This window comes from Streptomyces sp. NPDC051051 (assembly GCF_040682975.1).
Classification (GTDB): domain Bacteria; phylum Actinomycetota; class Actinomycetes; order Streptomycetales; family Streptomycetaceae; genus Streptomyces.
In genome coordinates this window covers 1-47,714 of the sequence record NZ_JBFBCB010000055.1, presented here as the reverse complement: position 1 = coordinate 47,714, position 47,714 = coordinate 1, and the positions used below count along the sequence as shown (strand labels likewise).

The 47,714-nt window shown below is 71.9% G+C and carries 34 protein-coding genes; 13 read left to right on the top strand and 21 right to left on the bottom strand.

What is annotated here, in order from left to right:
- Window positions 1-146: 146 nt before the first annotated feature.
- From AB0N31_RS30790 to AB0N31_RS30770, 5 genes are all read right to left on the bottom strand, one after another.
- Window positions 147-1,457, bottom strand: coding sequence for a DUF58 domain-containing protein (locus tag AB0N31_RS30790; protein ID WP_366061740.1), 1,311 nt, complete (start codon window positions 1,455-1,457; stop codon window positions 147-149).
- Window positions 1,457-2,446 (bottom strand): MoxR family ATPase, encoded by a 990-nt coding sequence (locus AB0N31_RS30785; protein ID WP_366061739.1) that lies wholly within the window; start codon window positions 2,444-2,446, stop codon window positions 1,457-1,459. The genes AB0N31_RS30790 and AB0N31_RS30785 overlap by 1 nt, the downstream gene beginning before the upstream one ends.
- A complete protein-coding gene (locus tag AB0N31_RS30780; RefSeq protein WP_366061738.1) occupies window positions 2,446-3,642 on the bottom strand; it encodes a DUF4350 domain-containing protein in 1,197 nt (398 codons plus the stop codon). Before AB0N31_RS30780 ends, AB0N31_RS30785 begins: the two co-directional genes overlap by 1 nt.
- Window positions 3,639-4,355, bottom strand: coding sequence for a DUF4129 domain-containing protein (locus AB0N31_RS30775; RefSeq protein WP_366061743.1), 717 nt, complete (start codon window positions 4,353-4,355; stop codon window positions 3,639-3,641). Before AB0N31_RS30775 ends, AB0N31_RS30780 begins: the two co-directional genes overlap by 4 nt.
- 61 nt (window positions 4,356-4,416) lie before the next feature.
- Window positions 4,417-5,733, bottom strand: a complete 1,317-nt coding sequence (locus tag AB0N31_RS30770) for a hypothetical protein (RefSeq protein WP_366061737.1) — start codon at window positions 5,731-5,733, stop codon at window positions 4,417-4,419.
- Between the two features lie 140 nt (window positions 5,734-5,873).
- On the opposite strand from AB0N31_RS30770, the gene mtnA reads away from it, so the two are divergent.
- The 7 genes from mtnA to AB0N31_RS30735 all read left to right on the top strand — a co-directional run bounded on the left by mtnA (window position 5,874) and on the right by AB0N31_RS30735 (window position 14,871).
- Window positions 5,874-7,016 (top strand): S-methyl-5-thioribose-1-phosphate isomerase, encoded by a 1,143-nt coding sequence (mtnA, locus tag AB0N31_RS30765; protein WP_366061736.1) that lies wholly within the window; start codon window positions 5,874-5,876, stop codon window positions 7,014-7,016.
- A gap of 180 nt (window positions 7,017-7,196) precedes the next feature.
- On the top strand, window positions 7,197-7,886 hold the full coding sequence (gene mtrA / locus AB0N31_RS30760) for a two-component system response regulator MtrA (RefSeq protein WP_005316841.1): 690 nt from the start codon (window positions 7,197-7,199) through the stop codon (window positions 7,884-7,886).
- A 1-nt stretch (window position 7,887) separates the two neighbouring features.
- Window positions 7,888-9,969, top strand: coding sequence for an MtrAB system histidine kinase MtrB (gene mtrB / locus AB0N31_RS30755; RefSeq protein WP_366061735.1), 2,082 nt, complete (start codon window positions 7,888-7,890; stop codon window positions 9,967-9,969).
- Window positions 9,959-11,788 (top strand): LpqB family beta-propeller domain-containing protein, encoded by a 1,830-nt coding sequence (locus tag AB0N31_RS30750; RefSeq protein ID WP_366061734.1) that lies wholly within the window; start codon window positions 9,959-9,961, stop codon window positions 11,786-11,788. Before mtrB ends, AB0N31_RS30750 begins: the two co-directional genes overlap by 11 nt.
- Before the next feature lie 174 nt (window positions 11,789-11,962).
- On the top strand, window positions 11,963-12,913 hold the full coding sequence (locus AB0N31_RS30745) for a ComF family protein (protein ID WP_366061733.1): 951 nt from the start codon (window positions 11,963-11,965) through the stop codon (window positions 12,911-12,913).
- Between the two features lie 281 nt (window positions 12,914-13,194).
- Window positions 13,195-13,920, top strand: coding sequence for a ribosome-associated translation inhibitor RaiA (gene raiA, locus AB0N31_RS30740; protein ID WP_366061742.1), 726 nt, complete (start codon window positions 13,195-13,197; stop codon window positions 13,918-13,920).
- A 204-nt stretch (window positions 13,921-14,124) separates the two neighbouring features.
- Entirely contained in the window at window positions 14,125-14,871 is a 747-nt protein-coding gene (locus tag AB0N31_RS30735; protein WP_366061732.1) for a response regulator transcription factor, read from the top strand.
- A 111-nt stretch (window positions 14,872-14,982) separates the two neighbouring features.
- On the opposite strand, the gene AB0N31_RS30730 is transcribed toward AB0N31_RS30735, so the two are convergent.
- Window positions 14,983-16,179, bottom strand: coding sequence for a crosslink repair DNA glycosylase YcaQ family protein (locus AB0N31_RS30730; RefSeq protein WP_366061731.1), 1,197 nt, complete (start codon window positions 16,177-16,179; stop codon window positions 14,983-14,985).
- Window positions 16,180-16,237: 58 nt separating this feature from the next.
- Window positions 16,238-16,834 (bottom strand): GNAT family N-acetyltransferase, encoded by a 597-nt coding sequence (locus AB0N31_RS30725; protein WP_366061730.1) that lies wholly within the window; start codon window positions 16,832-16,834, stop codon window positions 16,238-16,240.
- Window positions 16,835-17,114: 280 nt separating this feature from the next.
- On the opposite strand from AB0N31_RS30725, the gene secA reads away from it, so the two are divergent.
- Window positions 17,115-19,952: a preprotein translocase subunit SecA gene (secA, locus tag AB0N31_RS30720; protein ID WP_366061729.1), complete on the top strand. Its 2,838-nt coding sequence runs from the start codon at window positions 17,115-17,117 to the stop codon at window positions 19,950-19,952.
- A gap of 122 nt (window positions 19,953-20,074) precedes the next feature.
- On the opposite strand, the gene AB0N31_RS30715 is transcribed toward secA, so the two are convergent.
- A complete protein-coding gene (locus AB0N31_RS30715) occupies window positions 20,075-20,719 on the bottom strand; it encodes an Rv3235 family protein (protein WP_366061728.1) in 645 nt (214 codons plus the stop codon).
- A 324-nt stretch (window positions 20,720-21,043) separates the two neighbouring features.
- Between AB0N31_RS30715 and AB0N31_RS30710 the strand changes: the two genes are divergently transcribed.
- On the top strand, window positions 21,044-21,562 hold the full coding sequence (locus tag AB0N31_RS30710; protein ID WP_366061727.1) for a hypothetical protein: 519 nt from the start codon (window positions 21,044-21,046) through the stop codon (window positions 21,560-21,562).
- Between the two features lie 153 nt (window positions 21,563-21,715).
- Window positions 21,716-22,381 (top strand): HAD hydrolase-like protein, encoded by a 666-nt coding sequence (locus AB0N31_RS30705; RefSeq protein ID WP_366061726.1) that lies wholly within the window; start codon window positions 21,716-21,718, stop codon window positions 22,379-22,381.
- 148 nt (window positions 22,382-22,529) lie between these two features.
- On the opposite strand, the gene AB0N31_RS30700 is transcribed toward AB0N31_RS30705, so the two are convergent.
- Complete coding sequence (locus AB0N31_RS30700; RefSeq protein WP_366061724.1) at window positions 22,530-23,096, bottom strand: DJ-1/PfpI family protein; 567 nt, start codon at window positions 23,094-23,096, stop codon at window positions 22,530-22,532.
- 700 nt (window positions 23,097-23,796) lie between these two features.
- Between AB0N31_RS30700 and AB0N31_RS30695 the strand changes: the two genes are divergently transcribed.
- Window positions 23,797-28,752, top strand: coding sequence for an NAD-glutamate dehydrogenase (locus AB0N31_RS30695; RefSeq protein ID WP_366061723.1), 4,956 nt, complete (start codon window positions 23,797-23,799; stop codon window positions 28,750-28,752).
- Window positions 28,753-28,838: 86 nt separating this feature from the next.
- On the opposite strand, the gene AB0N31_RS30690 is transcribed toward AB0N31_RS30695, so the two are convergent.
- A complete protein-coding gene (locus tag AB0N31_RS30690; protein ID WP_366061722.1) occupies window positions 28,839-29,696 on the bottom strand; it encodes an ABC transporter ATP-binding protein in 858 nt (285 codons plus the stop codon).
- Window positions 29,689-30,606, bottom strand: a complete 918-nt coding sequence (locus AB0N31_RS30685; RefSeq protein ID WP_366061721.1) for an ABC transporter permease — start codon at window positions 30,604-30,606, stop codon at window positions 29,689-29,691. The genes AB0N31_RS30690 and AB0N31_RS30685 overlap by 8 nt, the downstream gene beginning before the upstream one ends.
- Window positions 30,607-31,012: 406 nt before the next feature.
- Here AB0N31_RS30685 and AB0N31_RS30680 point away from each other — a divergent pair, with 406 nt between their 5' ends.
- Window positions 31,013-31,639, top strand: a complete 627-nt coding sequence (locus AB0N31_RS30680; RefSeq protein ID WP_366061720.1) for a TetR/AcrR family transcriptional regulator — start codon at window positions 31,013-31,015, stop codon at window positions 31,637-31,639.
- Between the two features lie 55 nt (window positions 31,640-31,694).
- On the opposite strand, the gene galE is transcribed toward AB0N31_RS30680, so the two are convergent.
- Window positions 31,695-32,675, bottom strand: coding sequence for a UDP-glucose 4-epimerase GalE (gene galE / locus AB0N31_RS30675; RefSeq protein WP_366061719.1), 981 nt, complete (start codon window positions 32,673-32,675; stop codon window positions 31,695-31,697).
- A 183-nt stretch (window positions 32,676-32,858) separates the two neighbouring features.
- Complete coding sequence (locus AB0N31_RS30670; protein ID WP_366061718.1) at window positions 32,859-33,407, bottom strand: MarR family transcriptional regulator; 549 nt, start codon at window positions 33,405-33,407, stop codon at window positions 32,859-32,861.
- A 143-nt stretch (window positions 33,408-33,550) separates the two neighbouring features.
- Here AB0N31_RS30670 and AB0N31_RS30665 point away from each other — a divergent pair, with 143 nt between their 5' ends.
- Window positions 33,551-33,964, top strand: coding sequence for an organic hydroperoxide resistance protein (locus tag AB0N31_RS30665; RefSeq protein WP_363088587.1), 414 nt, complete (start codon window positions 33,551-33,553; stop codon window positions 33,962-33,964).
- A gap of 6 nt (window positions 33,965-33,970) precedes the next feature.
- Here the strand turns inward: AB0N31_RS30665 and AB0N31_RS30660 are convergent, their stop codons facing one another.
- From AB0N31_RS30660 to AB0N31_RS30625, 8 genes are all read right to left on the bottom strand, one after another.
- The gene (locus tag AB0N31_RS30660) at window positions 33,971-35,530 is read right to left on the bottom strand and encodes a hypothetical protein (RefSeq protein ID WP_366061717.1); all 1,560 of its coding nucleotides are present in this window, start codon (window positions 35,528-35,530) and stop codon (window positions 33,971-33,973) included.
- Window positions 35,531-35,593: 63 nt separating this feature from the next.
- The gene (locus AB0N31_RS30655) at window positions 35,594-36,871 is read right to left on the bottom strand and encodes a hypothetical protein (RefSeq protein WP_366061741.1); all 1,278 of its coding nucleotides are present in this window, start codon (window positions 36,869-36,871) and stop codon (window positions 35,594-35,596) included.
- A 2-nt stretch (window positions 36,872-36,873) separates the two neighbouring features.
- Window positions 36,874-39,090, bottom strand: coding sequence for a CDP-glycerol glycerophosphotransferase family protein (locus AB0N31_RS30650; protein WP_366061716.1), 2,217 nt, complete (start codon window positions 39,088-39,090; stop codon window positions 36,874-36,876).
- Window positions 39,091-39,106: 16 nt separating this feature from the next.
- Window positions 39,107-41,299 carry a bifunctional glycosyltransferase family 2 protein/CDP-glycerol:glycerophosphate glycerophosphotransferase gene (locus AB0N31_RS30645; protein ID WP_366061715.1) on the bottom strand — a complete coding sequence of 731 codons (2,193 nt, stop codon included), beginning with the start codon at window positions 41,297-41,299 and terminating at the stop codon, window positions 39,107-39,109.
- Between the two features lie 83 nt (window positions 41,300-41,382).
- Window positions 41,383-43,635: a bifunctional glycosyltransferase family 2 protein/CDP-glycerol:glycerophosphate glycerophosphotransferase gene (locus tag AB0N31_RS30640; RefSeq protein ID WP_366061714.1), complete on the bottom strand. Its 2,253-nt coding sequence runs from the start codon at window positions 43,633-43,635 to the stop codon at window positions 41,383-41,385.
- Window positions 43,636-43,784: 149 nt separating this feature from the next.
- On the bottom strand, window positions 43,785-44,687 hold the full coding sequence (locus tag AB0N31_RS30635; RefSeq protein ID WP_366061712.1) for a carbohydrate ABC transporter permease: 903 nt from the start codon (window positions 44,685-44,687) through the stop codon (window positions 43,785-43,787).
- Window positions 44,684-45,967, bottom strand: a complete 1,284-nt coding sequence (locus AB0N31_RS30630) for a sugar ABC transporter permease (protein ID WP_366061711.1) — start codon at window positions 45,965-45,967, stop codon at window positions 44,684-44,686. The genes AB0N31_RS30635 and AB0N31_RS30630 overlap by 4 nt, the downstream gene beginning before the upstream one ends.
- A gap of 70 nt (window positions 45,968-46,037) precedes the next feature.
- Window positions 46,038-47,417, bottom strand: coding sequence for an ABC transporter substrate-binding protein (locus AB0N31_RS30625; protein ID WP_366061710.1), 1,380 nt, complete (start codon window positions 47,415-47,417; stop codon window positions 46,038-46,040).
- Between the last annotated feature and the right edge of the window lie 297 nt (window positions 47,418-47,714).

The following is a 47,714-nucleotide window of genomic DNA, read 5'->3' as shown; positions in this document are numbered from 1 at the left end:
TGGTACTGCAGGGGGGACCCTGTGGGAGAGTAGGACGCCGCCGAACAATCTTTCCGGGAAACCCCCGTGCCGATGGCACGGGGGTTTCCTGCGTTCACGGTTGTTTTCCGGATGTAAGGGCTCCCTTTAGGGGGCCCTTTTTTGCTTTACAGGCGACCTGCTGCTTTCAGTGTCAGGTAGGCGTCGGCCAGTGCCGGCGCCAGTTCCTCCGGGGTGGCGTCGACGATGGTGACTCCATGCCGACGGAGTTGCTCTGCTGTGCGGGACCGTTCTGATTGCGCCTGGGCTGCGGCCGCTGCTTGGTAGACCGCTTCGGTGGTTCCGCGGGATGCGGCCATGCGGGCGATGTGCGGGTCGGCCACCGAGGCCACCACGACGGTGTGGCGTCGGGTGAGTTGCGGGAGGACAGGTAGGAGGCCCTCTTCGACCGGCGCGGTGTCGAGCGTGGTCAGCAGGACGATCAGTGAGCTGCGGGGGGCCGTTCGCAGTGCTGTGGCGGTGAGACCGCGAGCGTCTGTCTCGACCAGTTCCGGTTCGAGGGATGCCATCGCGTTCACCATGGAGGGGAGGGTCTCTCTGGCTGTGCGGCCCTGGACGAGGCCGCGTACGCGGCGGTCGTAGGCGAGGAGGTCGACGCGGTCGCCGGCGCGGGATGCCAGGGCGGCCAGGAGCAGGGCCGCGTCCATCGAGGCGTCGAGGCGGGGTGCGTCGCCCACGCGGCCCGCGGAGGTGCGGCCGGTGTCGAGGACCAGGAGGACGTGGCGGTCGCGTTCGGGACGCCAGGTGCGGACGGCGACCGTGGTGTGCCGTGCTGTGGCGCGCCAGTCGATGGACCGGGTGTCGTCGCCGGGCACGTACTCGCGCAGACTGTCGAATTCCGTGCCTTCGCCACGGGTCAGGACGCTCGTGCGGCCGTCGAGTTCACGCAGACGAGCGAGTTTCGAGGGCAGGTGCTTGCGGCTGGTGAAGGCGGGAAGAACCCGTACGGACCAGGGGATCGTGTGGGTGCCCTGGCGGGAGAAGAGGCGCAGGGGGCCGTAGGAGCGGATGGTGACGCGGTCGGCGTGGCGGTCGCCGCGGCGGGTGGGGCGTAGCCGGGTGGTGATACGGCGGCGCTCGCCGGCGGGGACGGTGGTCTCGTGACGGGAAGCGGCGATTTCGGTGCCGTGCTGCCAGCTACTGGGTGGCCAGGCGTCGCGGATGGCGGCGCGCAGCAGGCGGCGGGAGGGGTTGGTGACCGTGAGGGTGACGTCCGCCGTGTCGCCGAGGCGTACGGAGGTGTCGCCGGAGCGTGTCAGGCGCAGGCGGCGTACGGGGGCCGCGAGGGCGAAGTCGCAGGCGCAGGCGATGGCCAGGGGGGCGTTGACGGCGAGGATGCCTGTCCAACTGGGCGCCCAGATGCCGACGGGAAGAGCGCCCAGGGCCGCCAGGAGGGCGGTGCGTCCGGTGAGTGCCATCAGCGGGGGACGGGGACGTGGGCGAGGACCGAGGTGATGACCGAGTCGGCGGTGACGCCTTCCATTTCGGCCTCCGGGCGGAGCTGGACGCGGTGCCGGAGGGTGGGAAGGGCGAGGGCCTTGACGTCGTCGGGGATGACGTAGTCCCGGCCGGTGAGCCAGGCCCAGGCGCGGGCGGTGGCGAGGAGAGCCGTTGCGCCGCGCGGGGACACGCCGAGAGAGAGGGAGGGGGATGTGCGGGTGGCTCGGCAGATGTCGACGACGTAGGCCGTGATCTCGGGGGAGACGGTGGTGCCGGCGACTGCGGCGCGGGCCGCTTCGAGGTCCGCGGGGCCGGCCACCGGGCGGACGCCGGCGGCGCGCAGATCACGGGGGTCGAAGCCCTCGGCGTGGCGGGTGAGGACGTCGATCTCGTCCCGGCGGGAGGGGAGCGGGACGGTGAGCTTGAGGAGGAAGCGGTCCAGCTGGGCTTCGGGGAGGGGGTAGGTCCCTTCGTACTCGACCGGGTTCTGGGTCGCGGTGACCAGGAACGGGTCGGGGAGGGGGCGGGCGGTGCCGTCGACGGTGACCTGGCGCTCCTCCATGGCCTCGAGGAGGGAGGACTGGGTCTTCGGCGGGGTGCGGTTGATCTCGTCGGCGAGAAGGAGGTTGGTGAAGACCGGACCCGGCTGGAAGGAGAACTCGGCGCTGCGGCTGTCGTAGACGAGGGAGCCGGTGATGTCGCTCGGCATGAGGTCGGGGGTGAACTGGACGCGTTTGGTGTCGAGTTCCAGTGCGGAAGCGAGGGCGCGGACGAGCAGTGTCTTGGCCACTCCGGGGACTCCCTCGAGGAGTACGTGTCCGCGGCAGAGGAGGGCGACGACGAGGCCGGTCACGGCGGGGTCCTGGCCGACCACGGCCTTCGCGATCTCGGCGCGCAGGGCTTCCAGGGAGGCGCGGGCACTGCCCGGGTCCCCGGTGGTCCCGGCGTTGTCAGTGGTCGGGTCCATCATGGACGGCGTACCTCTCTTTCGAGGGCGTCGAGTTGGTCGGCGAGGGTGATCAGGCCCGTGTCGTCGGCGGGTGGCGGGCCGAAGAGCAGGGAGTGCAGAGACTGTCCGTCGCCGTCGAGGTGGGTGGACAGGGCCGGGACGAGGGTCTCGGGCGTGTGGGCCCGGGCGACGGGGACACCTACGAGAGGGGCGAGGCGGGTGTGGGTGGCGGAGCGAAGAGCGGTGGCCGCGCGGTCGCGCGCGTCGGCCCTGCGGTAGAGGCGGGCGCGGCCTTCGACGGTTTCGGAGGCGCGGATCGCGACGGGGAGTTTTTCGGGGACGAGGGGCCCGAGCCGGCGTGCCCGCCAGAGGGCGGCGAGGCTTGCCGCGACGAAGAGTTGCAGTGTGCCCCAGAGCCAGCCGGAGGGGATCAGGTCGAAGAAGCTCTTTTCCTCGTCCTGGTCGGCGGCTGAGGTGTCGGGGAGCGAGGGGAGGTACCAGACCAGATGGGGGCGGGAGCCGAGGAGTTGGAGGGCGAGGGAGGCGTTGCCCTGCTCGTCGAGGCGGTCGTTGTGGAAGATGTCGGGCGCGCCGAGGACGACGGTGTCGCCGTCGCCGGTGGTGTCCGGGACGCGGACCAGGGTGGCCAGGCGGTTGCTGGGGTAGCACGCGTCGGCGTCGCGTCGGGTGGTGGTGTAGCGGATGCCGCCGGTGTCGGCGCTGCCGGCGCGCTGTGCGGCGGGCAGCGCGCAGTCGGGGGCGAGGGTGGAGGTGCGGCTGGTGGCGGGGTCCGCGGTGACGCCGGGGGCGAGGGCTTCGACGGACCGGGCCCCGGGGGCGACGAGGACCGTGCGGCCGCCGGAGCCGGCTGTCGCCGAGCGCAGTTCCCGCCGACGGTGTTCCGTCAGCAGGTCGGGGGCGGCGACCAGGAGGGTGGTGTCGGGGCCCGTCGCGGCGCGGACCTCGGCCAAGGTGGTGACGACGCGGGTCGAAACGCCGTGGTCGGCGAGCAGTTCGGCGACGGCGCGGCTGCCGTGGGGGTCCCCGGAGCGGGGGTCGAGGGCGCTGTGGCGGGCGTCGGAGCGCAGGGTGGCGAGGACCCCCGCGCCGGCCAGGAGGAGCGCGAAGGCGAGGACGACGCCGCGCGAGCGGGTCCACACCTGGCGGGCGGTGCGCGAGGCCGAGGTGGCCGGGGGCGTGGCCGCGGTGGTCATTCGGCGCCCTGGCGGGTGTTCCGGGCGGCGGTGGGGACGCTGTCGTGCGCGAGGTGGGGTTCGGTGCCGTCCAGGTCGCGGTCGAGGTCGGCGATGCGGGCGTACGCCTGCTCGGTGGCGGTGCGGCCGCCGTATGTGACGTCGTCGAAGTCGCGAGCGGCGGAGCGGAGGCGGCCGGTGTGGGCGGGGAAGGCGCGTCCGGCTTCCGCGGCGGCCTCGTCGGCGGTGCGGCCGGGGCGGGTGTCGAGGAGGACCCGTTCCTCCAGGGAGCGGACGACGGCGCGCATGCGTTCCTGGACGGCCTGGTTCCAGTGGCCTTGGGTGGCGTGCGCCTCGGCGGCCGCACGGTGGTCGGCGGCGCTGCGGGGACGGTCGTCGAACAGGGCCGCCGTGGAGGCGGGTCGTCGGCCGGGGGTTCCGAGGCGCCACCACAGCGCGGCCGCCGCGGCGGAGACGGCCAGGACGATGACCACCAGGCCGAGGACTCCGCCTGGGGCGGCGGTCGAGGCGGCGCCGAAGAGGTCGTCGAGCCAGTCCCAGAAGGTGTTCAGTGCGCGTTCGAACAGGCCGGGATCGTTCTCGTGGTACAGCCGCTTGGACAGCTCGCGGCGGGCCGCCTCGCGTGCGGGGTCACGGGGGACGGTCACCGGTGGTTCGCCGCCCGAGCGCGCCCACGACAAGGCGTGCCCGGCGCGGTCGGCGGCGCCCGACAGGGCCGTGCGGGCCGGGCCGGGCGGTGCCGCTGTGAGAACTCCCCCCGCAAGCCTCACCGCATCAACTCCCCGGGGTGGTGCCGGGGGTGGGGGTTCCGTAGCCCTGGACGCCGGCGGCGCGGGCCAGGTCGAGGTCGAGGGCCTCGCGGCGGATGCGTTGGTCGACGTAGAGGAGTACGGCGACACCCGCCGTGATCGGGAACGTGATGAGGGAGCCGATGACCGAGCCGATGCCGCTGACGATGAGGTACGTCCAGCCGAGCTCGGTGTCGGTGTCCGTGAAGGCGCTGAGGCCGCCGGGACCGAGGGCGGCGCCGAGCAGGGCGAAGGGCACGGCGATGATCATGGCGACGAGGTTGGCGATGATCAGGGAGAGCACCTGGATGCCGAAGACCCGCCACCAGGAGCCGCGGACGAGCTTCGCGGACCGGGACAGGGCCTTCTTGATGCCCTGCTTCTCCAGCATCAGGGCCGGCGAGGCGAGGGAGAAGCGGACCAGCAGCGACACCGCGAGGACGACCGATCCGATGCTGCCCATGGCGGTGAGGGCATCGCCCGCGGCGCCGCCCAGGAGGGCGCCCGGCAGGACGCAGACGACGGCGACAGCGGTCACTCCCAGCAGCAGCAGGAGGATCAGGCCGAACAGTTTGAGCAGCTGGGGGCGGGCGTCGCGCCACGCCTCGCCGCTGGTGACCGGCTTGCCGAGGACGGCGCGGCTGGTGACGGCGGTCAGGAGCGCGGTCGCCGTGATGGTGCCGACCAGGCTGACCAGGAAGACGACACCGGAGTCGAGCAGGACGGAGCCCATGGCGTCGAGCTGTTCGTCGACCGTGGCGCTCGGGTCGCCGAGCGCGGCCGTGCTCGTGGACCCGTCCAGGACCAGGCCCTGCAGGAGGACGACGACGACCTCCACGACGACGGCGACGGTCAGGGAGATGCCGAGCACCGTGCGCCAGTAGGTGCGCATGGTGGAGACGGCGCCGTCGAGGATTTCCCCCACGCCGAGCGGGCGCAGCGGGATGACGCCCGGCTTGGCCGCAGGCGGAGGGCCGCCCCAGCCGCCGCCCCAGCCACCGGGAGTGCCGTATCCGCCGTAACCACCGGGGCCGGCGGGCGGGCGGGTGCCCCAGCCGGTGGCTGGGGGCGGTGGCGGAGGGGCCTGGCCCGGGTTGTGGGCGCCTGTCGGCGCGGACCACTGGCCGGGCGGCGGCTGCTGCGGGGACCACTGCGTGCCGGGGCCCTGCGGGTTCGGGGCCGGCCGGTCCGCGGGCTGCGTGCCGCCGGGCCGGTCGGTGGGCTCGGGAGGCGTGGACGTCCCGGGCTCCTGTCCGTCGGACGGGGCGGATCCGGGCGAGGCCCAGCCCGGAGTGTCGTTCATCGTCGCTCCTTCACGGTGCCCGTCCGCGGTCGCGGCGGCAGGTTGGGAGCCATCGTGCCATGGGGTGGTCGACGGCGGATCGGCCGCGGTCCGGGCTGCACGCCTTCGATTGTCCGGCCGATAACGGGCACACTGACGGCATGGCTGATCAGTACGCGCAATCCGGCGATGACAAGCGGCCCACCGAGGTACCGGCGATCCGCTGGGAGGAACCACCCGAAGGCCCCGTGCTGGTGCTTCTCGACCAGACGAGGCTGCCGGCCGAGGAGGTGGAACTGGTCTGTACGGACGCGTCGGCGCTGGTGGAGGCGATCGGTTCGCTCGCCGTGCGCGGGGCGCCGCTGCTCGGGATCGCCGGGGCGTACGGCGTCGCGCTCGCCGCCGCGCGCGGCTTCGCCGTGGACGAGGCCGCGAGCGCGCTCGCGGGCGCCCGGCCCACCGCGGTGAACCTGTCCGTCGGGGTGCGCCGCGCCCGCGACGCCTACCAGGCGGAGGTCGCCAGGGGCGGCAGCCCGGAGCAGGGGGCCCGTGCCGCCCTGGCCGCGGCGCGGCAACTGCACCGGGAGGACGCCGAGGCCAGTGCCCGGATGGCCGAGCACGGGCTGGCGTTCCTCGACGAGCTGCTGCCCGGCGGCGGACACCGTGTCCTCACGCACTGCAACACCGGTGCGCTGGTGTCGGGAGGCGAGGGGACCGCTTTCGCGGTGGCTCTCGCGGCGCACCGGGCGGGCCGGCTGCGACGGCTGTGGATGGACGAGACCCGTCCCCTGCTGCAGGGCGCCCGGCTGACGGCGTACGAGGCCGCGCGCAGCGGCATGGCCTGCACGCTGCTCACCGACAACGCGGCGGGGTCGCTGTTCGCGGCCGGCGAGGTCGACGCCGTGCTGATCGGGGCCGACCGCATCGCGGCCGACGGGTCCGTGGCCAACAAGGTGGGGAGCTATCCGCTCGCCGTGCTCGCCCGGTACCACCATGTGCCGTTCATCGTGGTGGCGCCGCTGACGACGGTCGACCCGGACACCGCCGACGGGGCGTCCATCGAGGTCGAGCAGCGGCCCGGCTTCGAGGTGACGGAGATGGCCGCGCCGCAGGCGCCGGTGTCGGGAGCGGGGGGCGGGATCCCGGTGGCGCCCCTGGGGACGCAGGCGTACAACCCGGCGTTCGACGTGACGCCGCCCGAGTTGGTCACGGCGATCGTCACGGAGGAGGGCGTCGTCTCGCCGGTGACGGCCGAAGGCCTGGCGGAGCTGTGCGCCAGGGCACGGCACGCGACCACGGACTGAGGGGACGGCCGCCCCGCGGGGCGGCCGCCGCCCCCTGTCCCACCGGTGCTGTCGGCGGCCTCCGGGCGGGCGCCGAGCGCGCTGCCGGGGGCCGGGGCAGACAGTGACCGTTCCCTACGACTATCGTCACGGGCCAGTGACCCTGCTCACCAGCGCCACTGTCACTGTTATGAGAATGGGATGATGTCGTTTATGAAGGGACGAGTCCTTGTCGTCGACGACGACACCGCACTGGCCGAGATGCTCGGCATCGTGTTGCGTGGTGAAGGTTTTGAGCCGTCTTTCGTAGCCGACGGCGACAAGGCGCTGGCTGCTTTCCGTGAGGCGAAGCCCGACCTGGTGCTGCTGGACCTGATGCTGCCCGGACGGGACGGCATCGAGGTGTGCCGCCTGATCAGGGCGGAGTCCGGGGTGCCGATCGTCATGCTCACGGCCAAGAGCGACACCGTCGACGTCGTCGTGGGCCTCGAATCGGGCGCCGACGACTACATCGTGAAGCCGTTCAAGCCGAAGGAGCTGGTCGCCCGGATCCGGGCCCGGCTGCGGAGGTCCGAGGAGCCCGCTCCCGAGCAGCTCACCATTGGTGACCTCGTCATCGACGTGGCCGGCCACTCCGTGAAACGCGACGGGCAGTCGATCGCGCTGACCCCGCTGGAGTTCGACCTGCTGGTCGCGCTGGCCCGCAAGCCCTGGCAGGTGTTCACGCGGGAAGTGCTGCTCGAGCAGGTGTGGGGCTACCGGCACGCCGCCGACACCCGCCTGGTCAACGTGCACGTACAGCGGCTGCGCTCCAAGGTCGAGAAGGACCCGGAGCGGCCGGAGATCGTGGTGACCGTCCGTGGCGTCGGTTACAAGGCCGGACCGAGCTGACATGTCCAAGGACAGTGCCGCTTCGGCCCCCGGCCGGTCCGGGGCCCGTCCGGAGCGGCCTGTCGGCCCGCGGCAGACGGGATCGCGCTTCGCCCACCTCTTCGCCGGCGGGCTCCTCCAGGGCGGCGTGCGCAACAGCCCCGTCCTGCGGCTGCTGCTGCGCTGGATACGCAGGCCGCTGCTGCCCGTCATGCGGCTGTGGCGGCGCAACATCCAGCTCAAGGTCGTCGCCACGACCCTGCTGATGTCGCTGGGCGTCGTCCTGCTGCTCGGCTTCGTCGTCATCGGGCAGGTACGCAACGGGCTGCTCGACGCCAAGGTCAAGGCCTCCCAGAGCCAGGCCACCGGCGGCTTCGCCGTGGCCAAGCAGAAGGCCGACGAAGCGGCCGGCGCCGCCGCCGACGCCGGAAACAGCCCGGACGGCCGCGGCTCCCAGAACGTCATCGAATGGATGAGCGAACTCGTGCTGTCGCTGTCCAGCGGCGGCCAGGGCGCCTTCGACGTGGTCACCCTGCCCCCCGGCGACGACAGCGGCGGCGGTGGACGCGGACCACGGGCCTCCGGCTCCGTCGACCCCAACAAGAGCGTCCCCGACGTCCTGCGCGAACGCGTCAACAGCAGCACCGGCGCCGTCCAGAGGTACTCCCGCATCATCTACCTCAGCGACAAGGAGTCCCAGCCGGCCCTCGTCATCGGCAAACGGGTCAACGACCCCAACGGCGACCCCTACGAGCTGTACTACCTCTTCCCGCTCACCCAGGAGGAGAAGTCCCTCAGCCTCGTCAGGGGCACCCTCGCCACCGCCGGACTCTTCGTCGTCGTCCTCCTCGGAGCCATCGCCTGGCTCGTCGTACGGCAGGTCGTCACTCCCGTGCGGATGGCCGCCGGCATCGCCGAACGCCTCTCCGCCGGACACCTCCAGGAACGCATGAAGGTCACCGGCGAGGACGACATCGCACGACTCGGCGAAGCCTTCAACAAGATGGCGCAGAACCTCCAGCTCAAGATCCAGCAGCTGGAGGACCTGTCACGGATGCAACGGCGGTTCGTGTCCGACGTGTCGCACGAGCTGCGCACACCCCTGACGACCGTACGGATGGCCGCCGACGTCATCCACGAGGCCCGCGAGGACTTCGACCCCGTCACCGCCCGCTCGGCGGAACTCCTCGCCGACCAGCTCGACCGCTTCGAATCCCTCCTCGCCGACCTCCTCGAGATCAGCCGCTTCGACGCGGGCGCCGCCGCCCTCGAGGCCGAACCCGTCGACCTGCGCGAAGTCGTACGCCGTGTCGTCAGCGGAGCCGCACCGCTCGCCGAACGCAAGGGCACGTCCATACGCGTCCGCGGCGACCAGCAGCCCGTCGTCGCCGAAGCCGACGCCCGCCGGGTGGAACGCGTCCTGCGCAACCTCGTCGTCAACGCCGTCGAACACGGCGACGGCAAGGACGTCGTCGTCAAACTCGCCAGCGCCGGCGGAGCCGTCGCCATCGCCGTCCGCGACTACGGCGTCGGACTCAAGCCCGGTGAGGCCACCCGCGTGTTCAGCCGCTTCTGGCGCGCCGACCCGGCACGCGCGCGTACCACCGGCGGCACCGGCCTCGGACTGTCCATCGCCCTGGAGGACGCCCGCCTGCACGGCGGCTGGCTCCAGGCCTGGGGCGAACCCGGAGGCGGCTCACAGTTCCGGCTCACCCTGCCCAGGACCGCGGACGAACCCCTGCGGGGCTCACCGATACCCCTGGAACCCAAGGACTCCCGCCGCAACCGCGGACTCAACGAAGCAGGCCTACCGCGCGGCGGAAGCGAGAAGAGCGCCACCGTGCCCCTCCAGCCCGCCCGTGAGCAGCGTCCACCCGGACGGGCACCCCTGACACCCCGACAGGGCACCGTGGCCGCCACCGCCGACCCGACGGCACTGCCCGGCAACGGCGCGCGCGTCGTGCCCCGGCCCGCCTCCGACACCCGCCCACCGGACCCGCCCACCGGGGACGGGGCACATGGTGGGACACCCGGCGGAACGAGCCGGACGGACAGGGAAACCGACGGCGCGAAAGAACAAGGGGAGGCATTCCGTGGGCGCTGACCGCGAGGGGGGACGCCGGCGCACGCCGGTGCGCGGGACGGCGTACGCCGTGTGTGGCGTCGTACTGCTGGCGGGATGCGCCTCGATGCCCGACAGCGGCGACCTGCGCGGCGTCGAATCCACCCCCCGCCAGGAGACACAGGTCCGGGTCTTCGCCATGCCGCCCCGCGACGACGCTCCGCCCGCCGAGATCGTCCAGGGCTTCCTCGAAGCCCTGACCAGCGACGACCCCGGCTACTCCACCGCGCGCCAGTACCTCACCCCCAGCGCCGCACAGCAGTGGAGACCCGAACGCTCCACCACGGTCCTCGCGGACGGGCCGGGCACCCAGGCCGACCGCTCCGGCAGCAGGGAGAACGGCGACGACTTCGCCTTCCGGCTGACCGGCACCCGCGTCGCCACCATCGACGCCCAGCAGTCCTACACCCCCGCCTCCGGCGACTACGACCAGACGGTGCACCTGACGCGCGACAAGAAGACCGGGCACTGGCGCATCGACGCGCTGCCCGAAGGCGTCGTCATGGGCAAGTCCGACTTCCAGCGCAACTACATGTCGCTCAACAAGTACTACTTCGCCTCCCACACCACCTCCGCCGGCTCCGGACAACCCATGGCCGTCGCCGACCCCGTCTACGTCCGCGAACGCGTCGACCCCATGACCGAGATGGTGCGCTCCCTGCTCAACGGGCCCACCAGCTGGCTGCGCCCCGTCGTCCGCTCCAGCTTCCCCACCGGCACCGCCCTCACCGCCGGCGTCACCTCCCTGGCACCCGACGACCAGAACAAGCTCACCGTGCCGCTCAACGACAAGGCGGCCCGCATCGGCCACGGCAAGTGCGACGAAATGGCCGCGCAACTGCTGTTCACCCTCCAGAGCCTCAACCCCATCGTCGACGAGGTCGAAGTACGCGCCGGCGGAAACCAGCTCTGCTCCCTCACCGAGGACCGGGCCGCCGCCGTCGCCGAACGCGGAGCGGAACGCCGACCCGACTACCTGTACTTCATCGACGCCCACCACCGCCTGGTACGCAGGACGAACGCCGGCGACAGCGCCGGATCCGAAGCCGTACCCGGCGCACTCGGCGACGGCACCCAGGCCCTGCGCTCGGTCGCCGTGTCCCGCGACGAACACAGCGCGGCAGGCGTCGCCCTCGACGGCAAGGCGCTCTACGTCACCTCCACCGTCGCCGGCAACTCCCTCGGCGAACCCGTCCTCCTGAGCAAGGGGAAAACCGAGACCGACCGGCTCACCACCCCCAGCTGGGACGCCCAGGGCGACCTGTGGGTCGCCGACCGCGACCCCGCCGACCCGCGCCTGCTCCTCCTGGAGAAGGGCGGCGGCGAGCCGCTGCAGGTCCTCACCCCCGGCCTCGACGGACGGATCAACACCGTACGGGTCGCCGCCGACGGCGTACGGATCGCGCTCGTCGTCGACCAGGGCGGCAAGCAGTCCCTGCTCATCGGGCGGATCGAACACGACAGGAGCGGCGAACGGCCCACCGTCGCCGTCCGGGAACTGCGCTCCGCGACCCCCGACCTGGAACAGGTCACCGCCATGTCGTGGGCCGGGGACAACAGGCTCGTCGTCGTCGGCCGCGAAGCCGGCGGAGTCGAACAGGTCCAGTACGTCCAGAGCGACGGCTCCATCCCCGAGACCGGCACGCTCCCCGGCCTCACCGAGGTCACGAGCATCGCCGCCTCCGAGGACAGCGAGGCTCCCCTCTTCGCCACCTCGAAGGAGGGCCTGCTGTGGCTGCCCGGCGGGAGCGGCTGGCGGACGCTGAAGGAGACCGGCTCCGTCGCGTTCTACCCGGGGTGAGGACGGCCGCGTTCCGACGGGGGTCGGGCCGGCGCACCCGGCAGGCCTGATCCTCGTCCGGCATCATGCTCGCCGGGCCTGGTCCTTCGGGCCCTCCGGGACTTTCCACAGGCCCGCGGCAGACCTTTTCCACAGGGGTGGCAGGCCCTCCCCGGCCTCGGCACAGTGATCGGTGTGGAAAGCGTTCGGCGGTGGTGGCAGGACCTCTCCGGCCTGGTCCTCCCGGCCGAGTGCGGCGGCTGCGGCACGGCGCGCACCGTGCTCTGCCACTGGTGCCGCGCCGCGCTCCACGGCACCATGCCCCGCCGGGTCCGGCCGGACCCCGAGCCGCCCGGGCTGCCCGCCGTGCACGCGGCCGCCCGGTACGCGGACGAGGTACGGGCCGTGCTGCTGGCCCACAAGGAGCGCGGCGCGCTGGCGCTGACGCGACCGCTGGGGACGGCGCTGGCGGGGGCGGTGCGGGTGGGGCTGAGGGAGGCGGGGGAGGGGGAGGCGGGGGAGGGGCCCCCACCCCCATTGGGAGCCGTGCTTCTCGTCCCCGTCCCCTCCGCGCGCCGGGCCACCCGTTCCCGGGGTCATGATCCGGCCCGGCGGATCGCGCTGGCCGCGGCGGCGGAGCTGCGGGCGACCGGGGCGCCGGTGCGGGTGGCCGCGGTGTTGCGGCAGCGGCGGGTGGTGGCCGATCAGACGGGGCTCAACTCTCAGCAGCGGTTGGACAATCTGTTCGGCGCGCTGGCGGTGGCGGCCGGTGGCGCGCGGCTGCTGTGCGGTGCGGACGCGGTGGTGCTCGTCGACGACCTGGTGACGACCGGTGCCTCTCTCGCCGAGGCCGCGCGTGCCGTGCGGGCGGCGTTGGAGACGCACCGGGCCGCCGAGTCGGTCGGCCCGGCGGCGGCGGACACGCACCGGGCTGGGCCGGCCGGCCGGGCGGTGGGTGAAGAGTGCGTGGCCGCTGTGTACGACAGCGCTGCCCGGGAAGGCAGTGGAGTACGACCGTCCGAAGCGCGGAAGGGAGGTACGGACCCGGTGCTGGTGCGGATGCCGGGCGCGGCACGGTCCGCCTGCCTGCTCTGCGCGGCCGTTGTCGCGGCGCCGCCGGGCGCTTTCGAAATAAACCGGAACTGACCGAGGGTCGGTGTCGTTGCAGGTATTGAGAGGACCAATTCACCTGAACGGGGGTACGCGGCAGTAGAGGGTGACGACATCCGTCCGGGCGAGATATGTTCGGTTGTGAGGGAAAGCCGCAGGCCAGACCTCTCGAATCCGAATGCCGTGCTGCGCTTTGAGGTAATCACCGTGGCATCTGGGGTGGAGATCTCGCCCATGGGGGAGGAGGAGGTGGAAGTCACCGAGTCCGAGGTTCCGGTGTCCACCGGAACCTGGTGCAAAAGGGAGATGCTCCGCCGCTGATGCGGAGCGATCCGGGAACGGAGTTCTGCGTGGACATCGTCGTCAAGGGCCGCAAGACCGAGGTGCCCGAGCGGTTCCGCAAGCACGTGGCCGAGAAGCTGAACCTGGAGAAGATCCAGAAGCTCGACGGCAAGGTGATGAGCCTCGACGTCGAGGTGTCCAAGGAGCCGAACCCCCGACAGGCCGACCGGTGCGACCGAGTGGAGATCACGCTCCGCTCCCGCGGTCCGGTGATCCGTGCGGAGGCAGCGGCCAGCGACCCGTACGCGGCACTCGATCTGGCGGCGGAGAAGCTGGATGCCCAGCTGCGCAAGCAGCACGACAAGCGTTACACCCGGCGCGGCGCGCGGCGGATCTCGGCGGCGGAGGTCGCCGACCACGTACCGGGCGTCGCGACCCTCGGCAGCAATGGCCACCCCGTCCCGTCCGAAGAGTCCGACAGCGTGCCGACGAAGAAGATCGGGTCGCTCGAGGTGCAGGGCGACGGCCCGCTCGTGGTGCGCGAGAAGACCCATGTGGCCGCCCCCATGACTCTTGACCAGGCTCTTTACGAGATGGAGCTGGTCGGGCACGACTTCTACCTCTTCGTCGACTCCGAGACGAAGGAGCCGAGCGTCGTCTACCGGCGGCACGCTTACGACTACGGCGTGATCCACCTCAACACGGACCCGATGGTCGCCCAGGCCGCGACCCCCGAGGCGGGCGGCGCGCTGGGCGGCTGACCCCGCCCCGGTGACAGCTGAACAGGTGCCCCTGGAGCGCGTGTGCGCCCCCAGGGGCACCCCTGTGCGCCCCTTCGGGCACCGCTTCGTCACCGGGTTGTCGTCCGGGCATGGAATCATGGCGGCAACGGCTCAACCGGTGGGTCGTTGCCTTGCGTTGACGATGGCACGCGACCACGGCCACAGCCTTCAGGGGGAGGAACGATGGCGGACAGCTTCGGACCGATGCATGACGGGGATGCCGTCGAGGGCGTCGTCGGCACGGGCCCGGACGGAGGCGCTTCCCGCAAGGAGCCGATCAGGGTTCTGGTGGTGGACGATCACGCCCTGTTCCGCCGCGGGCTGGAGATCGTGCTTGCCGCGGAGGAGGACATCCAGGTCGTCGGGGAGGCGGGGGACGGGGCGGAGGCCGTGGACAAGGCGGCCGATCTGCTGCCCGACATCGTGCTGATGGACGTACGGATGCCGAAGCGCGGGGGTATCGAGGCGTGCACCTCGATCAAGGAGGTGGCTCCCAGCGCGAAGATCATCATGTTGACGATCAGCGACGAGGAGGCCGATCTCTACGAGGCGATCAAGGCGGGTGCGACGGGTTATCTCCTGAAGGAGATCTCCACGGACGAGGTGTCCACGGCCATTCGGGCGGTGGCGGACGGGCAGTCGCAGATCAGTCCCTCGATGGCGTCGAAACTGCTGACCGAGTTCAAATCGATGATCCAGCGCACCGATGAGCGCAGGCTGGTGCCCGCGCCGCGGTTGACGGACCGTGAGCTGGAAGTGCTCAAGCTTGTCGCGACGGGGATGAACAACCGGGACATCGCCAAGGAGTTGTTCATCTCCGAGAACACCGTGAAGAACCATGTGCGGAACATTCTGGAGAAGTTGCAGCTGCACTCCAGGATGGAAGCGGTGGTGTATGCGATGCGGGAGAAGATTCTCGAGATCCGGTAGCTCCGGTGGCTCCGGTGGCTCCGGTGGCTCCGGTGGTTTCGATGCGTTGGTCCCGGAGCGGTGGTCGTGTGCGGTGGCCCTGTGCAGGGCTCCGCGCGGTCGGGGTGGCGGTCAGCCCAGGATCCGGGCGAGTTCCTGGGTGAGGGGGCCGCGCAGTTCGGGAGCGTCGACGCGTTCCACTCGTACGTCCGTGCAGTTCACCCAGCTCGCCGCCTCGGCGAGGGCCTGTGCGACGGCGGGGACGGCCTTGGGGCCGTCCAGGGTGATCTGCCGGGCGACGAGGGTGCGGCCCTCGCGGGCGGGGTCGACGCGGCCGACGAGCCGGCCGCCGGCGAGTACCGGCATGGCGAAGTAGCCGTGGATCCGCTTGGGTTTGGGCACGTAGGCCTCCAGGCGGTGGGTGAAGCCGAAGATGCGCTCGGTGCGGGCCCGTTCCCAGATGAGGGAGTCGAACGGGGACAGCAGCGTCGTGCGGTGGCGGCCGCGGGGCGCCGTCTCCAGGGCCGCCGGGTCGGCCCAGGCCGGTTTTCCCCAGCCGGCGACGGTGACCGGGACCAGACCGGAGTCGGCGATCACCGCGTCGACCTGTTCGCCCTTGAGGCGGTGGTAGTCGGCGATGTCCGCGCGCGTGCCGACGCCCAGGGCGCGGCCGGCGAGGCCGACCAGGCGGCGCAGGCATTCGGCGTCGTCGAGTTCGTCGTGCAGCAGGTCGGCGGGGACGGCGCGTTCGGCGAGGTCGTAGACCCGTTTCCAGCCGCGGCGTTCGACGCAGACCACTTCGCCGTACATCAGGGCGCGTTCGACGGCGACCTTGGTGCCGGACCAGTCCCACCACTCGCTGGTCTTCTTGGCGCCGCCCAGTTCGGTGGCGGTGAGGGGGCCCTCGGTGCGCAGTTGCTTGACGACCTGGTCGTAGGTGCCGTCGGGGAGGGCGTGGTGCCAGTGCGGGCGGTTGCGGTAGGCGCGGCGGCGGAAGGCGAAGTGGGGCCACTCCTCGATGGGGAGGATGCACGCGGCGTGGGACCAGTACTCGAAGGCGTGGGGCCGGGCGTCGGGTGTGCCGGGGGTGGGCTTCCAGTAGGCGTCCTCGACGGTGGTGCGGCCGACGGCTCCGAGGCGGGCGTAGGGGATGAGTTCGTGGGAGCGGGCGAGGACGGAGATGGTGTCGAGCTGGACGGCGCCGAGGTGGCGCAGGACGCCGCGGACGCCGGCTCTGCGGTCGGGGGCGCCGAGGAAGCCCTGGGCGCGCAGGGCGATGCGGCGGGCCTCGTCCGCGGAGAGTTCGGTGGCGGGGGGCGGTGTCGTCATGCTGCGCACGATAGGGGGTGGGTCTGACAGTCGGTACCGGGCTGCGGGTCGCCCGTGCTCAGGTGGGGTCGGAGGCGGGGCCGGGGTGCGCCGGTGCCGGGAGGTAGGGGGCCGTCGAGGGCAGGCCGAGGTCGGAGGGGAGCAGGGAGGCCACCCAGCAGTCGCGTCGTACGCCCTTGTTGTTGATCGCGGAGCGCAGGGTGCCCTCCAGGGTGAAGCCGGCGTTTCGGGCGACCGCGAGGGAGGCGGTGTTTCCGACCTCCGCGCGCCATTCGACGCGGTCGACGGCGAGGTGGGTGAAGGCCCAGCGGGAGGCGGTGACGGTGGCCTCGGTGGTGTAGCCGTGGCCGCGGTGTTCCCTGGTGGTCCAGAAGCCGATCTCGGCGGTGTCGAGGGAGCGCATGGTGAGGCTGAGGAGGCCGGTGAGGCTGCCGTCGGGGAGGAAGACGCCGAAGGTGAACACCGTGCGGTTCGCCCAGCCTTCGGGGGCGAGCTGTCCGGTGAAGCCGCGGGCGTGTTCGGCGCGGTAGGGGGAGGGGATGGTGGTCCAGCGCTGGATGTCGGGGTCCTGGGCGGCGGCGTGGACCGCGTCGGTGTCCCGGGGGCCGACCGGGCGCAGGACGAGGCGGTCGGTGGTGAGGGTGACGGGTTCCATCGGCCGATTCTGCGCGCGGGGCCGGTGCGGGCGCCATCCTTTCGCGGTGGGTGAGCGGGTGGTCACTTTTTGCGCAATTCGTCCGGCGGGCGCGGCACCATCGGCGGGGCCCGGCCGTTGTGCCTGTGACGGAGAAATCCTGCGCCGCCGTGAGGCGGTGTGCGGTCCGCGTCACGGCAGGCCTCCCGGCGTGGCGGGGTCCTCGCATACGATGGCCGTTGCTCAGTAAGTCAAATGAAACCGACCGTCCCAGGCCCGACCGGCAAGGAGACCAACCCCCGTGTCCGTCCTCTCGAAGATCATGCGTGCAGGCGAAGGCAAGATCCTGCGCAAGCTGCACCGCATCGCGGACCAGGTCAACTCCATCGAAGAGGACTTCGTCGACCTCTCCGACGCCGAGCTGCGGGCCCTCACCGATGAGTACAAGCAGCGGTACGCCGACGGCGAGACGCTGGACGACCTGCTGCCGGAGGCGTTCGCCACGGTGCGTGAGGCCGCCAAGCGCGTGCTGGGCCAGCGTCACTACGACGTGCAGATCATGGGTGGTGCCGCCCTGCACCTCGGCTATGTCGCCGAGATGAAGACCGGTGAGGGCAAGACCCTGGTGGGCACGCTGCCCGCGTATCTGAACGCCCTGTCGGGTGACGGCGTTCACCTGATCACGGTCAACGACTACCTGGCCGAGCGCGACTCCGAGATGATGGGCCGTGTCCACAAGTTCCTCGGGCTGTCGGTCGGTTGCATCCTCGCCAACATGACGCCGGCCCAGCGCCGCGAGATGTACGCCTGCGACATCACGTACGGCACGAACAACGAGTTCGGTTTCGACTACCTGCGCGACAACATGGCATGGTCCCAGGACGAGCTCGTCCAGCGCGGCCACAACTTCGCGATCGTCGACGAGGTCGACTCCATCCTGGTCGACGAGGCGCGTACGCCGCTGATCATCTCGGGTCCGGCGGACCAGGCGACGAAGTGGTACGGCGATTTCGCCAAGCTGGTCCTGCGTCTCAAGCGAGGCGAGGCGGGCAACCCGCTCAAGGGCATCGAGGAGACCGGCGACTACGAGGTCGACGAGAAGAAGCGCACGGTCGCCATCCACGAGACCGGTGTCGCCAAGGTCGAGGACTGGCTGGGCATCGACAACCTCTACGAGTCGGTGAACACGCCTCTGGTGGGCTACCTGAACAACGCCATCAAGGCGAAGGAGCTCTTCAAGAAGGACAAGGACTACGTCGTCATCGACGGCGAGGTCATGATCGTCGACGAGCACACCGGCCGTATCCTCGCGGGCCGCCGCTACAACGAGGGCATGCACCAGGCGATCGAGGCGAAGGAAGGGGTGGACATCAAGGACGAGAACCAGACGCTCGCGACGATCACCCTGCAGAACTTCTTCCGCCTGTACAAGCGCCACGACCACGACGGCAAGGAACTGCCGGGCCTGTCCGGCATGACCGGTACGGCGATGACCGAGGCCGCCGAGTTCCACCAGATCTACAAGCTCGGCGTGGTGCCGATCCCGACGAACAAGCCGATGATCCGCAAGGACCAGTCGGACCTCATCTACCGCACCGAGGTCGCGAAGTTCGAGGCGGTCGTCGACGACATCGCCGAGAAGCACGAGAAGGGCCAGCCGATCCTCGTCGGTACGACGTCGGTCGAGAAGTCCGAGTACCTGTCCCAGCAGCTCAGCAAGCGGGGCATCCAGCACGAGGTGCTGAACGCCAAGCAGCACGACCGTGAGGCGCAGATCGTCGCGCAGGCGGGCCGCAAGGGCGCTGTGACGGTGGCCACGAACATGGCCGGTCGTGGTACGGACATCAAGCTGGGCGGCAACCCGGAGGACCTCGCGGAGGCGGAGCTGCGCCAGCGCGGTCTCGACCCGGAGGAGCACATCGAGGAGTGGGCCGCGGCGCTGCCGGCCGCCCTGGAGAAGGCCGTGCAGGCCGTCAAGGCGGAGAAGGAGCAGGTCGAGGAGCTCGGCGGGCTGTACGTGCTGGGTACCGAGCGGCACGAGTCGCGGCGTATCGACAACCAGCTGCGTGGTCGTTCCGGCCGTCAGGGTGACCCTGGCGAGTCCCGCTTCTACCTGTCGCTGGGCGACGACCTGATGCGTCTGTTCAAGGCGCAGATGGTGGAGCGCGTGATGTCCATGGCGAACGTGCCGGACGACGTGCCGATCGAGAACAAGATGGTCACGCGGGCCATCGCGTCCGCGCAGTCGCAGGTCGAGACGCAGAACTTCGAGACGCGCAAGAACGTCCTGAAGTACGACGAGGTCCTCAACCGTCAGCGCGAGGTCATCTACGGCGAGCGGCGTCGTGTCCTGGAGGGCGAGGACCTTCAGGAGCAGATCCACCACTTCATGGACGACACGATCGACGCGTACGTGTCGGCGGAGACCGCCGAGGGCTTCGCCGAGGACTGGGACCTGGACCGGCTCTGGGGCGCCTTCAAGCAGCTGTACCCGGTGAAGATCACCGTGGAGGAGCTGGAGGAGGCGGCCGGCGACCGCGCGGGGCTCACCGCCGAGTTCATCGCCGAGTCGATCAAGGACGACATCCGCGAGCAGTACGAGTCGCGGGAGAAGCAGCTCGGTTCCGAGATCATGCGTGAGCTGGAGCGGCGGGTCGTGCTGTCGGTCCTGGACCGCAAGTGGCGTGAGCACCTCTACGAGATGGACTACCTCCAGGAGGGCATCGGCCTGCGCGCGATGGCGCAGAAGGACCCGCTGGTGGAGTACCAGCGTGAGGGCTTCGACATGTTCTCCGCGATGATGGACGGCATCAAGGAGGAGTCCGTCGGCTACCTGTTCAACCTGGAGGTCCAGGTCGAGCAGCAGGTCGAGGAGGTGCCGGTCGAGGACGCGGCGCCGGTCGACATGGAGAAGCAGGACGTGGTGCCGGCGCAGGCTCGTCCGGAGATCCGCGCCAAGGGTCTGGACGCCCCGCAGCGGCGCAACCTGCACTTCTCGGCGCCGACCGTGGACGGCGAGGGCGGCACCGTCGAGGGTGACTTCGAGAGCGACGAGGAGCCCGTGCGCTCGGAGGCGGACGGTCTGACGCGCGCGGAGCGGCGCAAGCAGGCGAAGGCCGGACGGCGTCGTAAGAAGTAGTTCTCGTAAGAAGTAGTCATGGTCGTCACGGGCCGGACCACCCGAGGGTGGTCCGGCCCGTCGGCGTTCGCGGGGCGGTGTGCCGCTCGCCCCGTTCTCCCGGCGTGGCGGGGAAGGGCTGCTCAGTCGTTGTCGGTGTGGGGCCTGCGGGGGCCGCCGAGTTCCACCGCCGTGCACCGCCAGCGGCGGTCCGTGCCGCGCTCCAGGCGGAACGCCATCGCACGCAGGCGGTCACCCGCGCCGATGCGGGCGAAGACCTCCAGGGCGCCGGGACGGGCGACGTAGTAGCCGATGTCGCGTACGACGGGGTGGGTGCCGCGGGTGGTGCGCAGGGGGCCGCTCTCGGCGAGGTGCGCCAGGTCGTCGTAGGCGCGGCCGACGGTGTGCCGGAGCATCGAGTGGACGGGGCGGCGGCCGCTGAGGACGGCGAGGAGCCGGTCGGCGAAGAGATCGGTGGGGCTGGGCTGTCCGGGCTGGACGAGGGACCTGCGGGGGCTCTGGGCGGGAACGGTGTGCGTCGTCGTGTGTGTCGTGGGGAGCGGTGTGGCGCGGGGTGCGCCGACGGTGGTGCTGGGGCGGTTGTCGGCGGGGCGGGTGCGGGCGGAGGGGAGGGTGCCGGGTGAGCCGGGCGGACGGCCGCCGGCGGGGGCCGGGCGGGTCCCGCCGCTCGGGACCCGGGGCGGGGTGCCGGCGGGGCGGCGGGTGTCGCCGCGGCCGGGCGGGCGGCCGCCGGGAGTGCGCTGCGTCCTCGTCATGACCTTGTTCATGGTTGTCCCCGTTCACTGGGCCCGGCCGACATCGCCTACCAGGCGGTAACTTGCGCTGGAGATCTTGTACTCGGTCGCACTGTGTGACGGCAAGTGAGCTGAAAGTGGTGGTTGCGGGTCGGGCGGTTTCACCTATCAGGGTGGTGAGGGAGGGGAGAAGTCCAGGTGGGGGCGGTGTGGGGGGTGAATTACGAGGCGCGGGGTGGACGTCCGGGAAGGCGCGGACAGGGACCCGAATAGAGGACGCCCGCACGTATCCTGGAGGCCCTCCGGAGATGCGGGGGACACCGAGCGGAGCCTTCGACCACGAAAGAGCGGCCCATCATGCGCGTCTACGTCCCCCTGACCCTCCCCGGTCTTGCCGAGGCGCACACGACGGGAGAACTGGGGTCGTCCGGGCAGCTCGTCGCCTGTGCCGTCACGCCCGGACTGCGCGAGTGGTACGTCTCCGACGACATCGAGGAACTGGAGTACGCGGCCCTCGGCCGGGCCGCGCTCGCCTCGCTGCGGCTGCTGGCGTCGGACCCCGCGGCGCCCCGGCGGCGCGTGGTGGTCGCCGTCGACGTACCGGACGGCGCGGCCGTGTCGGACCCCGACCGCGCCCTGGACCCGGCGGCGCTCGGCGAGGTCCGGGTGACCGGACCCGTGCGACTGGCCAAGGCGGCCGCCGTGCACATCGACGCCGACGACGCGGAGGCCGACGTGACCGCCGCGGTCGCGGCGCTGCCGGCGGCTGACGCCGGTGACGACGACGCCCAGTTCGTGGTCGACGGCGCCGAGGATCACGAACTGCTGTGGTTCGCCGTGCAGGAGATCGCCAACCTGGTGGAATCCGAACGCTGAGGACGGGACCGACGGACCCGGACCCGGACCGTGGGCCCTGGACCACGCGCCTTGGACCGAGGGCCCGGCGCCCGGTGGTCCCGTGGCGCGAGTCACCGCTGTCCCGAGTCACCGCTGTCCCGGGTGTCGGTGGGGGCGGGTACGTTTGCGGGTATGGGGAAGCAGGCCGGGGCACACATCGTGTGGGACTGGAACGGGACGCTGTTCCACGACAACGACGCCATCATCGGAGCCACGAACGCGGCGTTCGTCGAGCTGGGGCTGGAGCCGATCACGCTCGAGCGGTACCGGGCGCTGTACTGCGTACCGGTGCCCAAGTTCTACGAGCGGCTGCTGGGCAGACTGCCCACCGACGCCGAGTGGCAGGTCATGGACGAGGTCTTCCACCGGTACTACGCCGAGCACCGGGTGCGGTGCGGGCTCACCACCGGGGCGGCGGAGCTGCTCGCCGGATGGAGTTCGGCGGGCCGCAGCCAGTCGCTGCTGAGCATGTACGTGCACGACGAGCTGGTCCCGCTGGTCCGGGGGTTCGGGATCGAGCCGTACTTCGTCCGCGTCGACGGGCGGACCGGGCCGTCCGGCGGCAGCAAGGCCGAGCACATGGTGCGCCATCTGGAAACCCTGGCCGAGGTCGACGTGGAGCGCACCGTGGTCATCGGGGACGCCGCCGACGACGCGGTGGCGGCGTTGCACGTGGGCGCGCGGGCCGTGCTGTACACCGGGGGGTCGCACGGCCGGGCCAGCCTGGAGGGCGTCGGCGTGCCCGTGGTGGACACCCTCCAGGAGGCCGTCGAGACGGCGGAGCGGATGGCCGCCTGACGGGGTGTCCCCCGGATCGCCGCCTGTCGGGGTGCCCCGGGTGCGGCGCCGCCGGGAGGGCCGCACCGCCGAGCCGGGGCCGGGGCCGGGCCGGATGGCGGAAGCCGTGCGACGCGACCCGTGCGAGGGAGGCCGTGCGCCGGCCCCGTCAGGTCGCCGGTGCCTTCGTGCGCAGCACCTTCAGGAACTCGCGCATCCACGCGGGGTGGTCCGGCCAGGCCCGGGAGGAGACCAGCGTGCCGTCGACGACCGCCTCGGCGTCCTGGAAGGTCGCGCCGGCGCTCTGCATGTCGAGTTCCAGAGCCGGGTACGCCGTGACGCGGCGGCCCGACAGCCCGTCCACCGCGGCGGTCAGCAGCGGCCCGTGGCAGATCTGGGCGACCGGCTTGTCCGTGTCGAAGAACGACTTGAGGATCTTGCGCAGCTCGGGATCGTTGCGCAGGTACTCGGGGGCGCGTCCGCCGGGGATCACGACGGCGGCGTACGCGCCGGGGTCGACCTCCGAGAAGGCGAGGTCGGCGGGCCAGGTGTAGCCGGGTTTCTCGGTGTAGGTGTCGAAGCCTGGTTCGAAGTCGTGGACGACGAAGCGGAGCTGCTTGCGGGCGGGAGCGGCGATGTGGACCTCGTAGCCCTCCTCGCGCAGGCGCTGATAGGGGTAGAGGACTTCCAGGGACTCCGCTGCGTCGCCGGTGACGATGAGGATCTTCGTGGTCATGTCGGGCGGCTCCTCTCGGGCGGGCGCTCTCCTTGGGCAACCTGCCTCCTGGGCGCGGCCTCGCCAAGAGGTGGGTCGCTCTCAGAGTGCCCGGGGCCGGGACCGGCGTCGACTTTTCCCGCACCCGCCCGCCATGCCGTCTTCCCGCCGTGCCGTCTTCCCGCCACGCGCCCTTCCCGCCCTCCCGGCTTCCGCGTGCCCCGCCGCCCCGCCCGCCCCCCTGGTTCCGACGGTTCCGGTCCGTCCCTTCACACACCACTCCCCGCCGCACCCCTGTGCAGAACGTCAAACTTCCACCCCCGGTTTTGTACACATACGGCTCATGACGGGCCCCCGGTGGGGAGCGATAGCCTTGGTGGCGTGATCAGCGCGATAGCTCGCGGGGGTGCGGTTGCCCCTGCCCCGCGCCCGGTGCGTGCGGACGACATCCGCAGCCGGGCGTCAGTCGCTGGTCCTCGCGGGCGGGACGGGGCCACCAGGGCCCCCAGGACGCCGTACACACCCCACGAGCAGGCGGCGCGGAGAGCAGCGTCACACCTGCGGGACACGTCGGGAATGGCTGATAACCCCCCGCTCCTCTCATCCTGCGGCATAGCGTCGGAACAGCCCGGAGACCCCGGGCCGTGGCGTCGAGCCGCAGGGGAAGAGACCGTACTTCCTTCTACGTCACGCAACGGCGCGCGACAGGAGCCAGAGGACAATGCAGACCAAGCTGGACGAAGCCAAGGCCGAGCTGCTCGAACGGGCGGCCCGGGTCGCTGAGAACAGTCCGGTCGGAGGGCACCTACCGACCGGGACGACGGGCGAGGGCGGTCCGGGGATCCCGGGCACGCCGGACCACGCGTCCGTGCTCTCGTTCCTCCAGCGCTACTACCTGCACACCGCTGCGGAGGACCTCACCGACCGCGACCCGGTCGATGTCTTCGGAGCAGCCTTCTCGCACTACCGACTGGCGGAGAACCGCCCCCAGGGCACCGCGAACGTGCGCGTCCACACGCCGACCGTCGAGGAGAACGGCTGGACGTGCAGCCACTCCGTCGTCGAGGTCGTCACCGACGACATGCCCTTCCTCGTGGACTCCGTGACGAACGAGCTGACCCGTCAGGGCCGCGGGATCCACCTCGTCATCCACCCGCAGGTCGTCGTCCGCAGGGACGTCACCGGCCGGCTCATCGAGGTGCTCAAGGCGCCCCCGGCCGCCGCCGACCTGCCGCACGACGCGCACATCGAGTCCTGGATCCACGTCGAGACGGACCGCGAGACCGACCGCGCCGACCTCAAGCAGATCACCGCCGACCTGCTGCGTGTCCTGTCCGACGCCCGCGAGGCCGTCGAGGACTGGGAGAAGATGCGCGACGCCGCCCTGCGGATCGCCGACGACCTGCCGGGCGAGCCCGTGCCCGGCGACCTGGCCTCGCCCGACGTGGAGGAGGCCCGCGAGCTGCTGCGCTGGCTGGCCGACAACCACTTCACCTTCCTCGGCTACCGCGAGTACCAGCTGCGCGCCGACGACTCCCTCGCGGCCGTCCCCGGCACCGGGCTCGGCATCCTGCGCTCCGACCCGCATCACGCCGAGGGCGACGCCCACCCGGTCAGCCCCTCCTTCGAGCGGCTCCCGGCCGACGCCCGCGCCAAGGCGCGCGAGCACAAGCTGCTCATCCTGACCAAGGCCAACAGCCGGGCCACCGTGCACCGGCCGTCGTACCTGGACTACATCGGCGTCAAGAAGTTCGACGCCGAGGGGAACGTCGTCGGTGAGCGCCGCTTCCTCGGGCTGTTCTCCTCCGCCGCCTACACCGAGTCCGTGCTGCGGGTGCCGGTCGTGCGCCGCAAGGTCGACAGTGTGCTGAAGGGCGCCGGGTTCTCGCCCAACAGCCACGACGGGCGCGACCTGCTCCAGATCATGGAGACCTACCCGCGCGACGAGCTGTTCCAGACGCCGGTCGACGAACTGCGTTCCATCGTCACGTCCGTGCTCTACCTCCAGGAGCGGCGCCGGCTGCGGCTCTACCTGCGCCAGGACGAGTACGGCCGCTACTACTCGGCCCTCGTCTACCTGCCCCGCGACCGCTACACCACCGGCGTACGGCTGCGGATCATCGACATCCTCAAGGAGGAACTGGGCGGCATCAGCGTCGACTTCACCGCCTGGAACACCGAGTCGATCCTGTCCCGCCTGCACTTCGTCGTCCGGGTCCCGCAGGGCACCGAGCTGCCGCAGCTGTCCGACGGCGACAAGGAACGCATCGAGGCGCGGCTCGTCGAGGCGGCCCGCTCCTGGGAGGACGCCTTCCAGGACGCGCTCAACGCCGAACTCGGCGAGGAGCGGACGGCGGAGCTGCTGCGCCGCTACAGCAACGCCTTCCCCGAGGGCTACAAGGCCGATCACACGCCGCGCTCCGCGGTCGCCGACCTCGTCCACATCGAGCGGCTCACCGAGGAGCAGAACTTCTCGCTCAGCCTGTACGAGCCGGTGGGCGCCGCCCCCGACGAGCGCCGCTTCAAGATCTACCGCAAGGGTGACTCGATCTCCCTGTCGGCGGTGCTGCCGGTGCTCAACCGGCTCGGCGTCGAGGTCGTCGACGAGCGGCCCTACGAGCTGCGCTGCTCCGACCGCAGTGTCGCCTGGATCTACGACTTCGGCCTGCGGCTGCCCAAGTCGCTGGGCGGCGGCGCCGGCGACCAGCTCGGCGACGACGGGCGCGAGCGGTTCCAGGAGGCGTTCGCCGCCACCTGGACCGGCAAGGCGGAGAACGACAGCTTCAACGCCCTGGTGCTGAGCGCCGGGCTCGGCTGGCGGCAGGCGATGGTGCTGCGGGCGTACGCGAAGTACCTGCGGCAGGCCGGTTCCACCTTCAGCCAGGACTACATGGAGGACACCCTCCGCACGAACGTCCACACCACCCGGCTGCTCGTCTCGCTGTTCGAGGCGAGGATGTCGCCCGACCGGCAGCGCGCCGGGCGCGAGATCGTCGACGCGCTGCTGGAGGAGCTGGACGCCGCCCTCGACCAGGTGGCCTCCCTCGACGAGGACCGGATCCTGCGGTCCTTCCTCACCGTCATCAAGGCGACCCTGCGCACGAACTTCTTCCAGTGCACCGCGGACGGCGCCCCGCACGACTACGTGTCGATGAAGTTCGACCCGCAGGCCATCCCCGACCTGCCGGCGCCGCGCCCCGCCTTCGAGATCTGGGTGTACTCGCCGCAGGTGGAGGGCGTGCACCTGCGGTTCGGGAAGGTCGCGCGCGGCGGCCTGCGCTGGTCCGACCGGCGTGAGGACTTCCGCACCGAGGTCCTCGGCCTGGTCAAGGCGCAGATGGTGAAGAACACCGTCATCGTGCCGGTCGGCGCCAAGGGCGGCTTCGTCGCCAAGCAGCTGCCCGACCCGGGCGTCGACCGGGACGCCTGGCTCGCCGAGGGCATCGCCAGCTACCGGACGTTCATCTCGGCGCTGCTCGACATCACCGACAACATGGTCGCCGGGGAGGTCGTGCCGCCGGCCGACGTCGTCCGGCACGACGAGGACGACACCTACCTGGTGGTCGCCGCCGACAAGGGCACGGCGACGTTCTCCGACATCGCCAACGAGGTCGCGCAGTCGTACGACTTCTGGCTCGGTGACGCCTTCGCCTCCGGAGGCTCCGCGGGCTACGACCACAAGGCGATGGGCATCACCGCCCGCGGCGCCTGGGAGTCCGTGAAGCGGCACTTCCGCGAGTTGGGCGTGAACACGCAGGTCGAGGACTTCACCGTCGTCGGCATCGGGGACATGTCCGGTGACGTGTTCGGCAACGGCATGCTGCTCTCCGAGCACATCCGGCTCGTGGCCGCCTTCGACCACCGCCACATCTTCATCGACCCCGAGCCCGACGCGGCGACCTCCTACGCCGAGCGCCGCCGCCTGTTCGAGCTGCCGCGCTCCAGCTGGGCCGACTACGACACCGCGTTGCTGTCGGCGGGCGGCGGCGTCTTCCCCCGCACGGCGAAGGCGATCCCCGTCAACGCGCACATCCGGGCGGCCCTCGGCATCGAGGACAAGGTCACCAAGGTGACCCCGGCCGACCTGATGAAGGCCATCCTCAAGGCGCCGGTGGACCTGCTGTGGAACGGCGGCATCGGTACGTACGTGAAGTCGTCGGCGGAGTCGAACGCCGACGTCGGCGACAAGGCCAACGACGCCATCCGCGTCGACGGCGCCGACCTGCGCGCGAGCGTCGTCGGCGAGGGCGGCAACCTGGGCCTGACCCAGCTCGGCCGGATCGAGTACGCGCGCGGCGGCGGCAAGATCAACACCGATGCCATCGACAACAGCGCGGGCGTGGACACCTCCGACCACGAGGTGAACATCAAGATCCTGCTCAACGGCCTGGTCACCGACGGCGACATGACGGTCAAGCAGCGCAACAAGCTGCTCGCCGAGATGACCGACGAGGTCGGCGCCCTCGTCCTGCGCAACAACTACGCGCAGAACACCGCCATCGCCAACGCCCTGGCCCAGTCCAAGGACATGCTCCACGCCCAGCAGCGCTTCATGCGCCACCTGGTCCGCGAGGGCCACCTCGACCGGGCGCTGGAGTTCCTGCCCACCGACCGGCAGATCCGTGAGCGGCTCTCCTCCGGTCACGGCCTGACCGGGCCCGAGACGGCCGTCCTCATGGCGTACACGAAGATCACGGTGTCGGACGAGCTGCTGCGCACCTCGCTGCCCGAGGACCCCCACCTGCGCGGACTGCTGTACTCGTACTTCCCGACCGCGCTGCGCGAGCAGTTCGCGGAGCAGATCGACAACCACCCGCTGCGCCGCGAGATCACCACGACGGTCCTGGTCAACGACACCGTCAACACCGGCGGTACGACCTACCTGCACCGTCTGCGGGAGGAGACCGGCGCCTCGCTGGAGGAGATCGTGCGGGCGCAGACCGCGGCCCGGGCGATCTTCCGCTCGGCGCCGGTGTGGGACGCGGTCGAGGAGCTCGACAACCAGGTCGAGGCCGCCGTCCAGACCCGCATCCGGCTGCACTCGCGCCGCCTGGTCGAACGCGGCACCCGCTGGCTGCTCAACAACCGGCCGCAGCCGGTGCAGCTCGCCGAGACCGTCGACTTCTTCGCCGACCGCGTCGAGCAGGTCTGGGGGCAGCTGACGAAGCTGCTGCGCGGCGCGGACCTGGAGTGGTGGCAGCAGATCTACGACGAGCTGACCGGCGCCGGCGTGCCCGACGAGGTCGCCACCCGGGTCGCCGGGTTCTCGTCCGTGTTCCCCGCCCTCGACATCGTGTCGGTGGCCGACCGCATGGACCGGGACCCGCTGGACGTCGCCGAGGTGTACTACGACCTCGCCGACCGGCTGCACATCACCCAGCTCATGGACCGCATCATCGAGCTGCCGCGCGCCGACCGCTGGCAGTCCATGGCCCGCGCCTCCATCCGCGAGGACCTGTACGCGGCCCACGCGGCGCTCACCGCGGACGTCCTGGCCGTCGGCAACGGCACCTCGACGCCCGAGCAGCGGTTCACGGCGTGGGAGGAGAAGAACGCGGCGATCCTGGGCCGGGCGCGCACCACGCTGGAGGAGATCCAGAGCTCGGAGACCTTCGACCTCGCCAACCTGTCGGTGGCGATGCGGACCATGCGGACGCTGCTGCGGACGCACTCGTAGAACCGGGACGAAAAGGGGGGTGCCCCCGAGCCTCGTGCGGCTCGGGGGCACCCCCCTTTTTTTCCCGGACCGGTGTGGGCGGGGCGTCAGGACTTCGCCGCGGCCGGGCGCTTCTTCTTCGGCTCGGTGAACGCCTCGTACTCCTTGAGGACCTCCTCGGTCGGGCCGTCCATGCGCAGCTCGCCGCGCTCCAGCCACAGCACCCGCTCGCAGGTCTCGCGGATCGAGCCGTTGCTGTGGCTGACCAGGAAGACCGTGCCGGCGTGCTCGCGCATCGCGCGGATGCGGTCCGCCGACCGCTGCCGGAACTTCGCGTCGCCGGTGGCCAGCGCCTCGTCGATGAGGAGGACGTCGTGGTCCTTGGCGGCGGCGATGGAGAACCGCAGCCGGGAGCCCATGCCGGAGGAGTACGTGCGCATCGGCAGGGAGATGAAGTCGCCCTTCTCGTTGATGCCCGAGAAGTCGACGATCTCCTGGTAGCGCTCCTTGATCTGCTCCCGGGTCATGCCCATGGCCAGGCCGCCCAGGTGGACGTTGCGTTCGCCGGTCAGATCGCTCATCAGGGCCGCGTTGACGCCGAGGAGGGACGGCTGACCGTCGGTGTAGATCCTGCCGTTCTCCACCGGCAGCAGGCCCGCGACCGCTTTGAGCAGCGTCGACTTGCCCGAGCCGTTGGTGCCGATCAGGCCGATCGCCTCGCCCTTGTACGCCACGAAGGAGACGTTCTTGACGGCGTGCACCGTGCGGACGCCCGCCGCCTTCTCGCTCTTCTTGCGGCGCACGATGCGGTTCAGGGCGGCGGTGGCGGAACCGCGGCCCCCGGTGGTGCCGTTGACGCGGTAGACGATGTCGACGCCGTCGGCGATGACGGTGGGGACGCGTTCGCCGGCGGTGCCGGTGCCGGTGCCGTCTGTGATGCGGGTCGGTGTCGTGTTGTCAGCCACGGCCGTACGTCTCCTCAGCCTTCCAGAAGTAGATGAAGCCGCCGACGCCCGCCAGCAGCGCCCAGCCGACCGCGGTCGCCCATACGTGCGGCGGGAGGCTGTCGGCGTGGAAACTGTCGATCAGCGCGAACCGCATCAGGTCGATGTAGACCGCCGTCGGGTTGGCCCGCAGCACGTCGGCGACCCAGGACGGCAGGTCGCTGTGCCGGCTGAGCAGGATGTCGATGCTCCACATCACGCCCGAGACGTACATCCAGGTGCGCAGCACGAACGGCATCAGCTGGGCGATGTCCGGGGTCTTCGCACCCAGGCGCGCCAGGATCAGCGAGACGCCCGCGTTGAAGGTGAACTGGAGCGTCAGCGCGGGGATCGCGAGCAGCCAGGACAGGGCCGGCGGCACCCCCACGACGAGCAGGATCAGCACCAGGGCGGCCATCGAGAACAGCAACTGCTGCAACTGCTGGAGGCAGAACGAGATCGGCAGTGCGGCCCGGGGGAAGTGCAGCGCCCGCACCAGGCCGATGTTGCCCGAGATCGCCTTGGTGCCCGCCATGATCGAACTCTGCGTGAACGTCCAGATGAACACCCCCGTGACCAGGAAGGGGATGTAGTCCGGGACGTTCTTCTTGGTCTGGAGCAGGACCCCGAAGATGAAGTAGTACACGGCCGCGTTCAGCAGCGGGGTCATCACCTGCCAGACCTGGCCCAGCCTCGCCTGGCTGTACTGCGAGGTGAGCTTGGCCGTGGCGAACGCGGTGATGAAGTGCCGGCGCGCCCACAGCTGGCGGATGTACTCGGGCAGGGAGGGGCGGGCGCCGCTGACCGAGAGGCCGTGCCGGGCCGCGAGGGCCGCGAGGTCTTCATGGGCCTCGGCCCGCGCCTGGGGCGGTGTGTGGAGGACCTGACTCACATCCGCTGCTTTCGCTCGGGGGGTGGGGGTGCGCGCGTCCGGCTGTCCCGCCGTCGGCCGGCGTTTTCTCACGCTTCTCATCACGTTTTCTTACGTCGGGACGGCACCGTATCGTCGCAACGCGAGCGTAGGCCGAGTGGGCGTCGGAACGCAACCGTTTCGTCGTCACGGGGCCGCGGGTTCGTTGCGGCGGTGAGACCGTTCCGAGGCGACAACGAGACCGGGGTGACGCCGGGACGAGACGCATCCGTCGCCGGGACGAGACCGTCGCGCCGCGACGATGGCACCGGTGCGTCACGGCCGGGGCGCCGGGGTCTCTCGCGGCGACGGCACCGTTTCGTCGTGACGCCACGACGCTTTGCGTAGGGACGGGACCGTATCGTCGTCACGCCCTATGCTGGTTCGCATGACGACGAACGCCGACGGGCCCCAGACGCGTCCTCGCCGCCGGGCCCCCGCGGGGGCGGCCGTGCTCCGTGAGGACGTGACGGAGGCCATCCGGGCGGCCGTGTTCGAGGAGCTCGCGACCGTCGGCTACGCGCGGATGTCCATCGAGGGCATCGCCCGCCGCGCCGGGGTGGGCAAGACGGCCGTGTACCGCCGCTGGCGCTCCAAGCTGCACCTCGTCCTGGACATCGTCTCGGCGATCGCCGTACAGGGCCTGCCGGCACCGGAGACGGGCAGCCTCGAAGGCGATCTGCGGGTGCTGTACGAGGTGACGTCACGGGCGCTGCGGCACCCCGTGGCCTCGCAGATCATCCCCGACCTCCAGGCCGAGGCGGCCCGCAACCCGGAGATCGCCGAGGCCATGCAGAAGGCGCTGCGGGACGGGCAGGAGGGCGTCGCCCTGAAGATCGTGGCGGCGGCGACCCGGCGCGGCGAGGTGCGCGGGGACCTGGACGACGAACTGGCGCTCGACCTCATCTCCGGACCGCTCTACTGGCGTTCCGTGGTGATCCGCAGTCCGAAGCTGCCCAAGGGGTACCTGGGCGCCCTGGCGCGGGCCACCGCGGAGGCGATCAAGGCGCTCTGAGCGGGTCCCCGGCGTACCCGGACGAGCCGTGGACGCGTCCCCCCCGGCGGCGCCGCTACGCCCGCGCCGCCTCGGGGTGCAGCCGTACCCAGCCCTCCCAGGCCGAGACGATCATGTCCTGGACGTCGAGCTTGGCCCTCCAGCCCAGTTCCGCGGCGGCGCGCTCGGCCGAGGCGACCACGCGGGCCGGGTCGCCCGGGCGGCGCGGGGTGACCGTCGGGGGCCGGTCGTAGCCGGTGACGGCGTTGACGCGGTCGATCATCTCGCGGACGGAGACGCCCTCCCCGCGGCCGATGTTGAGGGTGAGGTCCCGGCCGGAGGGGGCCTGGAGGGCGTGCGCGGCGGCGACGTGCGCCTCCGCCAGGTCGACCACGTGGATGTAGTCCCGCACGCAGGTGCCGTCCGGCGTGGGGTAGTCGTCGCCGAAGATGCGGGGCGCCGCGTCCTGGGTGAGGCGCTCGAAGACCATGGGGACCAGGTTGGACACGCCGGTGTCGGCCAGCTCGGGGCTCGCCGCGCCGGCCACGTTGAAGTAGCGCAGCGACGCCGTCGACAGGGGGGCGGCCCGGCCGGCGGCGCGGACCAGCCACTCCCCGGCCAGCTTCGTCTCGCCGTAGGGGGAGATCGGCGCGCACGGGGTCTCCTCCGTGACCAGGTCGACGTCCGGGGTGCCGTAGACGGCGGCCGAGGAGGAGAACACGAACGACGGGACCCCGGCCGCGGTGACCGCCTCCAGCAGGACGCGCAGTCCCTCCACGTTCTCCCGGTAGTAGTGCAGGGGCCGGTGCACCGACTCGCCGACCTGCTTCTTCCCCGCCAGGTGGACGACGCCGGTGGCGGCGTGCTCGGCGATGGTGCGGGAGACCAGCGGACCGTCCAGCGTGGAGCCCACCACGAGCGGCACCCCGGCCGGCACGCGCTCGGCGACGCCGGTGGACAGGTCGTCGTAGACCACCGCACGCTCGCCCGCTCCGGTCATCGCCCGTACGACGTGCGCCCCGATGTAGCCGGCGCCGCCCGTGATCAGCCAGGTCATGTCCTGATCCCCCCTCGTCGGTGAGTGGTGCGTCCGCCTCGTGAGCGACGGGTCGCACGGGAAAGCACCCGCGGTGGACCCGCGGGGGGCCGTCTCACAGTGAAGCAGGCGCCGGGCGCTCCCGCCGGGCCTGTGGACAGCCCTCGGACACCGGCGGCGCCTCGCGTCCCGTGGGTCCCCCGGTCACCGGTCGTCGCCGGCGTCCCCGGTCGGCTCCGCCCGCCGCGCGTCGCCGAGCTCCTCCTGCCGGGCTGCCCCGTCCAGCGCGGTGGTGAGCTGGTCGAGGCGTTCGCGCAGTTCGGCGATCTCCGCCAGTTCGAGGCCCGTCGCGGCGGCGATCCGGACCGGCACCCGCACCGCCCGCGCGCGCAGGGCGGTACCCGCCTCGGTCAGGTGGACCTCCACCGAGCGCTCGTCGCGGGCACTGCGCTCGCGACGCACCAGGCCGGCCGACTCCAGGCGCTTCAGCAGCGGCGAGAGCGTGCCGGAGTCCAGGCGCAGGTGCTCGCCCAGCTTCTTGACGGGCAGTTCGCCCTGCTCCCAGAGCACGAGCAGCACCAGGTACTGCGGGTAGGTCAGCCCGAGGTCCTTCAGGATCACGCGGTAGACGCCGTTGAAGGCGCGCGAGGCGGCCTGGAGGGAGAAGCAGATCTGGCTGTCCAGGCGGAGCCAGTTCTCCTGCGAGCCGGCGGCGTCGGCAGCGGCGGCATCGGGGGTCGACATCGGGGTCATGCCTCCAGAGTAGCTCTTGCGGGCCATTTAGTTGTGCCCAATTGAATTGTGTGCTCTACTTGTCGTCGTGAGGCCGCCCGGACGCGAACGGCGCGAGGGCGGGCCACCCCCGAACGCAGACTTCCGAGAGGGATGGTTCATCCATGGACGCGCTCTACACCGCAGTCGCCACCGCCACCCACGGCCGCGAGGGCCGCACCGTCTCCTCCGACGGCCGGATCGACCTCGGCCTGGCCATGCCGGTGGAGCTGGGCGGCGACGGTCAGGGCACCAACCCCGAGCAGCTCTTCGCCGCCGGTTACGCGGCCTGCTTCGGCAGCGCCCTCGGCCTGGTCGGCCGGCAGGCCAAGGTCGACCTGGCCGACGCCGCCGTGACCGCCGAGGTCGGCATCGGCAAGCAGGGCGAGGGCTTCGGCCTCAAGGTCGCCCTCCGCGTCGAGCTGCCGGACAGCGTGGACGAGGCGACCGGCCGCAAGCTGGTCGAGCAGGCCCACCAGGTCTGCCCGTACTCCAACGCCACCCGCGGCAACATCGAGGTCGACCTCGTCATCGAGTGACCGGCGTCACGGAGCGACCCGCGCCAGCACCTCGCCCGTCTCCCGGCTCCACGCCACCACCACGGCCTCCTCGGGCACCCGGTGCCAGCGCGTGAGCAGCAGCCAGCGGACCCGGTGACGGCGGACGATCGCCGACCGCTCGGCGCGGGTCGACTCCGGGGCGAGGTAGGCGCGTACGTCCGCGAGCCGCCGCAGCCGCTCCCGCTCGTCCAGGGCCGCGTCCGGCCAGGCGGGGGCGGCGAGGTTCGGCCCGTACCCGGCGATCATGTGGACGGCGTAGTAGCCGTCCGCGACGACCACCTCGCCGGGCGCCATGTACCGGGCGGCCCAGTCGTACGCCGGCCAGCGCGGCGGCTGGGCGAAGCCGACCGGGTCCACCGCGCGCGGGACGACCGCCCCGGCCTGCACGGTGAGGAAACCGACGCAGGCCGCGACCGCCGCGACCGCCCCCAGCACCCGCCGCCCCGCGCCCCACGGCCGGGGCGCCGCCAGTTCCACCGCGAGCGCGAACTGGAGCGGCACGAGCGTGAGCCCGAGGATCCGCCCGTAGGTGTAGTGGCCGCTGACCCAGCCGTACGCCACCACCAGGACGTCCAGGGCGAACATCAGCACCAGCGGATCGCGGACGCCGTTCCTGCGGCCCCGCAGCCACAGCGCCGGCACGCCCGGCAGCGCCAGCCAGAAATGCCCGGCGAGCCCCTCGTACAGCCGCCGGTGCATCGCGTCGACGCTGCCGTCGCCGGCCAGCGCGAACACGTCGAAGTACGGCCACGCGGCGGCGGTCAGCAGGGCCGCCGTGCCCATGAGGGCCCAGCGCAGCACCACCGCCGGGCGCCGGCCGCGCTGCCGGCCCGCCACGAAGGCCACACCCCCGGTCACCGCCGCCACCGCCGTGATCGGGTGCACCAGCAGGATCACCCCGTACAGGCCGCCCAGCGCCACGTACCCGGCGAAGCCGCGCAGCCCGCTCGGGCCCACGAACCGCACGGCCCGCGCGTCACGCGCGCGCGTGGCGGTCCACGCCCAGGCCCAGAACGCGAGCCCGATGGCGAAGGTCGACGGATAGCCGAGGTTGCCGGTCATCGACATCAGGTTGAGATAACCGCTCCACCAGGCCCGTTCGGTGCCCCACAGCAGGGTCATCGCCGCCAGCGCCAGCACCGGCGCCCACGGCCGCGGCGTGAGCGCGCGCGTGAGGCGGCCGACGCCGGTCAGCAGCACCGCCAGGTTGACCGGGCCGGCCACCCGCAGCACCTCCCAGCCCGACAGCCCGGTCAGCCGCGCGAACACCCCCTGCACCACCGCGTACGGCGAGTAGTACGGGCTGCCCGCGCCCGGCAGGTCGCCCGTCGGATGGCGCGGGTCGAACAGGTCGGCCCGCAGCCGTTCGACGACCGCCGCGTGCTGCCCGGCGTCGCAGCACAGCGGCACGCGCCAGTACGCCAGCGACATCACCAGCCAGAACAGGAACCCGAAGACCTGGTAGGGCGTCGGACGCGGACCGCGCCCGCCGTACAGCGCCGTCGCGCCGCGCACGGGACGCCAGGTCAGGACGCCGACGCTCATCGGACCGGAACAAAGAGGGGCATTGGCGGTATGTTCCCGCCCGCGTCAATAGCCTCGCGTCCGTCACCTCATCGAGTGAGTCCGATCGGGCCGTTCCTGCGCCGGCAGCGCCACCCGGCCCCGCACCAGCGGCTCCAGCAGCAGCGGCAGCCCCAGCACCGGAAGCAGCCAGGCCAGCACGATCAGCCGCCCGCCCCAGATGGCGATGTCGGGGTGCCCGGCCTGGGTGAGGAACCCGGTGGACGCGGCCGCCACCACGAGCACACCGAACGCCCGCCGCGGCCCGCGCAGCGCCCCCCACGCCCCGCCCGCCAGCGCCGCCGCGAACAGCGGCTCCCACAGCTGCCGGCGCAGCCACTCCGGCCAGAACCGCTGCTGCAACTGCCAGAACTCCGGCCAGGGCCGCTCCCGGTCCAGCCGCGTGAAGTGCCGGGTCAGCAGGTCCTGGAGGCTCTCCGACTCCGACGGGTACCGCAGCAGTCCGGCGAGCAGCAGCGTCACCGCCGCCCCGCCCGCGCCCGCCGCGGCCACCGCCACGGCCCCGCGCCCCACCGGCCGCCCCCGCCGCCGGCGCCGTACCGCGATCAGCGCGCCCGCGGCCGCCAGGGCGAGCCCGAGGAACAGGGCCTGCGAGTGCTTGACCGCGAACAGGGCCGCCAGCGCGCCGACCGTCGTCCACACCCCCGCCCGCACCCGCCCGTCCAGGGCCAGCGCGCCGCCCCACACCGCCACGAGGGTCAGCGCCAGCATCAGGCCCTCGGCCATCGGGCGCATCGCGGTCGTACCGACCGGCAGGACGTAGTACAGGGCCTGCCCGGTCAGGCAGACCCCGGCCGGAGCCTGCAGGGTGCGCAGGACCAGGAAGACCAGCACCCCGCCCGCCACCGCCGCCGTGACCCCCGCCGCCCACATCCCCCAGGTCACGCCGAACAGGGTGAGGAACGGCACGAGGAACAGCGGGTAGCCCGGCCGCGCCTCGAAGATCCGCATGAAGCGGTCCGGCATGAACGGCACCGTGTGCCCGCCGGTCTGCCCCGCCGCCAGCCGCGCCCCGACGGTGCGCCACTCCCGCTCCCGGCACGCGGCGAGCACCTCGGCACCCGGGTCGGCCCGGTGGAACCGCACCACGTCCACGCTCTGCCGCCGGGCCGCGATCGAGGCCTCGCCCTCGCACGCCCAGTCGATCGTCGCCGCGGCCGCCTCCTGCTTGCCGTCCCCGCGCAGGCTCAGCGCGTACGACAGGTAGTTCTTGCTGTCCGGGGTGTCCCGGCCGGTGACGTTCGCGAGCTGGAGCAGCGCGTACGCCACGGCCAGGACGAGCACCCAGGAGCGCGGGCGCAGCCTCACCTGGACGCCAGCACGTCACCCGCGACGGCCGGTGCGGGCACCCGGGCCGTGGCGGGGCCGGTCATCTCCTCGCCCAGCAGCAGCGTCCGCACCACCCGCTCCGCGGCCAGCCCGTCGTCGTACACGCAGAACCGCTCCCGGAAACCGGCCCGCAGCCGCGCCGACTCCTCGTCGCGCCAGCTCCCCGAGGCCATCAGGGAGGCCAGCTCCCGGTAGCTGCGCGAGACGTGGCCCGGCGCCTCGGCGGTGATGTCGAAGTAGGTGCCCCGGCTCGCCGCGTACGCGGCCCAGTCGTCGGCGTGCACCACGATCGGCCGGTCCAGGTGGGCGTAGTCGAACATCAGGGCCGAGTAGTCGGTGACCAGGACGTCGGAGGCGAGCATCACCTCCTCGACGTCCGGGACGTCCGTCGCGTCGACGACGACGCCGCGCCGGTGCAGGTCGGACAGGCCCGTCCCGCGCGCGTGCCCGGCCGCCAGGGACGGGTGCAGCCGCACCACCAGGGTGTGGCCCTCGCCGAGGTCGGCGGCGAACCGGGCCAGGTCGATCCGGTCCACGTGGCCGCCGCGGACGTACTCCCGGCGGGTCGGCGCGTACAGCACCACCGTGTGGTCCGCGGGGATGCCGAGGCGGGCGCGGGCCCGCGGACCGGCCTGCGCACCGGCGCCCACCAGCACGTCGTTGCGCGGACTGCCGGTGCGCGCGGAGGCGAAGTGGCAGGGATAGGCCCGCTCCCACACCAGCTCGGAGTACGGGTTGGCGACCAGGCTGTGGTCCCAGCGGTCGGCGCGGCGCAGCATCTGCGGCACGTCCACGCCGAACCGGGCGCCGGGCCGGTCCAGCAGGTCGGCCGCCATGTACTTCAGCGGAGTGCCCTGGTGGGTGTGGATGTGGACGCTGCCGGGGCGCTTGACGAGGCTGCCGGGCCAGTTGACGTTGTTGACGAAGAAGCCGGCCCGCGCGGTCACCCGGCGGTAGGCGGGGGAGTCCAGCAGCACGTGCTCGACCCCCTCCGGGAGCCGGGCCGCCGTCTCCTCGTCCCGAACGACCCACACCCCGCGCAGCTGCGGGGCGATCTCGCGCGCCTTGCGGTACACGGCGCCCGGGTCGCCGAGGACGCCCCGGTGCGAGAACGCCGAGTACACCACCAGCCGCGGATCGAGCGGGCGCCGGGCCTGCACGGCGCCCACGCCCCGGCGGACGCGCCCTGCGGCCGCCCCGCGCGCCTGCGCGGCCCGCCGGGCGATCTCCCGCCCGGCGCGCGCGCCCTGCCGCCGGGCCGCGTAGGCGGCGTACGGCCCCCGCAGCACGCGCAGCCCGGCGGGCACCGGCTCGCCGGCCGGGCGGTGCCGGGCGAACAGCTCGGCCGTCCGGCGGAAGAACTCGCGCCGGTCGGAGGGGGGCAGCCGGTCCGGCTTGGCGAGGATGTCCAGACAGTGCTCGCCCATCTTGCGGTGCAGGTAGGGCCGCCAGTCCGCCAGCTCGGGGCGGGAGTCCACGAAGGCGAAGACCCGCTCGTACTGGTCGTGGACGTCGAAGTGCTTGCGGCTGGTGGTGGACAGGATGTTGCCCTGGCGGCGCTGGCGGTAGTTCAGGCAGATCCGGTCGAGCGTGGCGATCCGCCGCGCGCTGAGCATGACCGGGAAGGTCCAGGGGGTGTCCTCGTAGTAGCCGGGCGGGAAGCGGAACCCGTTGTCCTCGACGAAGTCCCGCCGGTACACCTTGTTCCACACGACCATCAGCAGGTCGAGGATCTCCGGGTGCTCGGCTGCGGTGAACGGGGCGTCCCCGCACTCCGCGAGGACGTGCGCGAGGGCGTTGCGGCGGGTGCCGCCCCACCAGTAGGTGCGGGCGTAGTCGAAGACCAGCACCTCCGGTCCCGCGGCCTCGTCGAGGCGGTCGGCCATGGCGCGCAGGGCACCCGGCGTGAGGGTGTCATCGCTGTCCAGGAAGAACAGGTAGTCGCCGCTCGCGTGCGGCAGACCCGCGTTGCGGGCGCGGCCGAGGCCCACGTTCTCCGGCAGGTGCAGGACCCGCACCCGGTCGTCGCGGGCCGCGTACTCGTCGAGGATCGCGCCGCAGCCGTCGGGGGAGCGGTCGTCGACGGCGATCACCTCGAGATCCCGGTACGACTGCTCCAGGACCGAGTCGAGGCACTCGCGCAGGAAGCCCTGCACCTTGAAGCAGGGGACGATGATGCTGAAGCGGGGCACTGCGGGAGTCAGCTCCTTACGAGATCACGAGAGGGGAGGCGGCGGGGGCCGGGACGCGCTCGGCGAGCGGCCGCACGGGCTCGATCGCCTCCGCCGGCTCGCCGAGCAGCACCCGGCGCACCACGCGCTCGGCGGCCCGGCCGTCGTCGAACTGGCAGAAGCGGGCCCGGAAGACGTTTCTGAGCGACCGGGACGCCTCCGAGGCGTAGGTGCCGTCGGCGAAGACGCGGGCCAGCTCCTCGGGCGTGCGGGCGACCGGGCCCGGCGGCGCCGCCAGCAGGTCGAAGTACACGCCCCGGGTCTCGGTGTAGACGTCCCAGTCGTCGGCGTACACCACGATCGGGCGGTCCAGGTTGGCGTAGTCGAACATGATCGACGAGTAGTCGGTGACCAGCGCGTCGGCGGCCAGGCACACGTCCTCGGAGGAGCGGTGCGCGGTCACGTCGATGATCCGGCCGGAGCCCCGGCGCGCCCCCCGGTCGTAGAAGTAGTGCGCCCGCAGCAGGACGACGACGTCGTCGCCGGCCGCCTCGCAGAACGCCTCCAGGTCCAGGCCGGGGTCGAAGCCGGTCCGGTGGTCGCGGTGGGTGGGCGCGTACAGCACGGCCGTCCTCCCCTCCGGCACGCCCAGCTCGCGCCGGACGCGGGCGACGTCCTCGGCGGTCGCCGTGTAGAAGACGTCGTTGCGCGGATAGCCGTACTCCAGCTGCTCGTACGAGCCGGGGAAGGCGCGTTCCCACATCTGGGTGGAGTGGGTGTTGGAGGACAGGTTGTAGTCCCAGCGGTCGACGCGGCCCAGCAGCTTGGTGAAGCTGCCGGTCGCCGCCGCCACCACCGGGTACGTCGACTGGTCGACGCCCATCTTCTTCAGCGGGGTGCCGTGCTGCGTCTGCAGGTGCACGCTGCCCTCGCGCTTGACCACGCCCTCCGCGAAGTTGGCGTTGTTGACCAGGTACTTGGCGCGCGCCAGGAGCCGCCAGGCACGACGGCTGCCGATCACGGCGTGGTCGATCCCCGGCGGTACGGCGTGCGCCTGGCCGGGCTCGACGAGGAACACCGAGCGGATGTGCGGAGCGAGTTCGGCGGCCTTGGCGTGGATCGCGGCGGGGCTGCACGCGTAACCCCGGCCCCAGTACGCGCAGTACACCGCCAGGTGGGGATCGACGGGGCGGCGCAGCTGGAGCCGGTAGTACAGCCGGGTGCGCAGTCCGCGGGGGCGCGGGACGCGCAGGGCGGCCGCCGACACCTTCCGGTTGACGCCCCGCAGCGCACGGAACGCCGTGTACGCCCCCGCCGCCAGCAGCCGGTGCTGCACGCCGAGGCTCCCGCCCGGCACGCGGAACCCGGCCGGCCGGTGCCGCCGGTAGAGCGCGGTCGCCCGGCGGAAGAACGCGCGGCGACCGGAGGCGGGCAGCCGGGCCGGATGTGCGGCCGTCTTCAGGACGGCGGCGAAGAGCTGGGCGAACAGGGCACCGCGGAAGCCGCGTCCGGCGGCCCTGGTGAGCACCAGGTCCGTCTGTGCCAGCAGGTCGGCGTGGTGCTCGCCCGGCAGGTCGAGCCGGCTGCCCTGCCGCCGCAGCAGATGCCGTACGACGACGCGGCGCAGCACCGCGACCCGCTCGGCGTGCACGGTGACCAGGCCGCCGAAGCCGAGGTCCGTGAAGGGCCCTTCGGGGAAGACGAGCCGGTGCGCGGTGAGGAAGTCGCGCCGGTGGACGGCGCTGCACACGGGCAGCCGCACACCGGTCACCTCGGGGGCCTCGCCGGGGCCGAAGGCTCCTTGGGGCGCCCCGGCGAACAGCGGGGCCGCCGGGTTGGCCGGCTCGCCCTCCCACCACGGGGTGCGCTCGTGCTCGGCGTACAGGACGTCGACCTCGCCCGTCTCGGTCAGCCGGGCGTCCAGCGCGTCCAGCGCGCCCGGCGCGAGCGTGTCGTCACCGTCCAGGAACAGCAGGTACGCGCCGGTGGCCGCCCGCAGACCGGTGTTGCGCGCCCCCGCGAGCCCCGCCTCCGGCGGCGAGAACACCGGCGTCACCCGGCCGTCCAGTCCGGCGTACCCGGCGGCGACGGCCGCGGCCGGGGCGTCGGGCGCGTCGCAGACCGGGATCAGCTCGAAGTCGCCGAACGACTGGCCGAGGACGGAGTCCAGTGCCAGGGGCAGCCGGCCGGCTGCCCCGTGGGACGGAACGATGATGCTGAAGCGGGGCATGCTGCTCTTTCTGTGTCTGGCTTGTCCGTGTCGGGTGACTGCCGGTGACCGTCGGTGAGGCTTCCCGCACGGCTGCGCGGCTTCTAGTGGCTGGTGACGCGGGGGCTCGACGGCTGCGGCACGGTGGCCAGCGCGGGGCGCGTGTGCGTCGCCGCCGCCGACGGCACGGGGCGGCGCTCGGCGAGCGGCACGACGGGCGGCAGGTCCGTCTCGCCCAGCACGATCCGCCGTACGACGCGCTCGGCGGCGCGTCCGTCGCCGTACGGGCAGAACCGCTCGCGGAACGCGGCGCGCAGCCGGGCCGCACGGGAGTCGTGCCAGTGGCCGGCCGTGAAGATGTCGACCAGTTCGTCCTCGGTGCGGGCGACCGCGCCCGGCGGGAAGGCGCGCACGTCGAAGTAGGTGCCGCGGGCCGCCTCGTAGGCCTCCCAGTCCTCCGCGTGGATGACGATCGGGCGGTCCAGGTCGGCGTAGTCGAACATGATCGACGAGTAGTCGGTGACCAGGACGTCCGAGGCCAGGCAGAGGGACTCCACGCTCGGGTGGCCGCTGACGTCGATGACCCGGCCGTCCGCGGGCAGGGCGACGGGCTGCCCGTAGTGGGCGCGGGCCAGGATCACGAAGCGCGGGCCCAGCCGGTCCGGGAGCCGTTCCAGGTCGAGTCCGGCCCGCTGGGTGCGGCGGTAGTCGCGGTGGGTGGGGGCGTACAGGACGGCCACCGTGTCGCGGGGGATCCCGAGCTCCTCGCGCAGCCGGGCCACGTCCGCGGCGGTGGCCCGCTGGAAGACGTCGTTGCGGGGATAGCCGTACTCCAGCGTGGTGTAGCCGCCGGGGTAGACGCGCTCCCAGGTCAGGGTGGTGTGGCGGTTGGCGGACAGGACGTAGTCCCACTTGTCGACGCCCCTCAGCAACTCCGCGAAGTCCATGTCGCGGGCCGCCGCGGGACGCTCCTGAAGGTCGAGGCCCATGTGCTTGAGCGGGGTGCCGTGCTGGGTCTGCACGAAGACCTGGCCGGGGCGCTTGACCAGCCGCCGGTCGAAGTTGACGTTGTTCACCAGGTACGTGGAGCGCGCCAGCGCCGTCCAGTAGGCGGCCGTGCCGGGACGCAGCGGGCGCGTGCCGGGCGGGACGGTGTGCTGGTGCTCGGGGAGGGCGATCCACGCCGTGCGCACCTGCGGCGCGAAGGCCCGGAACGCGCTCTCCAGCGCGCCCGGGTTGCAGCCGTGACCGCGGCCCCAGTAGGCGGCGAAGACGGCCCGGTCGGCGTGCAACGGCAGGCGCAGCTGGATCCGGTAGTGGGCCTGGAGGCAGACGGCCCGGAGCACGCGGGCCAGTCGCGCGGCGAGGCCGCGGAGGCGGCGGCGCAGGACCATGGCCGCCTGGAGGGTGCGGTAGGTGCGGTGCAGGCCGAAGTGGACCAGACCGTGGCGCAGCCGGGAGCGCAGCGGGACGGGCGCGCCGGGGGTGCGGTGACGGAGGTAGTGGGCGCGGGCCCGGCGCAGGAACTCGCCGCGGGAACCGCGCGGCAGCCGGTCCGGCCTGGTGAACACGGTCGTCAGGTGGTCGACCATGCGGCGGAACAACACCGGTCGCCAGTGCGCGAGTTCGGGCTGCCGGTCGATGAACGCGAACACCCGGTCGTACTGGTCGAAGACGTCGAAGTGCCGGCGGCTGGTGGTGGAGAGGATGTTGCCGCCGCGGCGCCGCCGGTAGTGGACGCAGACCCGGTCCAGCGTCGCGATCGACCCCGCGGACATCAGCGCCGGGTAGGTCCAGGGGGTGTCCTCGTAGTAGCCGGGCGGGAAGGTCAGGCCGGTCCGCTCGACGAACTCCCGCCGATAGGCCTTGTTCCAGGCGACCATCAGCACCCTGAGCAGCCCCGGCCGGTCCTCCAGCCGGAAGGGCGCCGGGCCCCGCTCGGTGAGGTGCTCGGCGAACCTGTTGCGCTCGGTCTCACCCGTCCAGAACGCGGTGGCGTGGTCGTACACCAGCACGTCCGGCTCGCCGGTGTCCTTCAGCCGGTCGGCGATCGCGCGCAGCGCGCCCGGGGTGAGCGTGTCGTCGGAGTCGAGGAACAGCAGGTAGTCGCCGCCGGCCTGGGCGATGCCCGCGTTGCGCGCGCCGCCCAGTCCGGCGTTCTCCGGCAGGTGCAGGGCGCGCACGCGCGGGTCGCGGGCCGCGAACTCGTCGATGATCTCGCCGCACGCGTCCGGCGAACGGTCGTCGACGGCGATCAGCTCGAGATCGGTGTACGACTGGGACAGCACGGATTCGAGGCACTCGTGCAGGTACGCCTGAACCTCGTACGCGGGGACGATGACACTGAACCTGGGCAAGGGACATCCATGGGTCGGCGCGGACGACAGGGCCTGGTCCGAGCAACGGCCGATGGAGTGACTTGGTTACGTATCCCTACGGCATCCGGGGGACACCGGGTGAACGGGGAGGGGCGGGCCGGTGGCGCCCACCCCCCCTGCCGCAGCGCCTATTTGACCGCGCCGGCCATCACGCCGGACACGAACTGCCGCTGGAAGGCGAAGAACACGGCCAGCGGGACCACCATCGAGATGAACGCGCCGGGCGCCAGCACGTCGATGTTGTTGCCGAACTGCCGTACCTGGGTCTGGAGGGCGACCGTGATCGGCTGGCTGTCGGCGTCGGTGAACACCAGTGCCACCAGCATGTCGTTCCACACCCACAGGAACTGGAAGATGCCGAGGCTCGCGATCGCCGGTCCGCCCAGCGGCATCACGACCCGTGTGAACAGGCGCAGTTCACCGGCACCGTCCAGACGGGCCGCCTCCAGCAGCTCACGGGGGATCTCCGCGAAGAAGTTCCGCAGCAGGAACACCGCGAACGGCAGACCGAAGCCCACGTGGAAGAGGACCACGCCGAGGACGGAGCCGAACAGGCCCACCTTGCCGAACAGTTCGGCGATCGGGATCAGCGCCACCTGCACGGGCACCACCAGCAGACCGACCACCGCCAGGAACCACCAGTCGCGGCCCGGGAACTCCATCCACGCGAACGCGTATCCGGCGAGCGAGCCGATGACCACGACCAGGACCGTCGCCGGGACGGTGATCAGCACCGTGTTGAGGAGGGAGTCGGTGATGTCGCCGTTCTCCAGCAGCTTCTGATAGCTGTCCACGGTGAGCTGGGACGGCTCGGCGAACACCTTCCACCAGCCGCTCGCACTCATGTCCTCGGGGGAGCGCAGCGAGGAGATCAGCAGACCGATCGTCGGCACCAGCCAGAACAGGCCGACCAGGATCAGGCAGACCCGGACGGCACCGCCGCCCAGCTTCTCCACGATCCGTGCGGCCGGCGAACGCTTCGCCCTCACGGTCTCCACGGGGGCTTCGACCGTCCCGACGGGCGCCTTCATCGCCGTACCTCCCGTCGCAGCCGACGTACGTTGAACCACATCACCGGGATCACCAGCAGCAGCAGGAACACCGCGATGGCGCTGGCGATGCCCGGCTGGTCCTCGGAGAAGCCCTTGCGGTACAGCTCCAGGGCGAGCACGTTCGCGTCGTCCTGGGAGGAGCCGGGGGCGATGATGAAGACCAGGTCGAACACCTTCAGGACGTTGATCATCAGGGTCACGGCGACCACCGCGAGGACCGGCGCGAGCAGCGGCACGGTGACCCTGCGGAACACCTGCCACTCGTTCGCCCCGTCCACCCGCGCCGCCTCCATCAGTTCCCGCGGCACGCTCGCCAGCCCGGCCGCGATCAGCACCATCGCGAAGCCGGCCCACATCCAGATGTACGACCCGATGATGGCCGGGGTGACCAGGGACGGGCCGAGCCAGTCCAGGCCGTTGTAGGTCTCCGCGAAGTTGCTCGCGGGCAGGCGCAGCCGCGCCCCGTCGGCCGCCGCGGGCAGGGTGAAGGTGCCGTCGTCGGCCGCGGTGGCCGACGCCACGACCTTGCCGTCCTTGACGGCCTCGATCCGCATCCCGGCGTAGCCCAGTTCGGACGGGTCGGGGGCGCCGAGCGTGCCGACGCCCTCGCCGCGGGTGAAGTCCTGCCAGGTCGTGCCGGTGACCCTGCCCGGTTCGGGCTCGGCCGGCGCGGCCTTCTCCGCGCCGCCGGGCATCTGGTCCGGGGCCACGCCGACCAGCGGCAGGAAGACCGGCTCGCCCGCCCGGACCGGCTCCGCGGTGAGGAACCCGCCGCCCTTCGCGGGCTCCAGCGGGGACCGGCGGCCCGGGTGGGCCTTGGGGAACGCCGACGACTGCGCGAACGTGTCGTGCACGCCCACCCACACCGCGTTCGCCACGCCCTTGTCCGGGTCCTGGTCGTACACCAGCCGGAAGATGATGCCGGCGGCGAGCATCGAGATCGCCATCGGCATGAAGACGACGAGCTTGAACGCCGTTCCCCAGCGGACGCGTTCGGTCAGCACCGCGAAGATCAGGCCGAGGGCGGTCGCCACGGTCGGCGCGAACACCACCCACAGCACGTTGTTCTTCAGCGCCGTGCGGATGCCGTCGTCGGTGAACAGGGCCCGGTAGTTGTCGATGCCGGCGAAGCCGTCGCCGGACTGGTCGTAGAAACTGCGCACGACCGAGTACCCGATCGGGTAGACCACGAGCGCGCCCAGCAGCACCAGGGCGGGCAGCAGGAACAGGGCTGCCACCGTCCTGCGGGTGCCGGTCACGCTTCCGCGCGAGCGAGGAGGGGCGGGGGCTCCGGGAGCCCCCGCCGCACCGGCCGATGCCATGACCGGCTCAGTTCCCGTACGCCGCTGCCGCGTCCGACTCCAGCTTCGCCTGGATGCCGGCCACGTCCGTCGGGTTCTTCAGGAAGTCCTGGAGGTCCTTCCACTCGCCCTTGCCTGGCGTGCCGCCGAACGCCTGCGGGGCCTGGTCGGACATGTCGAACCGGAAGTCGTCGCCCGCCGCTACCAGCGCCTCGGCGATCTTGCGCTGCACGTCGTTCGGGTACGCCGCCGGGTCGACGTTCTTGTTCGGCGAGAGGTAGCCGCCCAGCTTCGCCTGGATCTCCGCCGCGTCCGGCGAGGCCAGGAAGGTCGCCAGCGCCTGCGCGCCCTTGGAGTCCTTCAGGATGACCGCCGCGTCACCGCCGGAGACCACCGGCGCGGTGTCGCCGACCTTCGGGAACGGGAACACCTTCGCGTCCGTGCCGATCTTCGCGTCCGTCTGCGCGATGTTGACCTGCACGAAGTCGCCCTCGTAGACCATCGCGGCCTTGGGCTGGTCACCGCCGGTGAAGGTCTGGGTGACGGAGTTCGGGAACTGCGTCTGGAGGGCACCGTCGGCGCCGCCCGCCACGTAGTCCTTCTTGCCCCAGATCTGCGCGAGCGTGGTCAGCGCCTCCTTCACGGAGGGGTCCGTCCACTTGATCTCGTGCTTGGCCAGCTGGTCGTACTTCTCCGGGCCCGCCTGGGAGAGGTACACGTTCTCGAACCAGTCGGTCAGCGGCCAGCCGTCCGCGCCGGGGATCGAGAACGGGGTGACGCCGGAGTCGTAGACGGTCTGAGCGGTCGTCAGCAACTCGTCCCAGGTCTTGGGCTCGCTCGCGCCCGCGTTCTCGAAGACCTTGGCGTTGTACCAGACCAGGGACTTGTTGGCGGCCTTGTAGTAGACGCCGTACTGCTCCGTGCCGACCTTGCCGATGTCCTGCCAGCCCTGCGAGTAGTTCTTCCGGAGCTCCTCGAGGGCCTCGGCGCCCAGCGGCTTGGCCCACTTCTTGTCCACGGCCTGCTTGATGGCGCCCGGCTGCGGCAGCATCGCCACGTCCGGGGGCTGGCCACCCGCGATCTTCGACCCGAGGAAGTTGATGATCGGGTCCTGCGCCGGTACGAAGGTGACCTTCGCGCCGGTGCGCTTCTCGAACTCGGCCAGCACCTTCTTGAAGTTGGCCTGCTCCGGGCCCGTCCAGACGGCCGCGACCTCCAGTGTCGTGCCGTCCAGCTTCGGAAGGGCGAGGGTGCTGCCGGACGCCTTGGTGCCGGTGCTCTCGCCGCCGTCGCTCTTGTCGTCGTCGCTGCCGCACGCGGTGAGCGAGAGCGCGAGTGCTCCCGCGAGGACGCCGGCGGCTGCCTTCACGGTCCTGCGTATGCGGATGGTGTTGCTCGTGCTGCGCATCACTGCCCCGTTCTTCGTTCCTCGTCGAACGTTGAGCGCTGTCCCGGTGCACTGGTCTACGCCGGGCGCCCGTGGGTCGGCAAGTACGCATGCCGTGTCAAGCGAGCGATCGTGACCGCCTCGTGATGCCCTTCCCGAACGCCGGGCGGGCCGGGGCCCCCGTGACAGGCGCCGAAAAGCACAGGTGTCCGGGGTCGGCACCCGCCTAGGGCGTGTTTCGAAAGTAGCGTCGTCTGCCCGAAGGGCAGGCCCGGCGGCGTCTGGTGCGTGCGATCGCAAGGCGGAGGGTCGCCCCGA

Coding starts and splice junctions, on each gene's coding strand:
- AB0N31_RS30790 (WP_366061740.1), bottom strand. CDS start 1,457: ATGGCACTCACCGGACGCACCGCCCTCCTGGCGGCCCTGGGCGCTCTT.
- AB0N31_RS30785 (WP_366061739.1), bottom strand. CDS start 2,446: ATGGACCCGACCACTGACAACGCCGGGACCACCGGGGACCCGGGCAGT.
- AB0N31_RS30780 (WP_366061738.1), bottom strand. CDS start 3,642: ATGACCACCGCGGCCACGCCCCCGGCCACCTCGGCCTCGCGCACCGCC.
- AB0N31_RS30770 (WP_366061737.1), bottom strand. CDS start 5,733: ATGAACGACACTCCGGGCTGGGCCTCGCCCGGATCCGCCCCGTCCGAC.
- mtnA (WP_366061736.1), top strand. CDS start 5,874: ATGGCTGATCAGTACGCGCAATCCGGCGATGACAAGCGGCCCACCGAG.
- mtrA (WP_005316841.1), top strand. CDS start 7,197: ATGATGTCGTTTATGAAGGGACGAGTCCTTGTCGTCGACGACGACACC.
- mtrB (WP_366061735.1), top strand. CDS start 7,888: ATGTCCAAGGACAGTGCCGCTTCGGCCCCCGGCCGGTCCGGGGCCCGT.
- AB0N31_RS30735 (WP_366061732.1), top strand. CDS start 14,125: ATGGCGGACAGCTTCGGACCGATGCATGACGGGGATGCCGTCGAGGGC.
- AB0N31_RS30730 (WP_366061731.1), bottom strand. CDS start 16,179: ATGACGACACCGCCCCCCGCCACCGAACTCTCCGCGGACGAGGCCCGC.
- AB0N31_RS30725 (WP_366061730.1), bottom strand. CDS start 16,834: ATGGAACCCGTCACCCTCACCACCGACCGCCTCGTCCTGCGCCCGGTC.
- AB0N31_RS30715 (WP_366061728.1), bottom strand. CDS start 20,719: ATGAACAAGGTCATGACGAGGACGCAGCGCACTCCCGGCGGCCGCCCG.
- AB0N31_RS30710 (WP_366061727.1), top strand. CDS start 21,044: ATGCGCGTCTACGTCCCCCTGACCCTCCCCGGTCTTGCCGAGGCGCAC.
- AB0N31_RS30705 (WP_366061726.1), top strand. CDS start 21,716: ATGGGGAAGCAGGCCGGGGCACACATCGTGTGGGACTGGAACGGGACG.
- AB0N31_RS30700 (WP_366061724.1), bottom strand. CDS start 23,096: ATGACCACGAAGATCCTCATCGTCACCGGCGACGCAGCGGAGTCCCTG.
- AB0N31_RS30695 (WP_366061723.1), top strand. CDS start 23,797: ATGCAGACCAAGCTGGACGAAGCCAAGGCCGAGCTGCTCGAACGGGCG.
- AB0N31_RS30680 (WP_366061720.1), top strand. CDS start 31,013: ATGACGACGAACGCCGACGGGCCCCAGACGCGTCCTCGCCGCCGGGCC.
- galE (WP_366061719.1), bottom strand. CDS start 32,675: ATGACCTGGCTGATCACGGGCGGCGCCGGCTACATCGGGGCGCACGTC.
- AB0N31_RS30670 (WP_366061718.1), bottom strand. CDS start 33,407: ATGACCCCGATGTCGACCCCCGATGCCGCCGCTGCCGACGCCGCCGGC.
- AB0N31_RS30665 (WP_363088587.1), top strand. CDS start 33,551: ATGGACGCGCTCTACACCGCAGTCGCCACCGCCACCCACGGCCGCGAG.
- AB0N31_RS30660 (WP_366061717.1), bottom strand. CDS start 35,530: ATGAGCGTCGGCGTCCTGACCTGGCGTCCCGTGCGCGGCGCGACGGCG.
- AB0N31_RS30645 (WP_366061715.1), bottom strand. CDS start 41,299: ATGCCCCGCTTCAGCATCATCGTTCCGTCCCACGGGGCAGCCGGCCGG.
- AB0N31_RS30635 (WP_366061712.1), bottom strand. CDS start 44,687: ATGAAGGCGCCCGTCGGGACGGTCGAAGCCCCCGTGGAGACCGTGAGG.
- AB0N31_RS30625 (WP_366061710.1), bottom strand. CDS start 47,417: ATGCGCAGCACGAGCAACACCATCCGCATACGCAGGACCGTGAAGGCA.